The organism is Streptomyces sp. RLA131, assembly GCF_056270125.1.
Window position 1 is genome coordinate 2,953,100 of the sequence record NZ_JBWDOQ010000002.1, and the last position, 57,671, is coordinate 3,010,770.

44 protein-coding genes, 1 tRNA gene and 4 pseudogenes (2 of these 49 running past the window's edge) are annotated in these 57,671 nt (G+C 71.5%); 24 read left to right on the forward strand and 25 right to left on the reverse strand.

Annotated elements, in window-relative coordinates:
- Positions 1 to 69, reverse strand: the 5' end (the start) of a protein-coding gene (locus RWE79_RS14355; RefSeq protein ID WP_475940461.1) for an MMPL family transporter. The gene continues 2,199 nt to the left of window position 1, outside the view; 69 of the gene's 2,268 nt are visible here — the first part of the coding sequence; the start codon lies at positions 67 to 69; the stop codon falls past the left edge of the window.
- Positions 70 to 192: 123 nt separating this feature from the next.
- Here RWE79_RS14355 and RWE79_RS14360 point away from each other — a divergent pair, with 123 nt between their 5' ends.
- Positions 193 to 831 (forward strand): TetR/AcrR family transcriptional regulator, encoded by a 639-nt coding sequence (locus RWE79_RS14360; protein WP_475940462.1) that lies wholly within the window; start codon positions 193 to 195, stop codon positions 829 to 831.
- On the opposite strand, the gene RWE79_RS14365 is transcribed toward RWE79_RS14360, so the two are convergent.
- From RWE79_RS14365 to recD2, 4 genes are all read right to left on the reverse strand, one after another.
- The gene (locus RWE79_RS14365) at positions 786 to 1,559 is read right to left on the reverse strand and encodes a DedA family protein (protein ID WP_475940463.1); all 774 of its coding nucleotides are present in this window, start codon (positions 1,557 to 1,559) and stop codon (positions 786 to 788) included. The two genes, RWE79_RS14360 and RWE79_RS14365, sit on opposite strands and share 46 nt — an antisense overlap.
- Positions 1,560 to 1,772: 213 nt before the next feature.
- Positions 1,773 to 2,519: an SDR family NAD(P)-dependent oxidoreductase gene (locus RWE79_RS14370; protein ID WP_475940464.1), complete on the reverse strand. Its 747-nt coding sequence runs from the start codon at positions 2,517 to 2,519 to the stop codon at positions 1,773 to 1,775.
- 452 nt (positions 2,520 to 2,971) lie between these two features.
- Positions 2,972 to 4,261 carry a citrate synthase gene (locus RWE79_RS14375; RefSeq protein WP_475940465.1) on the reverse strand — a complete coding sequence of 430 codons (1,290 nt, stop codon included), beginning with the start codon at positions 4,259 to 4,261 and terminating at the stop codon, positions 2,972 to 2,974.
- Positions 4,262 to 4,393: 132 nt separating this feature from the next.
- Entirely contained in the window at positions 4,394 to 6,610 is a 2,217-nt protein-coding gene (gene recD2 / locus RWE79_RS14380; protein ID WP_475940466.1) for an SF1B family DNA helicase RecD2, read from the reverse strand.
- A gap of 109 nt (positions 6,611 to 6,719) precedes the next feature.
- Here recD2 and RWE79_RS14385 point away from each other — a divergent pair.
- A pseudogene (locus tag RWE79_RS14385) lies at positions 6,720 to 7,292 on the forward strand (PfkB family carbohydrate kinase); the annotation flags it as partial.
- A gap of 118 nt (positions 7,293 to 7,410) precedes the next feature.
- Positions 7,411 to 7,779, forward strand: a pseudogene (locus RWE79_RS14390) (DUF937 domain-containing protein); the annotation flags it as partial.
- Positions 7,780 to 8,025: 246 nt separating this feature from the next.
- Here the strand turns inward: RWE79_RS14390 and RWE79_RS14395 are convergent.
- The 7 genes and pseudogenes from RWE79_RS14395 to RWE79_RS14425 all read right to left on the reverse strand — a co-directional run bounded on the left by RWE79_RS14395 (position 8,026) and on the right by RWE79_RS14425 (position 16,102).
- The gene (locus RWE79_RS14395; RefSeq protein WP_475940467.1) at positions 8,026 to 8,868 is read right to left on the reverse strand and encodes a sugar phosphate isomerase/epimerase family protein; all 843 of its coding nucleotides are present in this window, start codon (positions 8,866 to 8,868) and stop codon (positions 8,026 to 8,028) included.
- Positions 8,869 to 8,870: 2 nt separating this feature from the next.
- A complete protein-coding gene (locus RWE79_RS14400) occupies positions 8,871 to 10,019 on the reverse strand; it encodes a dihydrodipicolinate synthase family protein (protein WP_475940468.1) in 1,149 nt (382 codons plus the stop codon).
- The gene (locus tag RWE79_RS14405; RefSeq protein ID WP_475940469.1) at positions 10,016 to 11,173 is read right to left on the reverse strand and encodes a Gfo/Idh/MocA family protein; all 1,158 of its coding nucleotides are present in this window, start codon (positions 11,171 to 11,173) and stop codon (positions 10,016 to 10,018) included. Before RWE79_RS14405 ends, RWE79_RS14400 begins: the two co-directional genes overlap by 4 nt.
- A gap of 220 nt (positions 11,174 to 11,393) precedes the next feature.
- Positions 11,394 to 12,107 carry a cupin domain-containing protein gene (locus tag RWE79_RS14410; protein WP_475940470.1) on the reverse strand — a complete coding sequence of 238 codons (714 nt, stop codon included), beginning with the start codon at positions 12,105 to 12,107 and terminating at the stop codon, positions 11,394 to 11,396.
- Positions 12,101 to 13,024 carry a DUF6807 domain-containing protein gene (locus RWE79_RS14415; RefSeq protein ID WP_475940471.1) on the reverse strand — a complete coding sequence of 308 codons (924 nt, stop codon included), beginning with the start codon at positions 13,022 to 13,024 and terminating at the stop codon, positions 12,101 to 12,103. The genes RWE79_RS14410 and RWE79_RS14415 overlap by 7 nt, the downstream gene beginning before the upstream one ends.
- Positions 13,024 to 14,163: a Gfo/Idh/MocA family protein gene (locus tag RWE79_RS14420; RefSeq protein ID WP_475940472.1), complete on the reverse strand. Its 1,140-nt coding sequence runs from the start codon at positions 14,161 to 14,163 to the stop codon at positions 13,024 to 13,026. The genes RWE79_RS14415 and RWE79_RS14420 overlap by 1 nt, the downstream gene beginning before the upstream one ends.
- 323 nt (positions 14,164 to 14,486) lie before the next feature.
- A pseudogene (locus tag RWE79_RS14425) lies at positions 14,487 to 16,102 on the reverse strand (ISAzo13 family transposase).
- Between the two features lie 123 nt (positions 16,103 to 16,225).
- Here RWE79_RS14425 and RWE79_RS14430 point away from each other — a divergent pair.
- Together RWE79_RS14430 and RWE79_RS14435 are read left to right on the forward strand one after the other, a co-directional pair.
- The gene (locus tag RWE79_RS14430; protein ID WP_475940473.1) at positions 16,226 to 17,317 is read left to right on the forward strand and encodes a LacI family DNA-binding transcriptional regulator; all 1,092 of its coding nucleotides are present in this window, start codon (positions 16,226 to 16,228) and stop codon (positions 17,315 to 17,317) included.
- Positions 17,318 to 17,425: 108 nt separating this feature from the next.
- Positions 17,426 to 18,091: pseudogene (locus RWE79_RS14435) on the forward strand (sugar phosphate isomerase/epimerase family protein); the annotation flags it as partial.
- Here the strand turns inward: RWE79_RS14435 and RWE79_RS14440 are convergent.
- A complete protein-coding gene (locus RWE79_RS14440) occupies positions 18,084 to 19,058 on the reverse strand; it encodes an EamA family transporter (protein ID WP_475945809.1) in 975 nt (324 codons plus the stop codon). The pseudogene RWE79_RS14435 and the gene RWE79_RS14440 overlap by 8 nt on opposite strands.
- Before the next feature lie 160 nt (positions 19,059 to 19,218).
- On the opposite strand from RWE79_RS14440, the gene RWE79_RS14445 reads away from it, so the two are divergent.
- The 3 genes from RWE79_RS14445 to RWE79_RS14455 all read left to right on the forward strand — a co-directional run bounded on the left by RWE79_RS14445 (position 19,219) and on the right by RWE79_RS14455 (position 21,867).
- Positions 19,219 to 20,124, forward strand: coding sequence for a LysR family transcriptional regulator (locus RWE79_RS14445; protein WP_475940474.1), 906 nt, complete (start codon positions 19,219 to 19,221; stop codon positions 20,122 to 20,124).
- A 71-nt stretch (positions 20,125 to 20,195) separates the two neighbouring features.
- Positions 20,196 to 21,095 carry a hypothetical protein gene (locus RWE79_RS14450; RefSeq protein WP_475940475.1) on the forward strand — a complete coding sequence of 300 codons (900 nt, stop codon included), beginning with the start codon at positions 20,196 to 20,198 and terminating at the stop codon, positions 21,093 to 21,095.
- Positions 21,096 to 21,207: 112 nt separating this feature from the next.
- Positions 21,208 to 21,867 (forward strand): hypothetical protein, encoded by a 660-nt coding sequence (locus RWE79_RS14455; protein WP_475940476.1) that lies wholly within the window; start codon positions 21,208 to 21,210, stop codon positions 21,865 to 21,867.
- Positions 21,868 to 21,912: 45 nt separating this feature from the next.
- Here the strand turns inward: RWE79_RS14455 and RWE79_RS14460 are convergent, their stop codons facing one another.
- The 5 genes from RWE79_RS14460 to RWE79_RS14480 all read right to left on the reverse strand — a co-directional run bounded on the left by RWE79_RS14460 (position 21,913) and on the right by RWE79_RS14480 (position 31,176).
- The gene (locus RWE79_RS14460) at positions 21,913 to 25,701 is read right to left on the reverse strand and encodes an ABC transporter ATP-binding protein (protein WP_475945811.1); all 3,789 of its coding nucleotides are present in this window, start codon (positions 25,699 to 25,701) and stop codon (positions 21,913 to 21,915) included.
- 288 nt (positions 25,702 to 25,989) lie between these two features.
- Complete coding sequence (locus RWE79_RS14465; RefSeq protein ID WP_475940477.1) at positions 25,990 to 27,033, reverse strand: esterase-like activity of phytase family protein; 1,044 nt, start codon at positions 27,031 to 27,033, stop codon at positions 25,990 to 25,992.
- A 50-nt stretch (positions 27,034 to 27,083) separates the two neighbouring features.
- Complete coding sequence (locus tag RWE79_RS14470; RefSeq protein ID WP_475940478.1) at positions 27,084 to 28,703, reverse strand: thiamine pyrophosphate-binding protein; 1,620 nt, start codon at positions 28,701 to 28,703, stop codon at positions 27,084 to 27,086.
- Positions 28,700 to 29,665 carry an agmatinase gene (gene speB, locus RWE79_RS14475; protein WP_475940479.1) on the reverse strand — a complete coding sequence of 322 codons (966 nt, stop codon included), beginning with the start codon at positions 29,663 to 29,665 and terminating at the stop codon, positions 28,700 to 28,702. Before speB ends, RWE79_RS14470 begins: the two co-directional genes overlap by 4 nt.
- Positions 29,666 to 29,715: 50 nt before the next feature.
- The gene (locus RWE79_RS14480) at positions 29,716 to 31,176 is read right to left on the reverse strand and encodes a sodium:solute symporter family protein (protein ID WP_475940480.1); all 1,461 of its coding nucleotides are present in this window, start codon (positions 31,174 to 31,176) and stop codon (positions 29,716 to 29,718) included.
- A 123-nt stretch (positions 31,177 to 31,299) separates the two neighbouring features.
- On the opposite strand from RWE79_RS14480, the gene RWE79_RS14485 reads away from it, so the two are divergent.
- The 4 genes from RWE79_RS14485 (at position 31,300) to RWE79_RS14500 (ending at position 35,823) form a co-directional block, all read left to right on the forward strand.
- Complete coding sequence (locus tag RWE79_RS14485) at positions 31,300 to 32,835, forward strand: PucR family transcriptional regulator (RefSeq protein WP_475940481.1); 1,536 nt, start codon at positions 31,300 to 31,302, stop codon at positions 32,833 to 32,835.
- Between the two features lie 79 nt (positions 32,836 to 32,914).
- Positions 32,915 to 33,712, forward strand: coding sequence for a phosphatase (locus RWE79_RS14490; RefSeq protein WP_475940482.1), 798 nt, complete (start codon positions 32,915 to 32,917; stop codon positions 33,710 to 33,712).
- Between the two features lie 336 nt (positions 33,713 to 34,048).
- Positions 34,049 to 34,711 carry a response regulator gene (locus RWE79_RS14495; RefSeq protein ID WP_475940483.1) on the forward strand — a complete coding sequence of 221 codons (663 nt, stop codon included), beginning with the start codon at positions 34,049 to 34,051 and terminating at the stop codon, positions 34,709 to 34,711.
- Positions 34,708 to 35,823, forward strand: coding sequence for a sensor histidine kinase (locus RWE79_RS14500; RefSeq protein WP_475940484.1), 1,116 nt, complete (start codon positions 34,708 to 34,710; stop codon positions 35,821 to 35,823). Before RWE79_RS14495 ends, RWE79_RS14500 begins: the two co-directional genes overlap by 4 nt.
- Before the next feature lie 81 nt (positions 35,824 to 35,904).
- On the opposite strand, the gene RWE79_RS14505 is transcribed toward RWE79_RS14500, so the two are convergent.
- The 3 genes from RWE79_RS14505 to RWE79_RS14515 are packed head-to-tail and all read right to left on the reverse strand — an operon-like array spanning position 35,905 to position 38,662.
- On the reverse strand, positions 35,905 to 36,816 hold the full coding sequence (locus RWE79_RS14505) for an acyl-CoA thioesterase (RefSeq protein WP_475945814.1): 912 nt from the start codon (positions 36,814 to 36,816) through the stop codon (positions 35,905 to 35,907).
- A 25-nt stretch (positions 36,817 to 36,841) separates the two neighbouring features.
- Entirely contained in the window at positions 36,842 to 37,999 is a 1,158-nt protein-coding gene (locus RWE79_RS14510) for an acyl-CoA dehydrogenase family protein (protein WP_475940485.1), read from the reverse strand.
- 54 nt (positions 38,000 to 38,053) lie between these two features.
- Positions 38,054 to 38,662: an SACE_7040 family transcriptional regulator gene (locus RWE79_RS14515; protein WP_475940486.1), complete on the reverse strand. Its 609-nt coding sequence runs from the start codon at positions 38,660 to 38,662 to the stop codon at positions 38,054 to 38,056.
- Positions 38,663 to 38,782: 120 nt separating this feature from the next.
- Between RWE79_RS14515 and RWE79_RS14520 the strand changes: the two genes are divergently transcribed.
- The 8 genes from RWE79_RS14520 to glmS all read left to right on the forward strand — a co-directional run bounded on the left by RWE79_RS14520 (position 38,783) and on the right by glmS (position 49,269).
- The gene (locus RWE79_RS14520) at positions 38,783 to 40,411 is read left to right on the forward strand and encodes a carboxyl transferase domain-containing protein (protein WP_475940487.1); all 1,629 of its coding nucleotides are present in this window, start codon (positions 38,783 to 38,785) and stop codon (positions 40,409 to 40,411) included.
- A 13-nt stretch (positions 40,412 to 40,424) separates the two neighbouring features.
- Positions 40,425 to 42,518: an acetyl/propionyl/methylcrotonyl-CoA carboxylase subunit alpha gene (locus tag RWE79_RS14525; RefSeq protein WP_475940488.1), complete on the forward strand. Its 2,094-nt coding sequence runs from the start codon at positions 40,425 to 40,427 to the stop codon at positions 42,516 to 42,518.
- The gene (locus RWE79_RS14530; RefSeq protein WP_475940489.1) at positions 42,515 to 43,465 is read left to right on the forward strand and encodes a hydroxymethylglutaryl-CoA lyase; all 951 of its coding nucleotides are present in this window, start codon (positions 42,515 to 42,517) and stop codon (positions 43,463 to 43,465) included. The genes RWE79_RS14525 and RWE79_RS14530 overlap by 4 nt, the downstream gene beginning before the upstream one ends.
- Positions 43,466 to 43,473: 8 nt before the next feature.
- A complete protein-coding gene (locus RWE79_RS14535; protein ID WP_475940490.1) occupies positions 43,474 to 44,655 on the forward strand; it encodes an acyl-CoA dehydrogenase family protein in 1,182 nt (393 codons plus the stop codon).
- A gap of 165 nt (positions 44,656 to 44,820) precedes the next feature.
- On the forward strand, positions 44,821 to 46,014 hold the full coding sequence (locus RWE79_RS14540; protein WP_475940491.1) for an NAD(P)/FAD-dependent oxidoreductase: 1,194 nt from the start codon (positions 44,821 to 44,823) through the stop codon (positions 46,012 to 46,014).
- Positions 46,011 to 46,928, forward strand: coding sequence for an RNA polymerase sigma-70 factor (locus RWE79_RS14545; protein WP_475940492.1), 918 nt, complete (start codon positions 46,011 to 46,013; stop codon positions 46,926 to 46,928). Before RWE79_RS14540 ends, RWE79_RS14545 begins: the two co-directional genes overlap by 4 nt.
- Before the next feature lie 212 nt (positions 46,929 to 47,140).
- Complete coding sequence (locus tag RWE79_RS14550) at positions 47,141 to 47,416, forward strand: hypothetical protein (RefSeq protein WP_475940493.1); 276 nt, start codon at positions 47,141 to 47,143, stop codon at positions 47,414 to 47,416.
- Positions 47,417 to 47,454: 38 nt separating this feature from the next.
- The gene (gene glmS, locus RWE79_RS14555; RefSeq protein ID WP_475940494.1) at positions 47,455 to 49,269 is read left to right on the forward strand and encodes a glutamine--fructose-6-phosphate transaminase (isomerizing); all 1,815 of its coding nucleotides are present in this window, start codon (positions 47,455 to 47,457) and stop codon (positions 49,267 to 49,269) included.
- 100 nt (positions 49,270 to 49,369) lie between these two features.
- Here glmS and RWE79_RS14560 read toward each other — a convergent pair whose 3' ends face one another.
- Positions 49,370 to 49,891: a universal stress protein gene (locus RWE79_RS14560; protein WP_475940495.1), complete on the reverse strand. Its 522-nt coding sequence runs from the start codon at positions 49,889 to 49,891 to the stop codon at positions 49,370 to 49,372.
- Between the two features lie 725 nt (positions 49,892 to 50,616).
- On the opposite strand from RWE79_RS14560, the gene RWE79_RS14565 reads away from it, so the two are divergent.
- From RWE79_RS14565 to RWE79_RS14580, 4 genes are all read left to right on the forward strand, one after another.
- Positions 50,617 to 52,080 carry a helix-turn-helix domain-containing protein gene (locus RWE79_RS14565; protein ID WP_475940496.1) on the forward strand — a complete coding sequence of 488 codons (1,464 nt, stop codon included), beginning with the start codon at positions 50,617 to 50,619 and terminating at the stop codon, positions 52,078 to 52,080.
- Positions 52,081 to 52,085: 5 nt separating this feature from the next.
- Positions 52,086 to 52,685, forward strand: a complete 600-nt coding sequence (orn, locus tag RWE79_RS14570; protein ID WP_475940497.1) for an oligoribonuclease — start codon at positions 52,086 to 52,088, stop codon at positions 52,683 to 52,685.
- Positions 52,686 to 52,816: 131 nt separating this feature from the next.
- Positions 52,817 to 52,892 (forward strand) — tRNA-His (locus RWE79_RS14575).
- Between the two features lie 64 nt (positions 52,893 to 52,956).
- Positions 52,957 to 54,564, forward strand: a complete 1,608-nt coding sequence (locus RWE79_RS14580; RefSeq protein WP_475940498.1) for a NosD domain-containing protein — start codon at positions 52,957 to 52,959, stop codon at positions 54,562 to 54,564.
- Here the strand turns inward: RWE79_RS14580 and RWE79_RS14585 are convergent, their stop codons facing one another.
- From RWE79_RS14585 to RWE79_RS14595, 3 genes are all read right to left on the reverse strand, one after another.
- Positions 54,565 to 55,044, reverse strand: coding sequence for a pyridoxamine 5'-phosphate oxidase family protein (locus tag RWE79_RS14585; RefSeq protein WP_475940499.1), 480 nt, complete (start codon positions 55,042 to 55,044; stop codon positions 54,565 to 54,567).
- 42 nt (positions 55,045 to 55,086) lie between these two features.
- On the reverse strand, positions 55,087 to 55,251 hold the full coding sequence (locus RWE79_RS14590) for a hypothetical protein (protein WP_475940500.1): 165 nt from the start codon (positions 55,249 to 55,251) through the stop codon (positions 55,087 to 55,089).
- Between the two features lie 90 nt (positions 55,252 to 55,341).
- Positions 55,342 to 57,671 carry the 3' portion of a glycoside hydrolase family 48 protein gene (locus RWE79_RS14595; RefSeq protein WP_475940501.1) on the reverse strand. The gene runs 583 nt beyond the window's last position, so 2,330 of the gene's 2,913 nt are visible here — the last part of the coding sequence; the start codon falls outside the window, past its right edge; it ends in the stop codon at positions 55,342 to 55,344.

Here is a 57,671-nt window from a genome sequence, read left to right on the forward strand (position 1 = left end):
GAGCCGCGGCCGGGCCGTTACGACTCTCGTCCAGCCCCCTACCGCACGCTCGCGGTTGACATCTGGCATGACAGAGGTGTCCCCTCCCCCTTGAGGCCGCCGTAGACTGGCGATGACGAACGCGAGCGGTCACTCGCGTTTCCAGAATGCGAGCGATGTCTCGCGTTTGTCAATGGTGATTGGGGATTACACGTGACCGTGTCCGAGGACGAGAGGCCGCGCCGCCGCCAGGCGCGCGGTGAGCGGCGCGCAGCGCAGCTGCTGGAGGCCGCGGCCGAGGTGTTCGGCAGGCTCGGCTACACCGCCGCCAGCACCAACGCGATCGCCCGCGAGGCTGGCGTCTCCCCCGGCACGCTCTACCAGTTCTTCCCGAACAAGGAGGCCATCGCGATCGAGCTCGGCGGCAACCTCGTCCACCGCATGCAGGAGACCTACGGCGAGCTGTTCACCGCCGAGAACGCCGCGCTGCCGCTGGACCGGATGATCGATGTCATCGTCGACCCCTTCATCGCCTTCAACTGCGAGAACCCCGTCTTCCTCGCCCTGGTGCACGACGGCGACGTGCCCGGCGTGATCGCCAAGGAGCACGACGCGCTGCACAGCACCCTGCTCCAGCGCGTGGACACCCTGATCGGCCTGCGCGCGCCCGGTCTGTCCGCGGTCGAGCGGGCCCGCGTCGCCGCGATGGCCTTCGGGATGTTCAAGGCAGGGCTCGTCCTGGTGCTCGCGAACGAGGACGAGGAGCAGGACGCCTACGTCGCCGAGCTGAAGAAGGCGCTGTACGGCTATCTCGCCCCGCGGGTGGGCACCGGCCCGATGGCCCTGGGCTGAGAAGGCTCGGCAAGGGCCGGGCCCGGCAGCGAGGGCGATTGCCCGGCCACCGAGGGGCCTGGCACGCGCGGGACCACGGCGCCGCCGCCGGCCGCCACCACCAGCTCCGGGCCGCCGTCGCGCCGCCGGGCGACCCACTGGACGGCGGTGCCCAGGCACGCCACCAGCACCGACACGCCGAGGCCGACCCCGACCGCGTAGAGCGCGTTGGAGGTGGCGAGTCCGCCGAAGTAGCCGAGCCCCACCGAGTAGGTCGCCCAGACCGCCTCGGCCACGCCGGCGCCGATCGCGTAACGACGGGCCGGATACCGTACGATTCCGGCCGCGAGGCCGCCGATCACCCGGCCACTGGGGAGAAAGCGCACGCCGATCACGAACGGAACGCCGTGCCGCTGGATCCGGGTGCTGGCCCATTCCAGAAGGGCGCGCCGACGGGGCCGCCGGTAGAGCCGGATGAGCACCCGGCCGCTGACGGCCCGGCCCGTACGGTGGATCAGCAGGTCCCCGGCCAGGGCGCTGCAGGCCACCACCAGCAGGACCAGCGCGATGCTCAGCCGCCCCTCGGCCGCCAGGACCCCGCCGGTGACCAGCAGGGCGGCGTTGGGCACCAGCGGCGGTGCGGTGGTGGCCACCAGCACCGCGTAGGCGAAGATCACGTGGCCGTCGCGCAGATACGCGTCCAGCCCGGCCGTGAAGTCGAAGGACGACACAAATGACCCAACGTCCACGCCGCCACCCTTCTTCCCGGCTCCCCGGAGGCCTCGCGTCCGGCCGGCGCTGTCAACGCTGGCAGGGGCCGGACGGGTCGGGCAATGGGGTTTCGCCGGAATAGGGGGCATTCCCAGGGGCTGCCCGAGAAGCGGTCGTCCTCAGGTGGCAGGGCGGCCGGCGCCTGTCCTGTGCCTGTCGTCCCCGGGGAGTGCTCCCCGGGGACGACGCGGTCAGCGGCCGAGCAGTTCGCCGCCGTTGCACTGGAGGATCTCGCCCGTGATGAAGCCGGCCTCCGGCGAAGCCAGGAACACCACCGCTGACGCGACGTCGGCCGGCCGCCCGACCCGGCCGATCAGCGTGCGCCCGGCCCGCCGGGTCAGCTCTGCGTCATTGAGCCTGGCGCCGAAGAACTCGGTGCCCGCGACAGTGCCGGGGGCGACGATGTTGCAGGTCACGCCCTGCGGGCCGAGCTGGGCGGCCAACGAGTGGTTCCAGGCGTGCAGAGCTGCCTTGGAGGCCCCGTACGATCCGCCGCCGCGCAGCGCGGCCACCGAGGTCACGGTGATCACCCGGCCGCCCTCGGGGAAGCGGTCGCGGGCGGACTCGGTGAGCAGTACGGCGGTCAGGACGTTGCGCTCGAAGTCACCCCGCCAGCGGGCGAGCACTCCGTGCGGACCGGCACCGACCGCGAGTTCGCGGCTGCCCGCGTTGTTGACCAGGACATCGATCCGGTCGGGCAGCCGGTCCAGCGCGGCCTCGACGTCGTCGGGGTCGGCGAGGTCACTGGCCACCGGTGTCACGTCAAGGTCGTATTTGGTACGTAGTTCTTCGGCCGTGGCCTGGAGCACCTCGCGGCGACGGCCGACGATGGTCACATGGTCGCCCGCCTCCGCGAACCGGGTGGCCACCGCCCGCCCGATGCCCGTACCTCCACCGGTGACAACGACGTTCCGGCCCGTACTCGCGTTCTCCGACATCACTCTCCGCCCCTCAAGGAGGGACAGCACGCTACGGGACGCTGTCCGGACACCTTCACCGGGGGTGGGTAACGGACCGAAATGACCGCAGAGACAGACATCACACTGGCTGGAACGTAACCTTTTGGTCTAGAGGCGGGTCTATCCGAGCGAAGACACCGGGCTCCCGGCGGACTCGGTGAGATGATGAGCGGGTTGTCTTTGGGGGACAGCCCGGTCGTGTTGCCGGGGCGAAGCGGACGGAGAGCTTTGAGCGGCCCTCCCGGACGACTTGGTCCAGGTCAAGGCGAGCGCACCCAAAGAACGCCCGGTACGGCCCCGTGGGGGGAGCCGCTCCGGGGAACGGGAACGCCCCGTGTCCAACCCGTGGGGGGATTGGGCGCGGGGCGCTTCTCTTGTCCGTGACCGGCGTTTCGCCGGCCTGCGCCTGCCTGCGGCGGCTCGTGCCTCGGTCAGCGGCCTTCGACCGGGACGTAGTCGCGGATCTCGACCCCGGTGTAGATCTGGCGCGGGCGGCCGATGCGGGAGCCGGGCTCCTTGATCATCTCGTGCCACTGGGCGATCCAGCCGGGAAGCCGGCCGAGCGCGAAGAGCACGGTGAACATGGTGCTCGGGAAGCCCATGGCCCGGTAGATCAGACCGGTGTAGAAGTCCACGTTCGGGTAGAGGTTGCGCTGGATGAAGTACTCGTCGCTCAGCGCGTGCTCTTCGAGCTTGAGCGCGATGTCCAGCAGCTCGTCGGACTTGCCGAGCGCGGAGAGGACATCGTGGGCCGCGGACTTGATGATCTTCGCCCGGGGGTCGAAGCTCTTGTAGACGCGGTGGCCGAAGCCCATCAGGCGGACGCCGTCCTCCTTGTTCTTCACCTTGCGGATGAAGGAGTCGACGTCGCCGCCGGCGGCCTGGATGCCTTCCAGCATCTCCAGCACGCTCTGGTTGGCGCCACCGTGCAGGGGGCCCCACAGCGCGTTGATGCCTGCCGAGATGGAGGCGAACAGGTTGGCCTGCGAGGATCCGACCAGACGCACCGTGGAGGTCGAACAGTTCTGCTCGTGGTCCGCGTGCAGGATCAGCAGCTTGTCCAGGGCGTCGACGACGACCGGGTTGAGCTCGTACTCCTCGGCCGGCACCGCGAACGTCATGCGCAGGAAGTTCTCGACGTAGCCGAGGTCGTTGCGCGGGTAGACGAAGGGGTGACCGATCGACTTCTTGTACGCGTAGGCCGCGATCGTAGGAAGCTTCGCGAGGAGGCGGATCGTCGAGAGGTAACGCTGCTTCTCGTCGAACGGGTTGTGGCTGTCCTGGTAGAAGGTGGACAGCGCGCTGACGACCGAGGACAGCATGGCCATCGGGTGGGCGTCGCGCGGGAATCCCTGGAAGAACCGTTTGACGTCCTCGTGCAGCAGCGTGTGCTGGGTGATGTCGCCACGGAAGGCGGAGAGCTCGTCCACGGTCGGGAGCTCGCCGTTGATCAGCAGGTAGGCGGTCTCCAGGAAGGAGCCCCGCTCGGCGATCTGCTCGATCGGGTAGCCCCGGTACCGCAGGATGCCCTGCTCGCCGTCGAGGTAGGTGATCGCGGACTTGTAGGCCGCGGTGTTGCCGTAGCCGCTGTCCAGGGTTACCAGACCGGTGTCGGCTCGCAGCTTGCCGATGTCGAAGCCGTTGTCGCCGACGGTTCCTTCGATCACCGGATAGCGGTGCTCGTTGTCCCCGTACCGCAGTACTACAGAGTTGTCGCTCACGTCATTCCCTCACCGACGTCGTGGCCTCTTCATCGAGGTTTCGAGGTGCCCTGACTACCCCTACTGTCCCCCATTTGGCGTGGCTCTGTGCACTCGGGGTCATCCATAGGGTCGGTAGCTGGCACCCGGTGCCTATTTTGCCGCGCCGGACAGCCGGTGGTCGAGAGCCGTGAAGCGCCGGCCCGCCGAGACCGTACGCACTGCCTGGCCTATCGCCCTGCGCGATCCGACCAGTACGACCAGGCGTTTCGCACGAGTGACCGCCGTGTAAAGCAGATTGCGCTGCAGCATCATCCACGCCCCCGTGGTGACCGGGATCACCACCGCCGGGTACTCGCTGCCCTGGGATCGGTGGATGGTCACGGCATAGGCGTGGGCCAGTTCGTCCAGTTCGTCGAAGTCGTATGCGATCTCCTCGTCCTCGTCGGTCAGTACGGTGAGCCGCTGCTCGACGGTGTCCAGCGACGTGACGACCCCAACGGTGCCGTTGAAGACGCCGTTGGCCCCCTTGTCATAGTTGTTTCTGATCTGGGTGACCTTGTCGCCCACCCGGAAGGTCCGGCCGCCGAAGCGCCGCTCGGGCAGATCGGGCCGGGCGGGCGTCACCGCCTGCTGGAGCAGACCGTTGAGCACGCCGGCGCCGGCCGGACCCCGGTGCATGGGGGCCAGCACCTGGACGTCCCGGCGCGGGTCGAGACCGAACTTCTGCGGGATGCGGCGGGCCACGACGTCGACCGTGAGCCGGCCGGCCTCCTCGGCGTCCTCCTCGGCGAAGAGGAAGAAGTCCGGCAGACCCTGGGTGACCGGGTGGAGCCCGGAATTGATCCGGTGGGCGTTGGTGACCACGCCGGACTGCTGGGCCTGGCGGAAGATCCGGGTGAGCCGGACCGCCGGGACCGGACCGCCCTCGGCCAGCAGATCCCGCAGCACCTCGCCCGCGCCGACACTGGGCAGCTGGTCCACATCGCCCACGAAGAGCAGATGGGCGCCCGGAGGGATCGCCTTCACCAGCTTGTTGGCGAGCAGCAGATCGAGCATCGAGGCCTCGTCGACCACCACCAGATCGGCGTCCAGCGGCCGGTCCCGGTCGTACGCGGCGTCCCCGCCCGGCTTCAGTTCCAGCAGCCGGTGCACCGTTGAGGCCTCGGCGCCGGTCAGCTCCGCCAGCCGCTTGGCGGCCCGGCCGGTGGGTGCGGCGAGCACCACCTTGGCCTTCTTGGCCTGCGCCAGCGTCACCACCGACTTCACGGTGAAGGACTTGCCGCAGCCCGGGCCACCGGTCAGCACGGCGACCTTCTCCGTCAGGGCCAGCCGCACCGCCTGCTGCTGCTCGGGCGCCAGGTCGGCCCCTGTGCGCTCCGCGAGCCAGACAAGTGCCTTGTCCCACTCGACGTCCCGGAAGGCGGGCATACGGTCCTCCGGGCCGTGCAGCAGCCGCCGCAGTGACGCCGCCAGCGACAGCTCGGCCCGGTGGAACGGCACCAGGTAGACCGCCTGGACCGGATCGCCGCCGTCCGGAGCGGGGACGGCTTCGCGGACCACGCCCTCCTCCGCCGCCAGCTCGCGCAGACAGTCGATGACCAGCCCGGTGTCCACCTGCAGCAGCTTCACGGCGTCCGCCAGCAGACGCTCCTCGGGCAGGAAGCAGTTGCCGTTGTCCGTCGCCTGCGAGAGGGCGTACTGCAGACCGGCCTTCACTCTTTCGGGGCTGTCGTGCGGTATGCCGACCGCCTGGGCGATCCGGTCGGCGGTGAGGAAGCCGATGCCCCAGACGTCGGCGGCCAGCCGGTAGGGCTGGTTGCGGACCACGGAGATCGACGCGTCGCCGTAGTTCTTGTAGATCCGGACCGCGATGGAGGTGGAGACCCCCACACCCTGGAGGAAGACCATGACCTCCTTGATGGCCTTCTGCTCCTCCCACGCCGCCCCGATGAGCTTGGTCCGCTTGGGGCCGAGCCCGGGCACCTCGACCAGGCGCCGGGGCTCGCCCTCGATCACATCGAGGGTGTCGGTGCCGAAGTGCTCCACGATCCGGTCGGCGATGCGGGGGCCGATGCCCTTGATGAGCCCCGAGCCGAGATAGCGCCGGATGCCCTGGATCGTGGCGGGCAGGACGGTGGTGTAGTTCTCGACGGTGAACTGCTTGCCGTACTGCGGATGGGACCCCCAGCGTCCCTCCATGCGCAGGGACTCGCCCGGCTGCGCGCCCAGCAGCGAGCCGACGACGGTCAGCAGATCGCCGCTGCCCCGCCCGGTGTCGACCCTGGCGACGGTGTAGCCGTTGTCCTCGTTCGCGTACGTGATCCGTTCCAGGACGCCCTCGACGACGGCAAGTCTCAACTCCCCCACGGCCCGGGCCTCCTCCCTCGTGCTCCCTCGTGCGAAGAACTGATCCGAAGGTACCGCCGACCACCGACATCCCGCCGAGGCCTGTGGACAACCTCGGGACCATGCACGAATTCCAGGTGCTGTCGTCGGGTCGGCCAACGCCGACCTCGTGGTCCGGGTCGTCCGGCGGCCGGCGGCCGGTGAGACGGTCCTCGGCTCCGACCTGGTGACCCAACCCCGGCGGCAAGGCCGCCGACCAGGCCATGGCCGCCACCCGCCCCGGCGCCCGTACGGCGCTCCTGGCCGGGGTCGGCGACGACGACGCTCGGCCGGCTGGTCGTCGACTCGTGCGGGCTGCTGGGGTCGACACCGATGCCCTCCTGAGCGGCGACGCGCCGACCGGCGTCGCTCTGATCACCGTCGACCCCGGCGGTGACAACAGCATCGTGGTCTCGCCGGGCGCCAACGCCCGGCTGTCGCCGGAGGGCATCGGTGCCGCCGGGACGCTGTTCGCCCGCGCCCGGGCGCCCTCCCTGCAGCTGGAGATCCCGCTCGGGGCCGTCCGGGCCGGAGTGGCCGCCGTGGAGGCCTCACGGGGCCGTCTGGTGCTCAACCCCTGGCCGCCCGGCCCGCTGCCGCGCGAGGTGCCGGCCGCCTGGGATCCGCTCGCGTCAACGGGCACGAAGCCCGTGCCGGGATCGGCCGTGGACCCGCCGCGCACCCTCCCGTACATCCTTACGGAGCCGGTCAGCAGGACGCGTGGGGGTTTCGCGCGTACCGTCCGGAACATGACCGACCGACCGCTGAACGACGAGGTGCTGGCCGAGCTGGGTGACGACCGGATCCAGGAGATCGCCGGCCTCCTCCATACCGACACCGACGCCGCGCGGAACGTCGTGAGCGGCTCGGTCGCCTCGCTGACCGGGGTGCTGACGGACGACTCCCTCACCCCGGGCGGCACGGCCGAGCTGTGCCAGGCCATCGCGCAGGCAGCCGTGGAGCCCGAGCCGCGGGCGGGAGCGGTCGCGCGTGGGAGCGGTCTGGTCGCCGGGGTGCTGGAAAAGGCGGCCGAACCGGCGGCGCGGGCGGTGGCACGGAAGCAGGGACTGCCGCTGGAGGCGGTGGCCGGGGCCCTGGAGATCGTCGTCCCGGTGACAGCAGCGGTGCTGGCCAGACGGGCACGCGCCTGAAAGGCGGACGGCAGAGGCCGGAGGCCGGAGGCCGGGAGTCGGCGTGGCCAAGGCGAAAGGGGTCCGGCCTGAGCCGGACCCCTTCGGCGTTCCCTCCCCTGCACGATGTCCCGAGCCCCCCTCCGGACGCCGTGCTTTCCCCCATGCATCAGGCCCCTGCGAGCCCCCTCCGGGGCCTGATGACAAGTACGACCCCCGTCTGCGCCAAAAGGTTGCACAGCTGTCCGAAGAAATTTGAAAAATTTCTCAGAGCACGTGTGCGCGATACCGGTCGGCGATCTCGGCGAGCACCTCGGCGCCGTCCCTGGCCCACAGGGAGGGGTTGAAGATCTCCACCTCGATCGGCCCGTCGAAGCCCGTGGCATCCACCCTCTCGCGGAACCAGCGCAGGTCGATGCTGCCGTCGCCGAGCTGGCCCCGGCCGAGCAGCACCCCTTCGGGAAGGGGAGTGATCCAGTCCGCGAGCTGGAAGGACGCGATCCGGCCACCGGCACCCGCACGGTCGATCAGCTCGCCCACCTGGTCGTCCCACCAGATGTGGTAGGTGTCCACGACCACACCGACCTGCTCCGCCGGGAAGCGCTCGGCGATGTCGAGCGCCTGCCCGAGCGTGGAGATCACGCACCGGTCGGAGGCGTACATCGGGTGCAGCGCTTCGATCGCCAGCCGCACTCCCTGCCCGGCGGCGTACGGAGCGAGTTCGGCAATGGCGTCGGCGACGCGCTCACGGGCCCCGGCGATGTCCCGGTCGCCGGCCGGCAGGCCGCCCGAGACCAGGACCAGGGTGTCGGTGCCCAGGGTCGCGGCCTCGTCGACGGCGGCCCGGTTGTCGGCGAGGGCAGCCCTGCGTTCGCCGGAGTCGGACGCGGTGAAGAAGCCGCCCCGGCAGAGCGAGGTGACGGTCAGGCCGGCGTCCCGGACGAGCTTGGCGGCGGCCTCGACCCCGTACTCCTGGACGGGGGCCCGCCACAGGCCGATGCCGGTGATGCCGAGGGCCGTGACGCCGTCCAGGAGCTCCGGAAGGGAGAGCTGGCGGACGGTCTCCTGGTTGATGCTGAGCCGGGACGGGCCGGCGTTGTCAGTGGTCACTGTCACACTCCGTACACGGAGAGAAGATCGCGGACACGGGACTCGGCGAGCGCCGGATCGGGGAACAGCCCGATGCGGTCCGCCAGCTCGTAGGCCCGGGCCAGGTGCGGGAGGGAGCGTGCCGAGTGCAGACCACCGACCATTGTGAAGTGCGACTGGTGGCCGGACAGCCAGGCGAGGAACACCACGCCCGTCTTGTAGTAGCGGGTCGGGGTGCCGAACAGGTGCCGGGACAGCTCGACGGTGGGGTCGAGCAGGGCGCGGAAGCCGTCCCTGTCCCCGGTGTCGAGGGTGCGGACCGCCGTGGCGGCGACCGGGGCGAGGGGGTCGAAGATGCCGAGCAGGGCATGGCTGAACCCCTGCTCGTCGCCGGCGATCAGCTCGGGGTAGTTGAAGTCGTCCCCGGTGTAGCACCGCACGCCCTTGGGGAGGCGGCGGCGGACGTCGATCTCGCGGCCCGCGTCGAGAAGGGACATCTTGATGCCGTCGACCTTGTCCGGGTGCGCGGCGATGACGTCGAGGAAGGTACCGGTGGCGGCGTCCAGGTCCTCGCTGCCCCAGTAACCGGTCAGCGCCGGGTCGAACATCGGGCCCAGCCAGTGCAGCACGACCGGCTCGGCGGACTGCCGCAGGAGGTGACCGTAGACCTCCAGATAGTCGTCGGGACCCTTGGCGTACGCGGCGAGGGCACGGCTCGCCATCAGAATCGCCTGCGAGCCGGACTCCTCGACGACGGCGAGCTGCTCCTCGTACGCCTTGATGACCTCGGTCAGGGTGGTGGCGGGCGCCGTCAGCTGGTCCGTGCCCACACCGCAGGCGATGCGGCCGGCGACCGCCTTCGCCTCGGCGGAGGAGCGGCGGATCAGCTCCGCGGCGCCGGCCCAGTCCAGGCCCATGCCGCGCTGGGCGGTGTCCATCGCCTCGGCCACGCCGAGGCCGTGCGACCACAGGTGGCGGCGGAAGGCGAGTGTGGCGTCCCAGTCCACGGCCGCCGGCTCGTCCGGGGCACTGCGGAAGGGGTCGGCGACGACATGGGCGGCCGAATAGACGATGCGGCTGCGCAGCGCGCCCTCGGCGGCGTACGACACGGGCTCGGTGCGCGGCTCGTACGCGCGTAGCGTTCCGCTCTCATCGGGCAGCAGGATGCTCACAGGCTCAGCTCCGGTACGTCGAAGCGGCGGCCCTCGGCAGAGGACTTCAGGCCCAGTTCGGCGAGCTGCACACCGCGGGCTCCGGCCATGAGGTCCCAGGTGTAGGGCTCGTCGAGGTAGACGTGGCGCAGGAAGAGCTCCCACTGCGCCTTGAAGCCGTTCTCGAAGTCGGCGTTGTCCGGGACCTCCTGCCACTGGTCGCGGAAGACCTCGGTGGCCGGGATGTCCGGGTTCCAGACCGGCTTGGGGGTGGCGGAGCGGTGCTGCACACGGCAGTTGCGCAGCCCGGCGACGGCCGAGCCGTGGGTGCCGTCGACCTGGAACTCCACGAGCTCGTCGCGGTTGACGCGAACGGCCCAGGAGGAGTTGATCTGGGCGATCGCGCCGCCGTCGAGTTCGAAGATGCCGTAGGCGGCGTCGTCGGCGGTCGCGTCGTAGGGCTTGCCCTGCTCGTCCCAGCGCTGCGGGACGTGGGTGGCGGTGAGCGCCTGGACGGTGCGGATCCGGCCGAACAGCTCGTGGAGCACGTACTCCCAGTGCGGGAACATGTCCACGACGATGCCGCCGCCGTCCTCGGAGCGGTAGTTCCAGGAGGGGCGCTGGGCGGACTGCCAGTCGCCCTCGAAGACCCAGTACCCGAACTCGCCGCGGATGGAGAGGATCTGGCCGAAGAATCCGCCGTCGATCAGCCGCTTCAGCTTGAGCAGGCCGGGGAGGAAGAGCTTGTCCTGGACGACGCCGTGCTTGATGCCCGCGGCGATGGCGAGGCGGGCGAGGTCGAGGGCGCCGTCGAGCCCGGTGGCGGTGGGCTTCTCGGTGTAGATGTGCTTGCCGGCGGCGATCGCCTTCTTGATCGCCTCCTCACGGGCCGCGGTGACCTGTGCGTCGAAGTAGATGTCGACGGTGGGGTCGGCGAGAACGGCCTCCACGTCGGTGGAGATCAGGGACGGGTCGAGGGCGTGCTTGTCCGCGAGGGCGCGCAGCGCCCCCTCCCGGCGGCCCACGAGGATCGGCTCCGGCCACAGGGTGGTGCCGTCGCCCAGCTCAAGGCCCCCCTGCTCGCGGATCGCGAGGATCGACCGGACGAGGTGCTGGCGGTAGCCCATGCGGCCGGTGACGCCGTTCATGGCGATCCGCACTGTCTTGCGTGTCACGTGGGGTTCCTCTCGATCGACCGGCCCCGGGCCGAACAGTAAGCGCTTTCTCGCTGTTGAGCGTAGCCGGAATCGAATGATTTCGACAAGAGGCAGCAAGTGCCACAAGCGCTTTCCGCCACAGCGGCGGCACCCCGGACATGCCGGGCACGGCCGCCGGACCCCGCACCGGCGCGTGGCCGGGCGCGGGGTCGGCGGCCAGTAGGCCCTGCCGCAGGCCCTACTGGCCGCCGTACTCGTCGCGGCGGCCGCACATGCCGTAACCGCCCCGGCGGGAAGGGCCGGTGCTGACGACGGCCGCCCGGGCCAGATGGGCGGGGTCTCCCGCGACGAGTGCGGCCAGCTGCTCGCCGGTGCGGTGGGCGGCGGCGAGCGGACCGGCACGCCACGGCGCCTGCCAGGAACCGGCCTTGGGGGCGACGAGGCGAACCGCCGCGCGGTGGAACTCCAGCAGCGGTCCGGGGTCACCGGACGTGACCGCCTCACGAAGGCCGAGGTAGCCCTCGACGGCCAGATCGCGGCGGCGGCGGGCGGCCTCGGCGCCGTCCGGGGGCGCGGCCTCGCGGGCGTAGACGCCGGGGTCGGCGAGCACACCGGGCGGGAAGGTGAAGACGGCGTCGCCGGCCTCCGGGAGGCCGGAGTTCTCCATCAGGACGGTGACGCGCAGGTCGTCGCCCTGGACCATGCGGTGGACGGTGCCGGGGGTGAACCACACCAGCGAGCCCGGTTCCAGCGGGGTGCTGCGGTAGCCGTCGGCGGCGGTGAGGGTCTCGACGGCGCCCCGGCCGCCGGTCACGACATACGCCTCCGTGCACGCCAGATGCATATGGGGGCTGCCACCGCAGACGCCGTCGGCGGCCTCCCAGTCATAGGGCCGCAGATGGGAGAGGCCAATGGCGCCGGGGAGCGGCGGGGAGGCGGCCGGGGTCACCACGGAATGCCCTTGAGGTAATGCCCGGTGCGCTCGGCGTCCCAGCTGCCGTCGGCGACGATCACCCGGTAGCGGTAGGCGAAGGACTCGCCGGGCGCAAGCTCGAACTCCTCGTGGAACGCCCAGGAGACGGCGACGGTGGGCGTGGGCTGCTCGCGTACGAACCAGTGCGACGCGTGGATGGCGTCGGTGTTCTCGGGGGCATGGGCGAAGACGAGGGTCGAGGAGGCGTCGACCTCGTCGTGGAGTGCGCCGAAGGAGAGCCAGGGCGCCTGCTGCCCCATGGTGGCCGCCTCCCCGGCGAGCCCGCCACCGGCCAGGACGGTGCCCTCGTTGAAGTCACGGGGGCCGCGCCAGTGCAGGCCGGTGTACCCGGCCATCTCACGGCCCGCGGTGGTGGGGCTGCCGAAGCGGAGCGGCTCCTGACGGGCGTTGGTGAGGTGGATGGCCCAGTCCAGTACCCAGGCGCCCTCGGCGGCGTCTACCGAGTGGACGGTGATGTCCCGGCGTTCGTCGCACCAGCGCTCCGTGGTGTGCGAGAGCCAGCTGAGCCGCTCGGTGAAGGCCAGGCTGTCCGCGCCCGCGTCGAAGGCCTCGAAGGCGTCATGGCGCATGGAACCGACCCGCTCCGGCACCCGCTGGTAGCCCCGGTCGGGGCCGAGGTAGGAGTTGCCGCCCCAGAAGTTCTGGCCGGACAGATGGCTGGCGGTCATCTGCAGACCCTTGTGCCAGCGGTGGTCGTTGGGGCGGTAGCCGGTGACGACGTGTCCGGCGAGGGTGCGTACGGGGTGGGCGTACGGCTTGCGCGACTCGTAGGGCTCCGGGTCGGGCCGGTAGACGTACGACAGCAGCTCGGTGCCGCCCGAGGAGACGGAGACGCGCTCGCCGTGGGTGTGCGTGACGCTGATCGGGTCGCCCATCAGGACTCCTTCCGGAACGACTGCGGAGCCCACTGCGGATGGCCGCCGTGCAAGTGGCTGTAGTACGGGTCGCCGGGGCCGATCTCGCCCGCGAACACCGGCTGTCCGGTGAACGCCGACTTGTAGAGCGCGGCCACGAACTCCAGGCTTGTCCGGCCGTCGGGGCCGGACGCACGCGGGCGGCGGCCCTCCGCCATGGCGTCCAGAAGTTCACCTGTCTGGGCGATATGAGAGCTCGGGACGTCGACGGCGGGATGCCGCCAGCCCTCGACGCGATCGTGGTCGGCGGCCACATGCGGAGCCGGGGTGTAGCGCCAGTTGTCGTTGCGGTGGCCGTAGAGGTGGACGAGTTCGACCGTGGCGTCCGCGCAGTCGATACGGATACGGCTCACCTCATCCGGTGAGTGGACGCTGTTGACGACCGTGCCGAGGGCCCCGCCGGGGAAGCGGACGGTGGCGACGGAGACGTCCTCGGTCTCGACGTCGTGGACGAGGCGGGCGGCCATGGCGCGGATCTCGGACCAGCCGCCGAGCAGGTCCAGCATCAGGTCGATCTGGTGGATTCCGTGGCCCATGGCCGGGCCGCCGCCCTCGCTGGCCCAGGTGCCGCGCCAGGGCACGGAGTAGTAGGCGGTGTCGCGGTGCCAGGTCGTCTGGCAGTGGACGACCCGGGGGGCGCCGAGTTCGCCGGCGGCGAGCAGCTCGCGGGCATGGGTGGCGCCGGAACCGAAGCGGTGCTGGAAGACGATGGCTGCGTACGGGCCCGATTCGGCACCCTCGGCCGCGGTGATCTCGTCGTACTCCTGGAGGGAGAGACAGGGCGGCTTCTCGCAGAGCACCCAGGCCCCGGCGCGCAGCGCGGCCACCGTCTGGTCGCGGTGAAAGGCGGGCGGTGTGCCGATCAGGACGAGGCCGGGGCGCTCGGCCGCCAGCATGGCGTCGAGGTCGGTGTAGCCGGTGACAGCGGGACCGGCCGTCTCACAGAAGGCCTTGAGCCGGTCGGCGTCGATGTCGACGGCCGCGACGAGTTCGACGCGGTCGCCGAAGGCCCGGAGGGCGGGAAGATGGGATCCGGTGACGATGGCGCCGGTGCCGACAACGGCGGCACGGATGCGGGGAGCAGGGTCGTCGGTGGGCACGGGCGGCTCCTCGGCCTCGTCAGTAAGCGCTTGCACGTAGGCTGACACTAGGCGGGTTGCGGGCCCTCGGACAAGGGCCCGTGACGCCGCGGAGATCGACCGGGCCTGCACCAAGGGCTGTCCCGTAATCCCCGGGTGGATCAGCTGGTGGATCAGCGAGCGGCGTCGGAGGCGGCCAGCCGCAAGGCGGCGGAACATCCCCATAGTGGTTCTATTGGGATTTTTCCGCCAACGCCGCGAGTGGCTGTGGCCTGTCAGGAGGCCGTCGGGGATTGCGGGACAGCCCTTAGGGCTTGCAGATGATTAATGTGTTGCTTTGATCTTCAGGTGGGTGGGTTGCTCTGCGCGAGTACACGCGCGTGGAGGGTGGCCAGTTCGGCGGGTGGGGTCGTCGCGGGTGGGATGACGGTTCCGTGCTGGTGGAGCAAGCGCCTGATCTTGTGGAAGGTGCGGTGCACTGCGGCCCGGCTGCTGCCGAACAGCACAGCCAGGGGCTCTGCGGGCAGCCCGAGACGCAGGTGGAGCACGGCGGCCAGGACCTGTTCGGTGAAGGGCAGTTTGGGCGGACGCCCCATTCCGGCACCGGGCTGGGCGTCATGAAGGGCGGCCAGCGCGAGGGTCAGCACATCCAGTTGTTGCCGGAGCATCCCGGTCAGCGCGGGATCGGACAAGAAGTCTGGGTTCCACCCGCTGGTCGGCGCCTGCTCTTCGATGGCTTGGCAGGTGTCGGCGAGCCTGGGGTGCAGGACGTAGTTCCAGTCGCCGTGGAAGGCATGCCGGGTCAGTGGCAAGCCAGCCATGTCCGCGTCGCCGATCCGGACACCGGTCGGATACGTTCCGGTGTCGAGTTCCGCGTGGACGCGCAGGCCGCTGCGGCTGGTGGTCGCGGCGATGGTCTGCACGATGACTTCATGGCTGGTCAGGGGCCTGCCGCGCCAGTTCATGGTGATGTGGGAGAACAGCCGGTGCTCGATCTTGTTCCACTTGGACGTGCCCGGCGGCAGGTGACAGACGGTGATCGTCAGCCCGGTCTCGGCGGCCAGGGCTGCCAGCTCGATCTTCCAGGCTCGTGTCCGGTAGCCGTTGGAACCTCCGGCATCAGCGGTGATCAGCAACCGTGACGCCCGCGGGTAGGTGTCCTGACCCAGGCCGTGCCACCAGCGTCGGATCGAGGCGACCGCGAAGGCGGCGGTGTCGTGGTCACAGCCCACGTTCACCCAGCCGGCATTCGCCGCGAGGTCATAGATTCCATAGGGGACAGCCTTGCCCAGCTCAGGATCGGCGAAGTCGTGCACGCTCACCCGCACCGCCTCGCCGGCAGGCTGCCACTCACGGCCGCTGTTCTTGAACTCGCCGACCAGTTCCTTCTTCTTCGTGTCCACGCTGATCACAGGCTCGCCCACGTCCCGGTGCTCGCGGACCTGCTCGTTGAGGTAGTGGAACTGTGCGTCCCGGTCAGGGTGCTGCTTCCCCTCCAGGGTCTTGACGTTCCCCTGCAGACTGAAGCCCTCCTCCCGCAGCAGGTCACCGACGGTGTCAGCCGACACCCGGTGCCCTTGCCGGGTGAGCTCGTCCGCCAGCCGACGGGTGGACTTCGTCGTCCACCGCAACGGCGACATCGGGTCCCCCGCTCGTCCGGTTCGACCAGGGCCATCAGCGCAGGCCGCAGCCCAGGGTCCAGATCAGCGAGCTTCTTGCGGCCGCCACCCGACCGGCGCACCCGCCCCAGCGGGGCGCGGCCCGACTCCAAATCGGCCACACCCTTCGAGACGGTCACCTCACTGACCCCCGCCGCCAAGGCCACGGCCCGGACCCCGCCATGACCCAGAGCCTGGGCTTCAGCTCCTATCGCCAGACGGCGCTGCCGCTCGTCCAGATGCGGAAGCAACACCGCGAACTTCCCAGCGAGTTGAGACCGCGTCCCCTCCGATACGCCCATGCCACACCAACGAGCACCGCAACAAGAAGCAACACGTTAATCATCTGCAAGCCCTTAGGTGAGAGCATGTGCCGCGACGGGCGGAGGGCCCGGGGGGAGAACGACCCGAAGGATGCAGAAAAGATGGCAGTGACCCTGGCCGACGTCGCGGCGCGTGCCGGAGTGTCCGCCGCGACCGTGTCCCGTGTACTGAACGGCAACTACCCCGTCGCAGGCAGCACCAAGGAACGGGTGCTGCGGGCCGTCGAGGACCTCGACTACGTGGTGAACGGGCATGCCCGTGCCCTGGCCGCCGCCACCTCCGACCTGGTGGGCGTGCTGGTCAACGATGTCGCCGACCCCTTCTTCGGACTGATCGCGAGCGCCGTGCAGGGCGAGATCAGCGAGACGGACGTGCCGGGGGGCGGCAAGCTCGCCGTGGTCTGCAACACCGGCGGCTCCGCCGAGGCCGAGCTGAACTATCTGACGCTGCTGGAGCGGCAGCGCGCGGCCGGCGTCGTCCTGACCGGCGGCGCCGTCGAGGGCACCGAGCACACCGACGCGGTGGCCGGCCGGCTGGCCCGGCTCGCGGCCTCCGGCACCCGGATCGTGCTGTGCGGAAGGCCGCCCCTGCAGCCGCTGCCCGCCCCGCTCGCGGAGTCGACGGCCGAGCCCGTGATAACCGTGGCCTTCGACAACCGCGGGGGCGCGCAGCGACTCACCGAGCATCTCCTGGCACTCGGCCACCGCACGATCGGGTACGTGGCCGGTCCCGCCGAGCGGACCACCACCCGGCACCGCCTCGAAGGCCACCGTGCCGCGCTGGCCGCGGCGGGCGTCGGCGGTTCCCCCGCCGAGCTGGAGCGGCTCACCGTGCACGGCTACTACGACCGGTCCTCCGGCTACGACGCCGCGCTCGAACTGCTGCGCCGGGAGCCCGGACTCACCGCGGTGGTCGCCGCCAACGACACGGTCGCGCTCGGTGTCTGCGCCGCGCTGCGCGACCAGGGGCTGCGGATCCCCGAGGACGTGTCCGTCGCGGGCTTCGACGACCTGCCGTTCAGCGTCGACGCCGTGCCAGCGCTGACGACCGTACGGATCCCCCTCCAGGAGGCCGGGGCCCGGGCCGGGCGGCTGGTCATGGGACGCCAGTCACCCCCGCCGGGCGGAGTGGCCACCGTCCGCACCGAGTTGATGGTGCGGGCCTCCACCGGCGCGCCGCGCACGCAGCGCTGACGGCTGCGCGCGCGACGCTGACGGCCGGAACCGGTCCGGCTCCGACCCGGGCCCGGCGCGGAGCCTCGCGCAACGCCGGGCCGGGGCGGGTGTTGTACCGTCCGAAGGATGAAACTCGCATTCTCGACCCTCGGTGTGCCCGCTCTTCCCGTCCGCGATGTGCTCCAACTCGCCGCCGACCACGGCTTCCACGGCGTGGAACTGCGTGCGGCGGCGGACGAGGAACCGGTGCACACCGGGCTGACGGCCGCTCAACGGGCCGAGGTGGCTACCACTTTCCGTACAGCCGGCGTCGAGGTCACGGGCATCGCCTCGTACACGAAGGCCGCGGCATCGGGTGACGACGAGCCGGTACTCGTTTCGCTGCGTGCGCATGCGGACCTCGCCGCCGATCTCGGCTCCTCCTATGTGCGGGTCTTTCCCGGAGCCGACGGTCCCGACGGCGACGCGATCGCCGCCCGGCGGCTCGCCGCGGTGGCTCCGTACGCCGCCGACCGGGGCGTACGGCTGCTCCTGGAGACGCACGACTCGCACCGTACGGGTGGCGACGTGGCCCGGATCCTCGGCCTGGTGGGACACCACGGGGCGGGAGCGCTGTGGGACGTGATGCACACCTGGCTGGGCGGAGAGCAGCCTGCGGCTTCGTACAAGGCACTGGCCCCGTACCTCGGATACGTGCAGGTCAAGGACATCACATCGGCCGAGGACACCACTCCGCTGCCGCTGGGCGCGGGGGTGCTGCCGCTGGCGGAGACCGTGGAGCAGCTCAGCCGCGAGGGGTGGGACGGCTGGCTGTGCTGGGAGTACGAGAAGCGGTGGTATCCGCAGGCAGCGGAGCTTCCGGATCTGCTGGGGCCGGCCCGGGAGTATCTGATGCGGCTGCTCGACGACTCGGCCTGACCGTCGTCGCCGCGACACCACCGACCAGCAGTACGGCCGCGGCCCAGCGCAGCGGGCCGATGCCCTCACCGAGCAGGAACGCGGCCGACGACATGCCGAACACCGGCACGAGCAGCGAGAACGGGGCGACCGCGGAGGCGTCGTACGTACGCAGCAGAAAGCCCCACACGCCGAAGCCGAAGACCGTGGTGACCCAGGCGACGTAGACGATGGCTCCGGCGCCGCTCCAGTCCAGGCCGCTCAGGGCTTCGAGGTCGGCGCCGGGGCCCTCGAAGAGCAGGGAGAGGACCAACAGCGGCAGCGGGGGCACCATGCTGACCCACACCATCCAGCTGAGGGCGTCGGGCGGGGCGGCCTTGCGGGTGAGGACGTTGGACACACCCCAGAAGGCGGCGGCCGCGATGACCAGGGCGAAGGCGCCGAGCGGGCCGGAGGCTCCTTCGTCGACGGCCGCCAGCACGATGCCGCCGAAGGCCACGGCCATACCGGCCAGGCGGGCCCGGCCGGGGCGTTCGCCCAGCAGCGTGATGGCCAGCAACGCGGTGAAGACGGCCTGGATCTGGAGAACGAGGGAGGACAGGCCGGCCGGCATGCCCTGGTTCATCCCGATGAAGAGCAGGCCGAACTTGGCGACACCGAGGGTGAGTCCGACGGAGACGATCCAGCGCAGGGCGACCTTGGGGCGGGGAACGAAGAAGACGGCCGGTACGGCGGCGACCAGGAAGCGCAGTGCGCAGAAGAGCAGCGGCGGGAAGTGGTCGAGCCCGACGTCGATGACGACGAAGTTGATGCCCCACAGGGCCGCCACGAGGACGGCGAGCGCGAGGTGGGCGGGGCGCATCGCGGCAGGGCCGGCGGCGGGACGGTCGGGGCGGCGGGCGGCTGGGCGCGGGACGGCGGACGATCTCATGGGACCCAGCTTCGCCGTGGCGTAGTGTTCAGCACCAGCGATGATTTCTGCACCGTTGGATTTACGTCTGCTACATGGTGGTGATGAGCCGATGCTCGATCTGGCCCGCCTGCGCGCCCTGCACGCGGTGCACGCGCACGGCTCGGTGGGCGCCGCCGCGACGGCGCTGGGATACACGCCGTCCGCGGTGTCGCAGCAGATCTCCAAGCTGGAGCGGGAGACCAGGACGCGGCTGCTGGAGCGGCGTGGGCGCGGGGTCGCGCTGACCGACGCCGCACAGTTGCTGGTCGCGACCGCGCAGCAGCTGATGTCGATCGTGGAGGAGGCGGAGGTCGCGCTGGAGGAACAGCGCGGGCGGCCCGCCGGACGTCTGACGATGGCAGCCTTCCCGACCGCCGCCTGCGGGCTGCTGCCCGGGGTGCTGGCCGAGCTCACCGCGGCCCATCCGTCCCTGGAACTGCGCCTGATGGAGGTCGACCCTCATCTCTCGGTGGACCTGGTGGCGCGGGGCGTGGTGGATCTGGCGGTGGCCCACGACTGGGACATCGCGCCGCTTCCCTCTCCCGATGGGCTGGAGCGGGCGGTGATCGGCGACGACCGCTGCGACGTGCTGGTACCGGCCGGGCACCGGCTGGCGTCGCGCGGTCACGTCGTACGCGAGGACCTGGCCGACGAGCGGTGGATCTGCCAGCCGCCGGGGACGGTCTGCCACGACTGGCTGGTGCGGACGCTGCGCGAGTCGGGCACCGAGCCGGAGCTGGCCTTCCAGGTGGCCGAGTACCGCACGCAGTTGGCGCTGCTCGCGGCCGGCATCGGCATCGCACTGGTGCCCCGGCTCGGACGCGGGCCGCTGCCCGACGGCGTGGTGGTGGTCCCGCTGGAGCCGATGCCGGTGCGGCGACTGTACGCCGTGTGGCGTACGGGTGCGGCGAGGCGCCCGGCGATCACCGAGGCGGTGCGCGTGTTGCGGGCGCATTGGAGGCCGGAGGGCGGCTGATGGCCGACCATGGGGCCATGGGCCGCATGGAACCGACAGCGAGTCGTCCCCGTCCAACCCGCATGCTGCTGGTGAGCCTTCGCAGAGCGGTGTCGGTGGCGCTGCTGGCCGCGTCGCTGACAACCCTCTCCGCCGCCTGCGGCCGGCAGCAGCCCGCAGCGGGCGCGCCCCCCTCCGACAGCGCCGGTGGCGGTCCGTCCTCCTCCCCGGCCGCTGCGGGATTCCGCCGGATCGAGTTCGCGACGACCGTGCACGGCGTCCCCGACGTGCACACCGTGCTCGACAGCGAGAGCGACCTGGCACGGTTCCCGGGCTACTTCGCGCAAACGGCGCCGGAGATCGCCGAGGAGATCGCCACTCGGGCGGCGAAGACCGACTTCTCGCGCACGGTGCTGGTGGGCTGGTCGAGGACGACGGGCTGCAGCGCGGCCACCGACGCCGTACTCGCTCTTGACGCCTCGAAGCGGCTGGCCCTCGGGGTCGACCAGCCGAGGCCGCCCACGGAGTGTTTCGCGGCCAACCATGTGGTGACGGTCTTCGAAGTGCCGCGCGGGCAGCTGCCGGACCGTCCGCGCTTCGCGCAGGAGGCCGACGAGCGGGCCGATCCCCCGGGTCCCGGGAAAACCATGGCCTTCACCCGGCTGGACACGGCCCCGGGCCGGACCGCCGGTGACGACGCCGGCACCGACGTCACCGGGGCGGGTGACCTCGACAGGTTCCTGAGCCAATTGCCGCGGCGTGGCGCCGCCACCGTGCGCAAGCAGCTCGCCGCCCGCCCCCCGGTGCGCAGCGGCGAACGGCGCATGGCCTACCTGCTGTCCGGCTGCAGGCCCACCGGCGCGGCTCTGCTGATCGGCCCCGGACGGGGGGCGGTGAGCGCGGTGCCGACCGGGGACGAGGGCATCCGCTGCATCCGGGCACAGCACTACGCGGCCGTGATCGCCGTCGCCGGACGTCTGCTGTCCACCTGACCTCATGAGCGTGACCTCGGGAACGCCCTGACGCGGTCCGGCCCGAAGCCCTATCCTCACGAAAGGGGTGCTGCCGCGCATATGCCCCCGGGGGACGCATTGAGGGGCGGTCATGCGCATTTATGCATTTTCCGGTCGGACGCGGCGGGCGGCCCTGCCGCTGACCGTGCTGTTGCTGTGCGGGCCGCTGGTGTCCGGCTGCACGGCGAGTGCCGACGGCGCCGACCCCCCGCCCCGAAAGGCTTCCGGCAGTCCTTCGCGGACCGCGCGGGACGACGGGGTCTTCCTCTCCAAGGGCGAGTGCGCGACCGCCGACCCGGTCGGCGCGTTCCGCGAGGACGACTGCTCCGACCCGGCGGCGACCGCCCGCGTCCTGTACCGGCTGTACGGGCTGCTGCCGGCCTCGCCCACTCCGTCCGTCCCGGCGCTCCCGTCCGCCGTCTCCCGCGCCGGCGACCGCTGCCCCGGGAGTACGGACTTCGTCCTTACCGTCTCGGCCGGCCGTCCCCGGGGCTACGCCTGTATGCGCAACCTCGACCCGCCCCACCCCGGTGACCCGGGCGAGGGCGGCGGCCCCCGCACCGTCACCGGCGACTGCGTCTACACCTCCCGCGAGGGCGAGGTGCGCGAGACGCCCTGTGACGGCTCGCGCAAGCGCAAGCCGCAGTACCGGATCGACTCCGTGGCCGGTAAGCGCCCCGGCTGCCCGGCCGGGACGGCGCTCTACGTGGGCCTGGGGTCGGCGGGGGTCGGCTGCGGCCGCCGGCTGTGACCCGCCGGACGGTGACCTCGTGGCCGGCGGCGTCTCCGGCGGCCGCTAGGCCACCGCCTCCTTGTTCTCGTCCTCGCCGACGAAGGTCCGCCACAGGGAGGCGTAGCGACCGTCCCGCGCCAGCAGTTCGTCATGTGTGCCGTCCTCCACGACCCGGCCGTGGTCGAGGACGACCACGCGGTCGGCCCGGGCGGCCGTGGTGAGCCGGTGGGCGACCACCAGCGTGGTGCGACGCGCCGCGAGGCGGTCGGCGGCCTGGTTGACCAACGCCTCGGTCGCGAGGTCGAGGGCGGCGGTGGCCTCGTCGAGCAGCAGGATGTCGGGGTCGACCAGCTCGGCGCGGGCCAGGGCGATCAACTGCCGCTGACCGGCGGAGAGATTGCGCCCGCGCTCGGCCACGGTGTGCAGAAAGCCACCGTCGAGCGTCGCGATCATCTCGTGCGCGCCGACCGCCCTCGCGGCGGCCTCGACCTCGGCGTCGGTGGCGTCCATCCGCCCGTACGCGATGGCGTCGCGCACCGTCCCGGCGAACAGATACGGCTCCTGCGGTACGACGCCGAGCCTGCGCCGGAAGCCGGTGAGGTCGAGGTCGCGGATGTCGTGCCCGTCGACCAGGACCGTGCCGCCGGTCGGGTCGTAGAAGCGGGCGACCAGCTTGACGAGTGTCGACTTGCCCGCGCCCGTCTCCCCGACGAAGGCGACGCTCTGCCCGGCGGGTATGTGCACGGAGACCCCGGTCAGAGCCTCCGCGGAGTCCTGCGCGTAACGGAAGTGGACGTCGTCGAAGGTGATCTCGCCTCGGAACTCGCCGACCTCGCGCGGGGTGTCGGCGACCGGGGTCGCCGTCGGGGTGTGCAGCAGCTCGCGTATCCGGCCGAGGGAGACCGACGCCTGCTGGTAGCCGTCGAAGACCTGGGACAGCTGCTGGACCGGCGAGAAGAACAGGTCGATGTAGAGCAGATAGGCGACGAGGGCGCCCGCGCTCAGCGTGCCCGCGGTGACCCGGTTGGCGCCGACGATCAGCACCAGGGCGGCTGCCACGCTGGACAGGAACTGGACGAACGGGAAGTAGACGGAGATCAGGAACTGCCCGCGCAGCCGGGCCTGCCGGTAGGCGTCGCTGCGGTCGGAGAAGCGCTCGGCGCCGCCCTCCTCGCGGCGGAACGCCTGCACGATGCGCAGTCCGGCGACATGCTCCTGGAGGTCGGCGTTGACCACGCTGACCCGTTCACGGGCCAGTTCGTAGGCCTTGACGGACTTGCGGCGGAAGACCCAGGTGGTGACGGCGAGGACAGGCAGTGTCGCGAACACCATCAGCGCGAGCTGTACGTCGATGGCGAGCAGCGCGACGAGGATCCCGAAGAAGGTCAGCAGGCTGACGAGCGCGGTGACCAGACCGGTCTGCAGGAAGGTCGACAGGGCGTCGACATCGGTGGTCATCCGGGTCATGATGCGGCCGCTCAGCTCACGCTCGTAGTAGTCGAGTCCGAGCCGGTGCAGGTGCGCGAAGATCTTGACGCGGAGGGTGTAGAGGATGCGTTCGCCGGTGCGGCCGGTGAGCCGGGTGGAGCCCCACTGGGCGGCCCACTGGCCGATGACGATCAGCAGACCCAGCAACGAGGCGGCCCAGACCGCGCCCAGCGCTGCCTGCCGGACGCCGGAGTCGATGCCGTGCCGGATCAGGATCGGCAGCAGCAGCCCCGCGATCGCGTCGACGGCGACCAGGAACAGGCTGAACAGCAGCGGTCGGCGGAAGCCGCGGAGCAGGCTGCGCAGACCGAAGTCCTGTTCGGCGGTACGGGCCTCGGCCTCGTCGACCTCCGGGACGTCGTCGGCGGGCGGCAGCGCGGCGACCTTGGCCAGCAGATCGGGGGTGGCGGGCATCCCGGCCATGGCAGCGGCCATGCTGCCGGGGCCGCCGCGTGCGGCGGTCGCCGCCGCTGCCCCGGCGCCGCTGTCGGTGGCCCGTCCGGCCGCCGTCTCGCGGCGGTCCTCGGGCCACAGCTCCGCGGTGATGCCGCCCTCGGTGGGGGCAGGTGCCTGCCGGAGGGCGACGACCCCGGCCGGGTCGTGGGTGACCACATCCGCGCCGAGCTCGTCCGGGTCGGTGAGCAGCCGCCGGTAGAGCGGACAGCGCGCCTGGAGTTCGTCGTGGGTGCCGAAGTCCTCCAGCCGTCCGGCCTCCAGGACGGCGATGCGGTCGGCCAGGGCGAGGGTGGAGCGGCGGTGGGCGATCAGAAGGGTGGTGCGGCCGGCCATGACCTCGCGCAGTGCGTCATGGATGTCCGCCTCGACCTGGGCATCGACGGCGGAGGTGGCGTCGTCCAGGAGGAGCAGGCGCGGGTCGGTGAGGATGGCCCTGGCGAGGGCGATCCGCTGCCGCTGGCCGCCGGAGAGGGTGAGTCCCTGCTCGCCGACGACGGTGTCGTAGCCGTTGGGCAGGTTGGCGATGAACTCGTGGGCCTGCGCATGCCGGGTGGCGGTGAGGACCTGCTCGTCCGTGGCGTCCGGGTGGCCGTAGGCGATGTTGGCACGGACGGTGTCGGAGAAGAGGAAGCTGTCCTCGGGCACCAGCCCTATGGCGTCGCGCAGTGAGTCGAAGGTGAGGTCGCGGACATCCTCGCCGCCGACCTTCACCGCGCCGCCGGTGGCGTCGTAGAAGCGGGGCAGCAGCAGCGACACCGTCGACTTGCCGCTGCCGGAGGCCCCGACGACGGCGACGGTCTCGCCCGGCTCGATCCGCAGCGACAGGTCGTCGAGCACCGGGCGTTCGGGGTCGTAGCCGAAGCTGACATGGTCGAACTCCACCGTCGCCGGGGCCTCGCGCGGCAGCGCTCGCGAGCCCTCGGCGAGCGTGGGTTCGGTGTCGATGAGCTCCAGCACCCGTTCCACGCCGGCGCGGGCCTGCTGGCCGACGGTGAGCATCATGGTGAGCATCCGGACGGGCCCGGTGAGCTGGGCCAGGTAGGTCGAGAAAGCCACGAAGGTGCCCAGGCTGATCTGGCCGCGGGTGGCCATCCAGCCTCCCAGGGCCAGCATGCCGACCTGGCCGAACGCGGGCACGGCCTGGAGGGCGGGGCTGTAGCGGGCGTTCAGTCTGATGGTGCGCAGCCGGCCGGCGAACAGCTTTCCGCTGACGCTCTCCAGCTTGGCCATCTCCTGCTGTTCCTGCCCGAAGCCCTTGACGACCCGGACCCCGGTGACCGACCCCTCCACGATCCCGGCGACGGCCGCCGCCTGTCCCTGCGCGTACCAGGTGGCGGGGAAGAGCTTGCCGCGGCTGCGGTCGGCCAGGAACCACAGGGCGGGGGCGACTGCCAGCGCTATGACGGTGAGCAGAGGCGACAGGACCAGCATCACGACCAGCGACATCACGAACAGCAGCAGATTGCCCAGCATCATGGGCCACATCCACAGCAGTCCCTGGATCAGCTGGAGATCGCTCGTCGCCCGCCCGACCACCTGCCCGGTGTTCAGCTCGTCCTGCCGGGCACCGTCCAGCCGGGTCAGCGACCGGAACATGTCGGTTCGCAGGTCGTGCTGCACGTCGAGGGCGAGCCGCCCTCCGTAGAAGCGGCGGACATACGTCAGCCCGTAGACGACGAGGGCGGCCGTGATCAGCAGGACCGCCCATGGCGCGAGCGGGCGGTCGTGCGCCACGATCACGTCGTCGATGATCACCTTCGGCACCAGGGGCACCAGCGCCGTGACAGCCATGCCGCCGAGCGACGCGCCCAGCGCCAGCAGCACATTGCGGCGGTACCGCCAGCTGTACGCGATCAGCCTCCGCAGCCAGCCCTGGCTGCCGCCCTCGTCACTGCCCTTCGCCGCCACCCGGATCCTCCCGCTCTGTAAGCCCGTCACCGCAGCATGTGGCAACGCCCTGGCGTGCGGATTTCATCCTGCTGCAACAAAACTAGGGCAGAGGTCCGACATCGGCCGGTCCATGGACCTAGGCCTGTGGATAACTGTGGATTGCCGCGGACAGCTGTGGACAGCTGTGGACGCCAGGCCCTGTCTCACCAATAGCGCCGGCCGCCCGGAGGGCGGGTCCCGCGGCTCCCCCGGCCACCGCCGGGTGGGGGGAGCGTCGCGGGACAGGCGGGATTTGTCGGACAGGGCCTAGGGCAGGCGGCGGGGCAGCCGGACGGTCAGCGAGTACAGCCGGGTGGTCTGGGCGGTGCTCTGGTTGTCGTCGCTGACCAGGAGCAGCCGCAGTGCGCCGCCGGACGAGCGGCCGGTGACGGCGAGGCCCTCGATGTTGTCGAGCAGGGGGTTGGGCTGGGGCTGTTGGGCGGTGGCGCCCAGCGACGGGCAGTCCGCGATGTCGGCGAGGAGGGTCTTGCGGACCAGTCGGACGTCGTCCTGTCCGGTGAGGTCCTCGGTGCCGCCGGTGTCGGTGGCGTGACGGGGGTCGGCGAGGTAGAGGCGGACGGTGTTGCCGACGCCGGAGGTGTAGCCCCGTTCCAGGACGAGCAGGCGGCCGTCCCCGGCCGCGGCGATCTCGGAGATGCCCAGTCCGGTGCCGACGCGGTATCCGTACTGCTCGGCGGGCCGGAAAGCGCTCTTGGAACTGTGCCGCCGCCAGGTCTGGAGGCGCACGATGTCGCTGCTGTCGCCGGAGAGCGCACCCTCCATCGAGGCGATCAGGGTGCGGCCGCCGGGCTGGAGGGCAAGACCTTCGAAGGTGAGGTTCTTGGTGGCGCGGCCGGCGGGGGCGACCAGCAGGGCGGCGGGGACGGGCAGCCGGCCGACGAGCGTGCCGGAGCGGTCGTAGCGGCGGACGGCGGGGGCGGTCTCGTCGGTGACGAGCCGGGTGCCGTCCTGGTCGACGACCAGCGCCTCGGAGTCCAGCGCGGTCCCGGTCTCGTCGGCCAGCTGCACGACACGTACGGGCCGGTGGGTCCTGGCGTCCAGGCCGAAGAGCGAGGACCGGTCGGACAGTGCCGCTGTCGTGCCGTCGGTGTCGACTGCGAGCGCGGACAGATTGCCCACGTAGGTGTCTTCGAAGGTCGTCTTGTCGAGTGCGTCGGAGAAGCCGCTGATGCTCACCGCCGACGAGCAGGCGTTTGTCGCGGCCGGGTGGGCCTCGACCCGGGCTGTGGTGGTACAGCTGATCACCGCGAGTCCGGCGGTGACACACACAAGTGCGGTCCGCATGCGCATGACGGACACCGTAGGCCCCTGCGCATGCGGCCCGCTTGCGTGGCGGCGACCTACCGGTGAACGTGCGTGGGCGCGAACATCCGCAGCAGCGCCGGGAGTACGACGACCGACGGGCCCGGGGCCGCGAGTGCCTCGGCCAGGTCCTCGCGCAGCGACTCCGGTGTCGTACGGACCGCCGGGACCCCGAAGGACCCGGCGAGTGCGACGAAGTCGGGCCGGGCCAGTTCGGTGGCGGTGGCCTCGCCGAAGGCGTCGGTCATGTACTCGCGCAGGATGCCGTAGCCGCCGTCGTCGACGATCAGCCAGGTGACGGGCAGTCCGTACTGCCGGGCCGTGGCGAGCTCCGCTATCGAGTACATGGCGCCGCCGTCTCCCGAGACGGCGAGCACGGGCTTCGCGGGGTCGGCGGCGGCGGCGCCCAGGGCGGCGGGAAAGCCGTAGCCCAGGCCGCCGGCACCCTGGGCGGAGTGCATCGGTCCGGGCCACGCGGACCAGGCCCAGTAGGCGAGGATCGTCATGTCCCAGAAGCTGGGGCTGTCCTGCGGGAGTGCCTCGCGCACATCGGCGAGTATCCGCTGCTCCAGGCCGAGGTCCTGGCCGTCGATACGGTCCCGTACCCGGGCCAGCAGCTCGGCGGCGTCCTTGACCGCGCCGCCGGGGGTACGGGGGCCGGTGAGGTCGCGGAGCGCGGCCAGCGCCGTTCGGGCGTCGGCGTGGATGCCGAGTGCGGGGTGGTTGGACTCCAGCTTGCCGAGGTCGGCCTCGATCTGGACGACCCGGCCGCGCGGGCGGAAGGAGTGGTAGTTCGAGCTCAGCTCGCCGAGGCCGGAGCCGACAACGAGCAGGACGTCGGCCTCTTCGAGGAACTCGGTGGTGTGCCGGTCCTCCAGCCAGGACCGCAGCGACAGCGGGTGCTCCCAGGGGAACGCGCCCTTGCCGCCGAAGGTCGAGGCCACCGGCGCGTCCAGCCTCTCGGCCAGCGCCAGGAGCTCCGCTTCGGCCCCGGACCGTACGACGCCGCCACCGGCCAGGATCACCGGCCGACGGGCCCCCGACAGCAGCCTCGCGGCCTCGGCGAGCAGCTCGGGGCGCGGCTCCAGCGGACGGGGCTCGGCGCGCAGCGCGGTGACCGGCGGGACGGTGACCGGGGCCAGCAGGACGTCCTGGGGGATCTCGACCCAGACCGGCCCGTACGGCACGGTGGCCGCGGACTCCCAGGCGGCGGCGATGGCCGACGGGATCTGGGACGCGGTACGTACGGTGTGCACGGACTTGACGATGTCGCGGAACGACGCCTTCTGGTCGGCCAGTTCGTGCAGATAGCCGTGCCGGCCGCCGCCCAGGCCCGCCACCGGGACCTGGCTGCCGATGGCCAGCACCGGGGCCGACGCGGCGGCCGACTCCTGGAGCGCGGCCAGCGTCATCAGGGCTCCGGGCCCGGTCGACACCAGCAGCGGCGCGGGCCGGCCGGTGACGCGGGCGAAGGCATCGGCGGCGAAGCCCGCGTTGTTCTCCACCCGGAGCCCGACATAGGTCAGCTCCGAGCGGCGCAGCGCGTCGAAGGCGCCCAGCGCGTGCTGTCCGGGCAGGCCGAAGACGGTCGACGCGCCGAGCGCCGTCAGCGATTCGACGACCAGGTCGCCGCCGTTGCGCTCGTGGCCGGGGTTCACGCGCGGCCCGCCGCGATCTGGCGGGACATGATCGTGGTCAGCTCGTACGCGGTGTGGGACGCCGCCACCGAGGTGATCTCGGCGTGGTCGTACGCCGGGGCGACCTCGACGACATCGGCGGAGACCAGGTTGCAGGAGGCGAGCCCGCGCAGGATCTCCAGCAGTTCGCGGGAGGTCAGCCCGCCGGCCTCGGGGGTGCCGGTGCCGGGGGCGTGGGCGGGGTCGAGGACGTCGATGTCGATGGAGATGTAGAGCGGCCGGTCCCCGACACGCTCGCGCAGCTGCTGGGCCACCTCGTCGACGCCGCGCCGCATGACGTCGGCGGAGGTGACGATGCCGAAGCCCATCTTCTCGTCGTCGGTGAGGTCCTGCTTGCCGTACAGCGGGCCGCGGGTGCCGACGTGGGACAGGGCGGAGGTGTCGAGGATGCCCTCCTCGACGGCCCGGCGGAACGGCGTGCCGTGGGTGTACTCGGCGCCGAAGTAGGTGTCCCAGGTGTCCAGGTGGGCGTCGAAGTGCAGCAGGGCGACCGGGCCGTGCCGGCGGGCGACGGCGCGCAGCAGCGGCAGGGCGATGGTGTGGTCGCCGCCCAGCGTCATGAGGCGGGCGCCGGTGCCGAGCAGATCGTCGGCCGCGGCCTGGACCGTCTCGACGGCCTCGTTGATGTTGAACGGGTTGGCCGCGATGTCACCGGCGTCCGCGACCTGGGCGAGCGCGAAGGGCGAGGCGTCCTGCGCGGGGTTGTACGGGCGCAGCAGCCGGCTGGCCTCCCGGATGGCGTTGCCGCCGAAGCGGGCGCCGGGCCGGTAGGACACGCCGCTGTCGAACGGCACCCCGACCACCGCCACGTCGGCGCTGCCGACCTCGTCGAGGCGGGGCAGCCGGGCGAACGTGGCGGGCCCGGCGTACCGCGGGATACGGGACGAGTCGACGGGGCCGCGCGGCTGCTCGGTGCTGCTCATGGTGACTGCCTTCCTTCGTGCGCCTCGTTGCGCCTGGGTGGTTGACGGATTCAGATCTGGGCCGGGGCCGGGGCTTCCGCCGGGGCGGCGGCACGTCCGGCGAGCCGCTCACGCCAGACGGCGAGGACGGCGGCGTCGGTGGGCCGGGTCGCCAGGCTCACGGCGACGTACGCGGCGAGCGAGGCCAGCAGGCCGTAGTAGACGGGCTCATTGGCCAGGATGCCCTTCCAGACCATCAGTCCGACGACGGCGGCGCCGCCGACCACGACCGACGACAGGGCGCCGGACGCAGTGCCGCGCTTCCACAGCAGACCTCCGAGGATCGGCACCAGCAGTCCGCCGACGAGAAGGTTGTACGCGACCGTCAGGGCCTCGACCACGTTGTTCAGGGCGATGGCGGTACAGATGACGGCGATGCCCATGAGCAGGATGAAGACGCGGTTGCCCCGCACCTCGTCGTGGTCCTCGCGCTCGCCGGTGCCGGCGCCGCGCAACCGCGCCCAGATGTCGTTGTTCGCGACCGTCGCGCAGGCGATCAGCGCACCGGACGAGGTCGACATGACCGCTGACAGCGCCGCGGCCAGCACCAGCCCGCGGACGCCCACGGGCAGCGCGTCCTTGACGATCGTCGCGAAGGCGTCGTCGGCCGCGCCCAGCTTCGGGTAGAGGACCCTGGCCGCCGAGCCGATGACCGCGCCGGCCAGCGCGTAGACCAGGCAGTAGACGCCGGCGACCGTGCCGCCGAGCTTGGCGACCTTGTCGCTGCGGGCGGTGAAGACCCGCTGCCAGATGTCCTGTCCGATCAGCATGCCGAAGGTGTAGATCAGCACATAGGTGAAGATCGTCTGGCCGCCGATGCCGAGCGGCGCGAAGTACTCGGCCGGCAGCTGCGCCTTCATCTCGGCGAAGCCGCCCGCCCTGACCACCGCGATCGGCAGCAGGAGCAGCAGCACACCGATCGTCTTGACCACGAACTGCACCATGTCGGTGAGCGTGATCGACCACATCCCGCCGAGTGCGGAGTAGGCGACCACGATGGCCCCACCGAGGATGATCGCGAGTGTGCGGTCCATGCCGAAGAGGACGTCGAAGATGGTCGCGTACGCGATCGTCGAGGTCACCGCGAGCATCAGCGTGTATGCCCACATGACCACGCCGGATATGACCCCGGCGGAGCCGCCGTAGCGCAGATCGAGCATCTCCGAGACGGTGTAGACCCTCAGGCGGGCGATCCACGCCGAGAAGAAGACGCTCAGGGCCAGCAGTCCGAGGCCGATGGAGAACACCATCCAGGCGCCGGACAGGCCGTACCGGTACCCCAGGCCCACACCACCGATGGTGGAGGCGCCGCCGAGGACGATCGCCGCCATCGTGCCGGAGTACATGGCCGGGCCGAGGCGGCGGCCCGCGACCAGGAAGTCGCTCTTGGACCTGGCGCGGCGCATACCCCACCAGCCCATGGCCAGCATGCCGGCCAGGTAGACCACGATCACCGCGTAGTCGACAGCCATGGGCCGTCCTCCGTCCGCTCGCCCGAATCGCATCCGTTCCGTTTGTTGACCATAAGTTGCCGGAAGAGGTCACTGAAGCGTACGTTCCATCCACCCGTAGCAGGCAGAGTGGATGGAACGCACATGCCTCACGCCCAGTCTCCCGGGCCGCCGACCCCGGCCGTACCGCTGTCCGGACTGCTGGCCCGCGCCGACCTCGGCCTGCGCCAGGTGGCCGGGCCGGACGAGGACGTCCCCGTCCGCTGGGTGCACACCAGCGAGATGGAGGATCCGGTCCCCTATCTGCTGGGCGGCGAACTGCTGCTCACCGCGGGGGTCCACTTCCCTTCGGCGGCGGATTCCGGCGCCTACCTCGACCGCTATGTCGCGCGGACGGTCGAGGCGGGTGCGGCGGCGCTCGGCTTCGGCCTCGCCCCCGTGCACGACGAGACGCCCCGTGCGCTGATCGCCGCCTGTGACCGCCACGGGCTGCCCCTGGTGGAGGTCCCGCCCCGCACTCCCTTCACCGCTGTGGCCCGCGCGGTCTGGCAGGCCATGGCCGAGGCCCGGCATCACGAACTGCGCCGCGTCACCGAGGCCCAGCAGTCTCTGGCCGCCGCTGCCGCCCGCCCCGATCCGGTGCCTGCCGTGCTGCGCAGGCTCGCCCGGCGGGTGGCCGGCTGGGCGGCCCTGATCTCACCGGGGGGCGAGGAGCTGTACGCCGCCGGCACCACCCCCGCCGCCGAGGTCCGCGACGCCGCGAGCCGGCTGGCCGGTGCACTCAGCCCGGCCCCGGCGACCGCCACCGACACGGTCGCCGGTATGCAGCTGGCGGCCTACGCCCTCGTGGGCGGCGCCCCCAGCGAGCGGCCGACGCTCGTGGTCGTCACCGAGCGGCGCGATCCCTCCGACCACACCATCGCGAACGTCGCCGCTGTCCTGCTCTCGCTGCTCACCGGTCCGCATCTGGGGACGGCGGAGGCCGGGCGGTCGGCCGCCCTGGTCAGGCTGCTCCTCGGCGGGTCGGCCGAGGAGGCGGCCCCGCTCCTGGGGCCGCAAGCGGGATGGACGGTCGTCCACGCCCTGCGCCGCGGTTCGGCCGCCGAGCCACTGGCGGCGGCCGCGCTCGGCGCCGCGCTGGGCACCGCCCTGATCGACACGCAGCCATGCGCAGGCGCAGGCCCAGACACCGAAACCGAAACCGAAACCGGCACCGGCACCGGCACCGGCACCGGCACCGTGAGGCTGCTCCTGCCCGCCGGGCGCGAGGTGCCGGCCCAGCCCGGGTGGACACTCGGGGTGAGCGGCACGGTGAACCCGTCCGAGCTGCCGGCCGGCGACGCCCAGGCCGCGGGCGCGCTGCGCAGGGCGGTGGCCAAGCGCTCCGCCCTGGCCCGGCACGGCGGGGGTGGGACGGGGGTGGCCGGGCTGGTCTCCCCCGACGAGGCCCGCGAGCACGCCCGGACGGTGCTCGCACCGATCGCGGGCTCGGCGGCCCTCCTGGAGACCCTGCGCACCTGGCTCTCCCTGCACGGCAGCTGGGACCGCACGGCCGTGGCCCTCCAGGTGCACCGCAACACGGTGCGCCAGCGGATCGCCCGGGCGGCGGCGCTCCTGGAGACCGATCTGGACGATCCCGACACCCGTATGGAGTTGTGGTTCGCGCTGCGCTGGTTCTGACGGCGCGGCAGCAGGTCACACCTCGGCGTCGATCGGATGCTCCCCGCACGCCCGTCCGGGGGCACGGGACAATGGACGTATGTCCTTCGTCACCGCACCGTCCCGCCAGTCCCTCGTCGAGCATCTCGTGCGCACCCGCATAGCCGGCGATGTCGCCACTCCCCGCGAGAACAACCTGTCGCACTACCGCAAGCTCGCCCAGGGGGACAGATACTTCTGGTTCGGGCTGGAGCTGGGTGACCGGTGGACGGACGAGCAGGACGTACTCGCGGTGATGGCCGAGCGCTGCGGGGTCGATGACGATCCGGCGCGGCGCGCGGGGCAGGACACGATCGACCCGGAGCTGACCATCGACGGACTGGACCGCGCGGCCACCCGGCTGCGCAAGGCCGTGGACGGGGGACAGCGCGTGCTCTTCGCGACCGGCCACCCCGGCGGGCTGCTCGATGTCCACCGCAAGACAGCCGCCGCCATGCGCGCGGCCGGCTGCGAGATCGTCCGGATCCCGGGCGGCCTGAGCGCGGACGAGGGCGGGGTCTTCCAGTTCTGCGACGTCGCGATGCTGGAACGCGGCGCCACACTCTGGCACACCCACTCCCCGGCGCCCATGGCGGCCATTCTGAACGCCCTCCAGGAGCGCGGAGAGCCCCTGCCGGACCTCGTCGTCGCCGACCACGGCTGGGCCGGATGCGCGGGCCAGCGCGGTATCGACACGATCGGTTACGCCGACTGCAACGACCCCGCGCTCTTCGTCGGCGAGGCGGAAGGCACGCTCTCCGTCACCATCCCGCTCGACGATCACGTCGTCGATCCGCGGTTCTACGACCCGATGACCGCCTACCTCCTGGACGCGGCGGGCCTCGAACCGCAGTCCTGAGCCCGGCGGGGTGCCGGCGCCGCCCTCAGCCGCGTATGAGATGCCAGGCGGTGAACACCGGCCCGGCGCCCGCGCACCGGCCCGGCCGGCCGACGTGGGCCCGCCGTCGGACCGCCCGCGCGTGGGTGCTGTCGGCAGACGTCATGGCTCCCCCGTGGTCTCCCCGTAAGTCCCCTGTCCCCCGTGCGGACCGCGACATGCGACGCTTCACGCCGCTCGTTACGATCACGATCGATTCTGCCGGTCCGACGCCGCCCGCGGAATCGTCCCAGGGGCGGAGATGGGTCTCCTCCCACGAGTGGAGACCAGGCACATCCGGAGAGAGGCGCGACTACGGTGGTACGAGTGGCAATCGTCGATGACGAAGCGCTGGTCAGGACTGCTTTGCGACAGATCCTGGAGTCCGCGGGCGACATCAGCGTGGTCGTCGACTGCGACAGCCGGGCCGCCGTCACGGCAATCCGCGACGCCGCGCCGGACCTGGTGCTCCTGGACGCCGTCATGCCAGACCCGGACGGTCTCACCGTGCTGCGGGCCGTACGGGCGCTGCCGGACCCTCCGGCGGTGGCGATGCTCACCGCCTTCGACACCAGCGGCCACATCTCCGCCGCGATGCGCGGGGGCGCGACCGGTTTCCTGCTCAAGGACACGGCCGCCGGCACACTCATCGACGCCGTTCGGGTGCTGGCCCGCGGCGGCACCGTTCTCACGCCGACCGTCGGTCGCGCCGTCGTCGACGGCTACCTCGACACCTCACGGCCCGCGGTGCCGGCCGAGGACGCGGCGGCGCTGGCCCGGCTCACCGACCGCGAGCGGGAGGTGCTGCGGCTGGTCGCCGCCGGGCTGCCGAACGCGGAGATCGCCGGGCGGCTGCACATCACCCTGGCGACGGTGAAGGACCACGTACAGGCGCTGCTGCGCAAGCTCGATGTGCCCAACCGGGTGCGCGCGGCCCTGCTGGCACACCGCGCCGGCCTGGTCGCGGAGGACACCGGGTGAAGTGGCGGTGGCGGCCGGTCGCCCTGGACAGCGCGCTGGTCGCCCTCACGGCGGTCGAGGCATGGGCCACCCGCTCCATGGGCGGGCCCTACGCGCTCACCGCCGGCTGCGTCGCCGCGGGCGCGCTCGCGCTGCGCCGCCGGCTGCCGCTGCCGGTGTTCGCGGTCACCCTGCCGGCCCTGTCGCTGGGCTACATGTGGCTGGCGCCCATGGCGGCGCTCTACACCGTCGCGGCCGGTGAGCGGCGGCGCGCGATCGTCGCCGGATGCGCGGCCGCCGTCGCCGTCGTGTCCTTCTTCCCGTGGCCCTGGCTGGGCCACGTCGACTGGGAACCGGCCGCCACGGTCCTGGCCGGCCTGCTGTCGTTGCTGCTGGCGACCGCGCCGACGACACTGGGGCTGCTGGCCCAGTCCCGGCGGGAGCTGACCGGGCGGCTTGCCGAGCTGGCGGCCGGCCGGGAGCGGGAGCGGCAGCTCGCGGCCGCGCAGGCGGTCGTACAGGAACGGACCCGGCTGGCCCGGGAGATGCACGACACGGTCGCGCACCACATCAGTCTGATCGCGGTGCAGTCCGGAGCCCTTGAGGTGACCGCCCGGGGGGACGACGCGCGCGCGGCGGCCGGCGCGGTCCGGCAGCTGAGCCGCGACGCGCTGGACGAGCTGCGGCGGATGGTCGGGCTCCTGCGGCTCCCCGTGGACATCCGGCAGCCGCAGGACGGGCTCGGTCTGGCCGACCTGCCGGCGTTGCTCGAGGCGGCCGGGCCCGAGGCGCGCGGCGACCTCGCAGCGGCCGGGGAGGAGATCTGCCCGCCCGCGGTGCAGCACGCGGCGTACCGCACGGTGCAGGAGGCGCTCACGAACGTGCGCAAGCACGCGCCCGGCGCGCATGCGCAGGTCACCGTACGGCTCGTCGCGGACGAGTTGCTGGTAGACGTGCGCAACGGGCCGGGTGCCGGGGCACCGGGTCCGGCTCTGCCTTCCGGCGGCCACGGCCTCACCGGTCTGCGGGAGCGTGCCGCCCAGCTCGGCGGCACGCTCCACGCCGGACCGGAGCCGGGCGGCGGCTTCCTGGTACGGGCGGTCCTGCCGCTGCACGGGGCGGCCATGCCCTAGCCACCACACGGCACGGCACGGCGCCCGCCACGCTTGTCCTCGATCGCCGGACGGGCTGACCGAACCAACCCGGCCACCGCGCTAGCGGCTGCGCGGCACGCGCACCACGCCTTCCTGGATGACGGAGACGGCCAGACCGCCTTCCCGGGTGTAGATACGGGCCGTGCCGAGCCCACGCCCTCCCGAGGCGGAGGGGCTCTGCTGGTCGTAGAGCAGCCATTCGTCCGCCCGGAAGGGGCGGTGGAACCACATGGCGTGGTCGAGGCTGGCGCCGACCACGTCGCCGACCGCCCAGCCGCCACGGCCGTGGGCGAGCAGCACCGAGTCGAGCAGCGTCATGTCGGAGACGTATGTGGCGAGGCAGACGTGCAGCAGCGGGTCGTCGGCCAGCTTGCCGCGGGTGCGGAACCACACCTGGGAGCGGGCTTCGCGCGGGCCCTGGCCCGCGGTGAGGAACGGCGGGTCCTCGACGTAGCGCAGGTCGACGGCGGCCCGTGCCTCAAGCAGCCGGTCCACGATGCCGGGGTCGGGGAATCTGTCCGCATGCGCGGGCAGCAGTTCCTCGGCGGTGGGCAGCGTCTCGGGGTCGGGGGCCGGCGGCATCGGCTCCTGGTGGTCGAGGCCCTCCTCGTACGTCTGGAAGGACGCGGAGAGATGGAAGATCGGCTGACCGTGCTGTACCGCCACCACTCTGCGCGTGGTGAAGGAACGGCCGTCGCGGATCCGGTCGACCTCGTAGACGATGGGCGCCCCCGGGTCGCCGGGCCGCAGGAAGTACGCGTGCAGGGAATGCGCCGCGCGGTCCTCGGGCACCGTACGGCCCGCCGCGACCAGGGCCTGGGCGGCGACCTGGCCGCCGAAGACCCGGGGTACGACGGCGGAGCGGCTGGTGCCGCGGAAGATGTCCCGCTCGATCCGCTCCAGGTCGAGCAGATCGAGCAGGGACGTCAGCGCTTCATCGGCCTTGCCGGCTCTGCCGGTCCTGTCGGCTATGTCGTTCACCGCGGTCGGGTCCCTGTCACAGACCCAGCGACTTGGCGATGATCGAGCGCATGACCTCGCTCGTGCCACCGTAGATGCGGTGGACGCGGTTGTCCGCGTAGAGCCGGGCGATGGGGTATTCGAGCATGTAGCCGTAGCCGCCGTGCAGCTGGAGGCACTTGTCGATCACCTTGGCGGCGGTCTCGGTGCAGAAGAGCTTGGCGCGGGCGGCGTCGGCGGCGGTGAAGTCGCCGGTCTCGTGGGCCTCCAGTGCGCGGTCGACGACGGCCTGCATGGCGTCGACGTCCGATGCGCAGTCGGCGAGTACGAACTTGGTGTTCTGGAACTCGGCGACGGCCTTGCCGAAGACCTTGCGGTCGCGCACGTACTGGGTCGCGAAGCGGACGGCCGCGTCGGCCTGGGCGTACGAGCCGACGGCGATGGCCAGGCGCTCGACGGGCAGGTTGTGGGCGAGGTAGGAGAACGCCTTGCCCTCGTCACCGAGCAGGTCCTCGACCGGGACCTTGACGTCGCTGAAGGACAGCTCGGCGGTGTCGGAGGTGCGCAGGCCTATCTTGTCCAGCTTGCGCCCGACGGCGTAGCCCTCGCTCGCGGTGTCGACGGCGAGGATGGACAGACCGGCGCGGCGGTCCTCCGGGGTGGCGGGCGAGGTGCGGCAGACGACCAGGACGCGGTCGGCGACCACGCCGCCGGTGATGAAGGTCTTGGCGCCGTTGAGGACGTAGTGGCTGCCGTCCTCGGAGAGCTTGGCGTTGGTGGTCATACCCGCCAGGTCGGAGCCGGTGCCGGGCTCGGTCATGGCGATGGCGGTCATCATCTCGCCGCTGATGAAGGGCGGCAGCCAGCGCTTCTTCTGCTCCTCGTTGGCGAATTCGAGGATGTACGGCAGGACGAGACCGGTGTGCACGCCGCTGCTGCCGAAGCTGACGCCGGCCCGGGCGCTCTCCTCGGTGACGACCGCGCTGAACTTCCAGCCGGTCACGCCGGCGCCGCCGTACTCCTCCGGGACCTCGATGCCGAAGATGCCCAGCTCGCCGAGCTTGAGGTAGAAGTCACGCGGCGGGTAACCGGCCTGCTCCCACTCGGGGTACACGGGCACGACCTCGGAGGCGATGAAGTCCCGGATGGTCTCCCGGAACGCCTCGTGGTCCTCGTTGAATACCGTGCGACGCACTGGGCGCCCTCCAATGCCGGTCGAAGGTGAGCGGGCAAGCTAGTAAGCAAGCGCTCAGTAAGTTACTTCCCGGTCGGCCGGAATGTCCAGAGCGGCAAAAGCGCCGATGGCGAGGCGGTGCAGGACGGCGGCCGTCACCGCCCGGCCCGGAAGGCCGGTGTGCGCGCCCAGATGCGGGGTGGAGTTGAGCAGGCCGAAGACCGCGTGCACGGCGGCCCGGGCCTCGGGTTCCGGTGCGGCGGGATGGACCTGGCGGACCACCCCGACCCACTGCTCGACGTACTGCCGCTGCAGCTGGCGCACCAGCTTGCGGTCGGAGTCGCGGAGCCGGTCGAGCTCGCGGTCGTGGAGGGTGATCAGCGGCCGGTCGTCGAGCGCGAAGTCGATGTGGCCCCGGATCAGGGCGTCCAGCGCCTCGGCGGGCCCGGCGGCCTCGGCGACCCGCAGCTTCCCGGCCGCCATCAGCCGGCCGCTGATGCCGACGAGCAGCTCGGCGAGCATCGCGTCCTTGCCCGCGAAGTGCCGGTAGAGGCCGGGGCCGCTGATGCCGACCGCCGCACCTATCTCGTCCACCCCGACGCCGTGGAAGCCCCGCTCGGCGAAGAGCCGGGCGGCCTCCCTGAGGATCTGCTCGCGCCGACTGGGGGCCTTCGTGGAGGTCATGCAATTAATTCTAGACAATGCGGTTAGCGGGCGTTAACGTGGTGGAGAACACGTTAACGATCGCTAACCGGCCTGGCCGCACACGACGCGGAGAACAGGCTGACACCGGGGGGCCGAGACATGGAAGCACCCGTGCTGCGTACCGCAGCCGACCCCACGAGCGACGCGTACCGTGCCAACACCGAGGCACACGCGGAGCTCAACGCCCGGCTGCGGGAGAAGCTCGCCGCGGCCCGGCTGGGCGGTGGCGAGAAGGCCCGCGCCCGTCACACCGCGCGCGGCAAGCTGCTCCCCCGTGACCGCGTCGACGGCCTGCTGGACCCCGGTTCCCCCTTCCTCGAACTGGCGCCGCTGGCAGCCGACGGCATGTACGAGGGGCAGGCCCCGGCCGCCGGAGTCGTCGCCGGGATCGGGCGGGTGTCCGGGCGTGAGGTGGTGGTCGTCGCCAACGACGCCACGGTCAAGGGCGGTACGTACTACCCGGTCACGGTCAAGAAGCATCTGCGCGCCCAGGAGGTCGCCCTCGACAACCGGCTGCCGTGCGTCTATCTGGTCGACTCGGGCGGCGCCTTCCTGCCCAGGCAGGACGAGGTCTTCCCGGACCGTGAGCACTTCGGGCGGATCTTCTTCAACCAGGCCACGATGTCGGCCCGCGGCATCCCGCAGATCGCCGCCGTCATGGGGTCCTGCACAGCGGGCGGGGCCTATGTGCCGGCGATGAGCGACGAGGCGGTCATCGTCCGGAACCAGGGCACGATCTTCCTCGGTGGGCCGCCGCTGGTGAAGGCCGCCACGGGCGAGGTCGTCACCGCCGAGGAACTGGGGGGCGGCGAGGTCCACTCCCGGACCTCCGGCGTCACCGACCATCTCGCCGAGGACGACGCCCACGCACTGCGCATCGTGCGCGACATCGTCTCCACCCTGCCCGCGCGCGGCCCGCTGCCCTGGTCCGTCGAGCCCGCCGACGAACCCGCCCTCGACCCCGCGGGGCTCTACGGGGCGGTTCCTGCGGACTCCCGCACTCCGTACGACGTGCGCGAGGTGATCGCACGGCTTGTCGACGGCAGCCGGTTCGCCGAGTTCAAGCCCGAGTACGGCACGACACTCGTCACCGGTTTCGCCCGCGTTCACGGCCATCCGGTCGGCGTCATCGCCAACAACGGCATTCTGTTCTCAGAATCGGCCCAGAAAGGCGCGCATTTCATCGAGCTCTGCGACCAGCGCGGCATCCCGCTGCTCTTCCTGCAGAACATCTCCGGCTTCATGGTGGGCCGCCAGTACGAGGCGGGCGGCATCGCCAAGCACGGCGCGAAGATGGTCACGGCCGTCGCCACGACGCGGGTTCCGAAGCTGACCGTGGTCATCGGAGGCTCATACGGCGCCGGGAACTACTCGATGTGCGGACGCGCCTATTCACCGCGCTTCCTGTGGATGTGGCCCAACGCCAAGATCTCCGTCATGGGCGGGGAGCAGGCGGCCTCGGTCCTGGCCACCGTCAAGCGCGACCAGCTGGCGGCTGCGGGCGAGAAGTGGTCCGAGGAGGCGGAGGAGGAGTTCAAGGCCCCCATCCGCACCCAGTACGAGACCCAGGGCAACGCCTACTACGCCACCGCCCGGCTCTGGGACGACGGCGTCATCGACCCGCTGGAGACCCGCACCGTGCTGGGGCTCGCACTCACCGCCTGCGCCAACGCGCCCATTCCACAACGCGATCCGGCGGCGCCCGGCTTCGGCGTCTTCCGGATGTAGGGGGACCTCCACCATGTTCGACACCGTCCTGGTCGCCAACCGAGGCGAGATCGCGGTCCGGGTCATCCGCACCCTGCGCAGACTCGGCGTGCGCTCGGTCGCCGTCCACAGCGACGCCGACGCCGGCGCCCGGCATGTGCGGGAGGCCGACACGGCCGTACGGATCGGGCCGACGGCCGCCGCCGAGAGCTATCTGTCCATCGGCCGGCTTCTCGACGCCGCCGCCCGCACCGGAGCACAGGCCGTGCACCCCGGTTACGGCTTCCTCGCCGAGAACGCGGCCTTCGCGCGGGCCTGCGCGGACGCGGGCCTGGTCTTCCTCGGTCCCCCGGCCGGCGCGATCGACCTCATGGGCGACAAGATCCGGGCCAAGGAGACGGTCCAGGCGGCCGGGGTCCCGGTCGTCCCGGGCAGCAGCGGCAGCGGACTGGACGACGCGCAGCTGATCGCCGCGGCCCTCGGCATCGGCACGCCCGTGCTGCTCAAACCGTCGGCGGGGGGTGGCGGCAAGGGCATGCGGCTGGTCCGGGACGAGGCGCTGCTGGCCGAGGAGATCGCCGCGGCCCGGCGTGAGGCACGCGGCTCCTTCGGCGACGACACACTGCTGGTGGAGCGCTGGATCGACCGCCCGCGGCACATCGAGATCCAGATCCTGGCCGACGCCCACGGGCACGTCGTGCACCTCGGCGAGCGTGAGTGCTCGCTGCAACGGCGGCACCAGAAGGTGATCGAGGAGGCGCCCTCCGTCCTGCTGGACCCCGCCACCCGCGCTGCGATGGGCTCGGCCGCCGTCCAGGCCGCCCGCTCCTGCGGGTACACCGGGGCCGGCACGGTGGAGTTCATCGTCCCGGGGAGCGATCCCTCGGCGTACTACTTCATGGAGATGAACACCCGGCTGCAGGTGGAGCACCCGGTGACGGAGCTGGTCACCGGCCTGGACCTGGTGGAGTGGCAGCTGCGCGTCGGGGCGGGCGAGCCGCTGTCCTTCGAGCAGCGGGACATCGAGCTGACCGGGCACGCGGTGGAGGCCCGGATCTGCGCGGAGGTCCCCTCCCGGGGCTTCCTGCCATCGGCCGGGACGGTGCGCTCGCTGCGTGAGCCCCGGGGCGAGGGCGTCCGTGTCGACTCCGGGCTCGCCCAGGGCACCGAGGTCGGCACGGCGTACGACCCGATGCTCGCGAAGGTCATCGCCCACGGCCCCGACCGGGCGACGGCCCTGCGCCGGCTGAGGGCGGCCCTCGCGGACACATCGGTCCTGGGCCTGGAGACCAACACCGGTTTCCTGCGGCGGCTGCTGGCCCACCCGGATGTCGTCTCCGGCGACCTGGACACGGGGCTGATCGACCGTGAGCTCGGCGAACTGCTGCCCTCCGGGATCCCGGACGAGGTCTACGGCGCCGCCGCGCTGCTGCGGCAGGCCGCGCTGGAGCCGTCGGCCGACTGGACGGATCCCTTCTCGGTGCCCAGCGGCTGGCGGCTGGGCGGTGAGGCGGCGTGGGCCGTGCATCCGCTGCGGGTGCCTGGGCTCGAACCCGTGACGGTCCGGATCCGGGGCCGGGCAGACGGGGCCGAGGTGCGCCTGGGCGACTCCCCGCCGGTGCGGGCACGGCTGACCACCGCGGCGGTGGACCGGGTCGGCGTCGAGTGGGCCGGTGTCACCCACACCTTCCACCACGCCGGGGACTGGCTCGGGCGGGACGGCGACAGCTGGCATGTGCAGCCGTACGACCCCGTCGAGGCGGCGCTGCGCGGCGGAGGCGGCCAGGGCGGCCTCGACACCCTCGCGGCGCCCATGCCGGGGACGGTGACCGTGGTCAAGGTCGGCAAGGGCGACACGGTCACCGCCGGGCAGAGCCTGCTGGTGGTGGAGGCCATGAAGATGGAGCACGTGATCACCGCCCCGCACGACGGCATCGTCGCCGAAGTCGCCGTCGCACCGGGCGCCACCGTGGCCATGGACCAGGTGCTGGCCGTGGTCGATCCCCATGAGGACACCGAGGGCACAGGTTCTCCGACTGCCGCGAGCAGTGCCTCGCCGGAAGCCGGGACCGCAACAGCCAGGACCGGGACGCGCCCGGCCGCCGGCCTGCACGGAGGCACGCGATGATCACCGGTCTTCCCATGTCGGTGCCCCTCCCCGGGCTCCCGCGAAGCGTCCGCATCCATGAGGTCGGCGCCCGCGACGGGCTGCAGAACGAGAAGGCGACCGTGCCGACGGCCGTCAAGGCGGAGTTCATCCACCGCCTGGCCGGGGCGGGGCTGAACACTGTCGAGGCGACCAGCTTCGTCCACCCGAAGTGGGTGCCCCAACTCGCCGACGCAGAACAGCTGATGCCGCTCCTGGACGATCTCCCGGGCGTACGGCTCCCGGTTCTGGTGCCGAACGAACGCGGACTGGACCGTGCGCTGGCATTGGGAGTGCGCGAGATCGCCGTGTTCGGCAGCGCGACGGAGTCGTTCGCCAAGGCCAATCTCAACCGGACCGTCGACGAGTCCCTGGCGATGTTCGAGCCGGTGGTGGCCAAGGCCCGCGCGGCCGGGGCGACGGTGCGCGGCTATCTCTCGATGTGTTTCGGGGATCCCTGGGAAGGGCCGGTGGAGATCGGGCAGGTCGCGGCGGTCGCCCGCCGGCTGGTCGACCTGGGGTGCGACGAGCTGAGCCTGGGCGACACGATCGGGGTCGCCACGCCGGGCCATGTCGTGGCGCTGCTGCGGGCGGTCGGGGATCTCGGCGTTCCCGTCGAGCGGATCGCGATGCACTTCCACGACACCTATGGCCAGGCCCTGTCCAACAGCCTGGCAGCCGTTCAGCACGGGGTCCGCGTCCTGGACGCCTCCGCCGGAGGTCTCGGCGGCTGCCCGTACGCCAGAAGCGCGACCGGCAACCTCGCGACCGAGGACCTTGTCTGGATGCTCCACGGCCTCGGTATCGACACCGGGGTCGATCTCACCCGCCTCACCGCCACCAGCGTGTGGATGGCGGAACACCTGGGCCGACCCAGCCCTTCCCGAACCGTCCGCGCCCTCTCCCACGAGGACTCCCACGAGGAGTGAGTACAGCCATGACGACCACCACCACGACGCCCGCCCACCGGCTGCCGGCCGAGTACGAGGAACTGCGCCGGACCGTGGAGCAGTTCGCCCACGACGTCGTCGCCCCCAAGATCGGCGAGTTCTACGAACACGACGAGTTCCCCTACGAGATCGTCCGCGAGATGGGCCGGATGGGCCTGTTCGGGCTGCCCTTCCCGGAGGAGTACGGAGGGATGGGCGGCGACTACTTCGCCCTCTGTCTCGCCCTTGAGGAACTGGCCCGGGTCGACTCCTCGATGGCGATCACCCTGGAGGCCGGGGTGTCGCTGGGGGCCATGCCGGTCTACCGGTTCGGCACGGAGGAGCAGAAGCGCGAGTGGCTGCCGCGTCTGACCTCAGGCGAGTCACTGGGCGCGTTCGGCCTGACGGAGCCGGACTGCGGCTCGGACGCGGGCGGGACGCGCACCACCGCCCGGCTGGACGAGGCCACCGGTGAGTGGGTCGTCAACGGCACCAAGTGCTTCATCACCAACTCCGGCACGGACATCACCGCCCTGGTCACGGTCACCGCCGTCACCGGCCGCAAGGCCGACGGGCGCCCGGAGATCTCGTCGATCATCGTGCCGTCCGGCACCCCCGGTTTCACGGTGTCCAAGAAGTACAGCAAGGTGGGCTGGAACGCCTCGGACACCCGTGAGCTGTCGTTCGCCGACTGCCGGGTACCGGCGGCGAATCTGCTGGGCGGCGAGGGCCGGGGCTATGCCCAGTTCCTGCGGATCCTGGACGAGGGGCGGATCGCGATCTCGGCGCTCGCCACCGGACTGGCGCAGGGATGTGTGGACGAGTCGCTCGCGTATGCCAAGGCCCGCAGCGCCTTCGGCCGGCCGATCGGCGCCAACCAGGCGATCCAGTTCAAGATCGCCGACATGGAGATGCGGGCCCATACCGCGCGGCTGACCTGGCGGGACGCGGCGTCGCGGCTGCTCGCGGGCGAGCCGTTCAAGAAGGAGGCGGCCCTCGCGAAGCTGTACTCCTCGGAGATCGCGGTCACCAATGCCCGGGAGGCCACCCAGATCCACGGGGGCTACGGCTTCATGAACGAGTACCCGGTGGCCCGTATGTGGCGGGACTCCAAGATTCTGGAGATCGGGGAGGGCACCAGCGAGGTCCAGCGCATGCTGATCGCCCGCGAGCTGGGCCTTCCGGCTTAGGGGTCGGCACTGGAAGTCCTTCGGGGGGCTGATGCCGTGAGCCCCGCTCTCTCTTCACGACGTGACGCGGGTCACATCTGCCCCACGTCACGAACGGAAGGGCAGCTTGCGTCTGGTGGTCGTCCGCACAGCGGGAACGACCGACACGAAAGAGATGCCAGAGCGATGAACGCGACAGCAGCGCAGCATCACGAGGTCCTGGTCCTGGGCGCCGGCTACGCCGGGCTCTCCGCAGCGATCCAGCTCGCGGCCCGCACCAGGAAGCGTGGGAACCTGCGAGTGACGCTGGTCAACCCCTACGTCAACTTCACCGAGCGGCTCCGATTGCACATGACCGCCACCGGCCAGGAGACGGCCGAGATGAACATCCCGGAGCTGCTGGACGGCACCGGCGCCGCCTTCGTCCGCGGCTGGGTCACAGCCGTGGACGCCGAGGCGAAGACCGTCCGCATCAACGACGACCGGGTCCTGCGCTACGACACCCTGGTCTACGGCCTGGGCAGCATCGCGGACACCGTCGCCGTCCCCGGCGCGGACGACCATGCTTACACCCTCAACAGCCTGGAGGACGCCGCTCTCCTCGCCGACCGGCTGACCCGGCTCGACGGCGGGACTGTCGTGGTCGGCGGCGGCGGCCTCACCGGCGTCGAGGCCGCCGCGGAGATCGCCGAGCGGCACCCGGAACTCCAGGTGGTGCTGCTGGGCCGGCAGGAGCCGGGCGCGAGCATGCACCCGAAGGCCAGGGCATACCTGAACGCGGCGCTCGCCCGGCTCGGCGTGCGGGTGCGCAGCGGCGTCGAGGTGGTCAAGGTGCTGCCGGACAGCGTCGAGCTCGCGGACGGCTCCGGCATCCCGGCGGCCGCGGTGCTGTGGACCAGCGGCACCCGCGTCTCGCCGCTGGCTGCCGCCGCGGGCCTGACCGCCGACGAGCGCGGCCGCGTGGTCACGGACAGTGCGCTGCGCTCGGTTTCCCACCCGGATGTCTACGCCGTGGGCGACGCGGCGGCGATCCGTCAGGGCTGCGGCGTGATGCACGGGACCTGCCAGGGCGGTATGCCCACCGGCGTGCACGCGGCCCTCTCGATCCTGCGGGTGCTGGCCGGCAAGGAGCCCAGGCCCTTCCGCTTCGGCTACTACCACACACCCGTCAGCCTGGGCCGGAACGACGCCGTCGTGCAGTTCACCCACCCCGACGACAGCCCGCGCCGGCTCGTGCTCACCGGCAAGCGGGCCGCGAAGTACAAGGAGACGGTCACCGCCGCGCCGTGGCCGACCTTCGCCCGCATGAAGAAGATGCCCGTCTCGGGCGCGTTCTGGCCGCACGGCGGCCGCTCCACACGGACCGGGAGCGCCAAGTGACCCAGCCGCAGCAGGCCGGCCCCGAACAGCTCGCCTTCCAGCAGTACCGCAACCTGCTCTTCTCCGTCGCCTACCGCCTCCTGGGCACCGCCGCCGACGCCGAGGACGTGGTCCAGGACGCCTGGCTCAAGTGGTCGGCCGCCGACCGTTCCCAGGTCGCCGACCCCAAGGCCTATCTGACCCGGATCGTCTCCAACCTGGCGGTGGAGCGGCTTCGTTCGACCCGTCGCCAGCGCGAGACCTACGTGGGGCCATGGCTCCCCGAGCCGATCCTCACCGGCCCGGACACCGCCGACGGCGTCGCCATGGCGGACTCGGTCTCCATGGCCCTGCTGGTCGTCCTGGAGACGCTGAGCCCCCTGGAGCGCGCGGTCTTCGTACTGAAGGAGGTCTTCGCCTTCAGCTACGCGGAGATCGCGGAAGCGATAGAACGCTCGGAGACGGCGGTCCGGCAGGCCGCGCACCGCGCCCGCGAGCACATCGAGGCCCGGCGGCCCCGTTTCACCGCGGACCGCGCCCGCCAACGCGACGTCACCGAGCGCTTCTTCGTGGCGACGACGGGCGGCGACATCAACACCCTCATGGAGCTGCTCTCCCCGGACGTGACGCTGTGGACCGATGGCGGCGGCAAGGTCCGCCAGGCCCTCAAGCCGGTCGTCGGTCCGGAGACCGTGGCCCGGTGGTTCGCCGCGCTCGGCACCGTGACCTACCAGGGCATCGAGCCCGGGCAGATGCGGGCAGAGCTCACCTGGATCAACGGCGGGCCGGGCGTGGTCTTCCGCGGCCCGGACCGCGTGGTCGCCACGCTGACCTTCGACTTCGACCCGGAAGGCCGCATCTCGACCATCCACAACGTGGCCAACCCGGACAAGCTCCACGCCGTTGCCGGCGGTACTCGGCACGAGCTCCACTGAGCTGCCCGATCGCCCCGGATGGCGACGGATCCCAGGTGGGCCAGGCAGGCGCATGAGCTTGCGGGCTTCGCCGGGAAGAATCCTCCGTCGCGTCGGCAGCATGATCAACGCCCGAGGGACTTCCGGAGCGGACCGCTTGGGTTTTCTCAGCCACTGCCCGATATCGGGCAGGATTCTTGCAAAAGAGGCCCTCCCTGCCGCAGGATCATCCGGTGCTCGAACGCCGTGCGTCCCATGACGACCTCATCGACCACCTGGTCCGGACCACGCCGCTGCAACGCGGCGAGGCCGCCAGGGTGGTCCTTGACGTCCTGGCGTACTTCGACGAGACAGCCGAGGCATTTATCAGGCGACGTCATCGCGAGCTGCAGGCGAAGGGGCTGCTGAACGCGGAGATCTTCGACCTGATCACCGCCGAGCTGCCCGGCCGCGCGGTGACGCCGCCGGAGTACTCGCTACGGCAGCTGCGGCGCATCGTCTACGGCTGAGCACGCCATGCACCTGATCGGGAGGGACACCTAAAGCCATGTGCGGAATCGTCGGATACATCGGTAAGCGTGATGTGGCCCCGCTGCTGCTGGAGGGCCTGCAGCGGCTGGAGTACCGGGGCTACGACTCGGCCGGCATCGCCATCGCGGGCAAGTCCGGTGGACTCAGGACCGTCAAGGCCAAGGGCCGGGTACGCGAGCTGGAGTCGCGGGTGCCCAAACGCTTCGCCGGCACCACCGGGATCGCCCACACCCGCTGGGCCACCCACGGCGCGCCGAGCGACGAGAACGCGCACCCGCACCTGGACGCCGAGGGCAAGGTCGCCGTCGTCCACAACGGCATCATCGACAACGCCACGGAGCTGCGCGCCAAGCTCACCGCCGACGGCGTGGTCTTCACCTCGGAGACCGACACCGAGGTGCTGACCCACCTCGTCGGCCGCTCCCAGGCGGACACCCTGGAGGACAAGGTCCGGCAGTCGCTGGCCATGATCGAGGGCACCTACGGGATCGCCGTGCTGCACGCCGACTTCCCGGACCGGATCGTCGTCGCCCGCAACGGCTCGCCGGTGGTGCTGGGCATCGGGGAGAAGGAGATGTTCGTCGCCTCCGACGTCGCCGCCCTGGTGACCCACACCCGCCAGGTCGTCACCCTCGATGACGGCGAGATGGCCACCCTCAAGGCCGACGACTTCCGCACCTACACCACGGACGGCGCCCGCACCACCGCCTCGCCGACCACCGTGGAGTGGGAGGCCGAGTCCTACGACATGGGCGGCCACGACACGTACATGCACAAGGAGATCACCGAGCAGGTCGAGGCCGTGGACCGGGTGCTGCGCGGGCGGATCGACGACCGCTTCTCCACCGTGCACCTGGGCGGCCTCAACCTGGACGCCCGCGAGGCGCGTGCCGTGCGACGGGTGAAGATCCTGGGCTGCGGCACCTCGTACCACGCGGGTCTGATCGGTGCCGGGCTGATCGAGGAGCTGGCCCGGATCCCCGCCGACGCCGAGCCGGCCTCGGAGTTCCGCTACCGCAACCCGGTCGTGGACCCGGACACGCTCTACGTGGCGGTCTCGCAGTCCGGTGAGACCTACGACGTGCTGGCGGCGGTCCAGGAGCTCAAGCGCAAGGGCGCCCGGGTCCTCGGTGTGGTCAATGTCGTCGGTTCGGCGATCGCCCGCGAGACGGACGGCGGCGTGTACGTCCACGCGGGCCCGGAGGTCTGCGTGGTCTCCACCAAGTGCTTCACCAACACGGTGGTCGCCTTCGCCCTGCTCGCCCTGCACCTGGGCCGTATCCGGGACCTGTCGGTCGCGGACGGCAAGCGGCTGATCGCGGGACTGCGCAGGCTGCCCGGGCAGATCTCCGAGATCCTGGAGCAGGAGACGGAGATCAAGAAGCTCGCCGAGGAGTACGCGAACGCGAAGTCGATGATGTTCATCGGCCGGGTGCGCGGTTACCCGGTGGCGCTGGAGGCCTCGCTGAAGCTCAAGGAGATCAGCTACATCCACGCCGAGGCGTATCCGGCCTCCGAGCTCAAGCACGGTCCGCTCGCCCTGATCGAGCCGGCCATGCCGACGGTCGCGATCGTGCCGGACGACGACCTGCTGGAGAAGAACCGGGCCGCCCTGGAGGAGATCAAGGCCCGCAGCGGGCCGATCCTGGCGGTCGCGCACCGCGAGCAGGAAAAGGCCGACCACACCATCGTGGTGCCCAAGAGCGAGCACGAGCTGGACCCGATCCTGATGGGCATCCCGCTGCAGCTGCTGGCCTACCACACGGCACTGGCGCTGGGCCGGGACATCGACAAGCCGCGCAACCTGGCGAAGTCCGTCACCGTCGAATAACCCGCACCCCCAGCCGGCCCCGGGCCGGCGCCCCGAGTCCGGCCCCGAGTCCTCCGCGGGTCCCCGGCGCACACCGCGCCGGGGGCCCGCGGAGGTTCCGTCACGGGATGACCACGACGGGCCGCTGGGCGCGGCGGGCGAGGCGCCCGGCCACCGAGCCGAAGATCTTGCCGATGATGCCGTGGGTGCCGCCGACCACGATGGCGTCGGCCTCGTACTCCCGGCCGACCTCCTCCAGCTCGTGGCAGATGTCGCCGCCGCGCTCGACCAGGATCCAGGGCACCTCGGCCAGGTGGTCGGCACAGGCCAGTTCCAGGCCGAGCACCTCGGTGCGGTGGTCCGGGACGTCCACGAAGACCGGTGGCTCGCAGCCCGCCCACACCGTGGCGGGGAGCCGGTTGGCGACATGGACGATGATCAGCGCGGAGCCCGAGCGCCGGGCCATGCCGATGGCGTACGCGAGGGCGCGTTCGCTCGACAGGGAGCCGTCGAAGCCGACCACCACTCCGTGCCGGAACGCGGGATCGCAGGATGCGCGCAGCTCTGCTGCCGCCTCGGGCACCGACGCCGGGTTGGCGAGCGGTTTGCCTTCGGCGGGCTCGGGGAGCTCGTAACCGGCCATGATGGGATTCTCGGGCGGGGTCGGGCGCCTGGGGGCACCAGTGGGCGGACAAGAATGCTTGCGGGGGCCGCGGGACCGGCCGATATGACCGGTAAGGGGCTGCCCTTCCCGCTGACTCCAGAGTACGGCGGAGAAGCACCCCTGCACAGATGCGCCGGGTCCTTCACAGCCACGGCCTACCCCGAAGTTTCCAGGAGAATGCCGCAGCCGGGCGCCGAGCGCAACGCCCCCTCACCAACCGGACAACTCGCCCCGCAGCCCCCCTTCCCGCCCTGTCCGCCTCCGGCCATATCCGGAATCGTCCTCTGGGCTCCCAAAAGGGGCGGGGGCGCATAGGCGCGTTGGCCACGCCCCGTACGTGCGCCGGTGCGCTGACCTGGGGTGCGTGCGGTACTGCCAACATTTTTCAGCCAACTTCTCACCACCGTACGCCCGTTGTCCACACAACGCCTTTACACCGCCGTCACCAGCACGGAAGCCCCGGAAGGGGGCGCACAACCACTGTGCGCCCGCACATGGGGTTCGAGGCACACTTCCCACCAGGCCTGGCGAGTGGAACGCTTCGTGATCGAATGCTTCACGCCAAGTTGCCATGTCGACATACAGCCAGGTGGTGAACTTGCCACTGGAGCCCCAGTGGACACAGTAGATTCGATCTTGAGCAAAACGGCGGGGGAACAGTGCAGGACCGAGAGGACGAGACGACCGAGGGGGGCTTGAGCTCCATGAGCCAGGAGTCCAGGACCGGAACGACGGCGGACGCCCCGCCGGCCGCCGGCACGGCCACCGCCACCGCCGCGCCTTCGGCGCCACCGGCGGCCGCCTCGTCGTCGCAGGCCTCGCCCCGCACCGGCGCGGTCGCAGGCACGGGCACAGGCACAAGCACGGGCACAGGCACGGGCACCATCGGGAGCACCGGCACCAGCGCCGGAGTCGGGGCCGCAGCACGCAAGCTCTCCGCGCGCCGCCGCCAGGAGGTCGTCGCGGTGCTGCTCTTCAGCGGCGGGCCGATCTTCGAGAGCTCCATCCCGCTGTCGGTCTTCGGCATCGACCGCCAGGACGCCGGCGTGCCCCGCTACCGCCTGCTGGTCGCCGCCGGCGAGGACGGCCCGCTGCGCACCACCGGCGGCCTGGAACTCACCGCCCCGTACGGCCTCGAAGCGCTGTCGCGGGCCGGCACCGTCGTCGTGCCCGCCTGGCGCTCCATCTCGCAGCCGCCGCCCCTGGAGGCCCTGGAGGCCCTGCGCCGGGCCCACGAGGAGGGCGCCAGGATCATCGGCCTGTGCACCGGCGCCTTCGTACTGGCAGCCGCCGGCCTGCTGGACGGCCGCCCCGCGACCACGCACTGGATGTACGCGCCGACCCTCGCCAAGCGCTACCCGTCGGTCCACGTGGATCCCCGGGAGCTCTTCGTGGACGACGGGGACGTCCTGACCTCGGCCGGCACCGCCGCCGGCATCGACCTGTGCCTGCACGTCGTGCGCACCGACCACGGCGCGGAGGCCGCCAACACCCTGGCCCGCCGCCTGGTGGTCTCCCCGCGCCGCGGCAGCGACTGGAACGGTGGCCAGCAGCGTCATCTGGACCGCTCTTTACCGGAGGAGATCGGCGGCGACCCGCTGGCCGAGGTCGTCGCCTGGGCACTGGAGCACCTCCACGAGCAGTTCGACGTGGAGACCCTCGCCGCCCGCGCCTACATGAGCCGCCGCACCTTCGACCGCCGCTTCCGCACCCTGACCGGCAGCGCCCCCCTCCAGTGGCTGATCACCCAGCGCGTGCTGCAGGCCCAGCGCCTCCTGGAGACCTCCGACTACTCCGTGGACGAGGTCGCGGGCCGCTGCGGGTTCAGGTCACCGGTCGCCCTGCGCGGCCACTTCCGCCGCCAGCTCGGCTCCTCCCCCGCCTCCTACCGGGCCGCCTACCGCGCCCGGCGCCCGCAGGACGAGGCCGAGCCGGCGGCCCAGCATGCCGCCACGCACCCGGCGGGCAAGGAACACCGCCCGCTCAGCGCGCCCCCGGTACTGTCCCTCCCCTCACCTCTCAAGGACGGGAACGACACCTTCACCTCCCGCATCCCCGAACAGGCCGGACGGCTGCGCGGGGACCGCGACATGCGCGGTGACGCACGGGGCGACATACGTGGACGCAACCCGGCTGTGCCGGGACCGAGGGATCGCCCCGTAGGCTGATACGCATGAACGACCGGATGGTGTGGATCGACTGCGAGATGACCGGCCTCTCCCTGGCGCACGACGCCCTGATCGAGGTGGCCGCCCTCGTGACCGACTCGGAGCTGAACATCCTCGGCGACGGAGTGGACATCGTGATCCGCCCGCCCGCCGAGGCGCTGGAGACGATGCCCGAGGTCGTACGCGCCATGCACACCTCCTCCGGTCTGCTCGACGAGCTCGACGACGGCGTGACCCTCGCCGAGGCCGAGAAGCTCGTCCTGGACCATGTGCGCGAGCATGTCGCCGAGCCGCGCAAGGCGCCGCTGTGCGGCAACTCCGTCTCCACCGACCGCGGCTTCCTCGCCCGCGACATGCAGTCCCTGGAGCAGCACCTCCACTACCGCATCGTGGATGTGTCCTCCATCAAGGAGCTGGCCCGGCGCTGGTACCCGCGGGCGTACTTCAACAGCCCCGAGAAGAACGGCAACCACCGCGCGCTCGCCGACATCCGCGAGTCCATCGCCGAGCTCCGCTACTACCGCGAGGCCGTCTTCGTGCCCCAGCCGGGCCCCGACACCGACACCGCCCGCACCATCGCCGCGAAGCACGTCCTGCCCGGCTGACAGCAGGGCTGACCACGCGGCGCACAACGCGGCGGACAACCCGGCGGACAACCCGGCGAATAAGGCGTGCGCGAGCACCCCGCCAAAGCCTGTACACTTCTTCTGGCCGGAGCGGAACAGCCCCGGTCATGGTGGGTGTAGCTCAGCTGGTAGAGCACCTGGTTGTGGTCCAGGATGCCGCGGGTTCGAGTCCCGTCACTCACCCCAGGTGATCGAAGGCCCGGCCTGTACACACAGGCCGGGCCTTCGGTCGTTCAGGGGGTGGGCTCGTATGGACACGGGGTCGGCGAGGACAGCACGGACGGCGGCGGCGTCAGCGGCCTCATCGGCGGTGCCGGGCGGCTGGCAGGCCGTCACCGCGCACGGTGCGAAGGGCGACGGTGCCGCCGACGACGCGCCCGCCGTGCAGGCCGCGTTGAACTGGGCGCGGGACAACGGCGGCGGGTGGATCGTCGTACCGCCCGGGGTCTATCTGCTCGCCACCCTCCCGCTGCGGATCTACCGCGACACGCGGCTCACCCTCATGCCGGGCGCCGAGTTCCGCCGCGGCACGGCCGCCACGATGCTCCTCAACGGAGACGCCGGCCAGGACCACCCGGCGTACACCGGGCACTCCCGGATCACCGTCGAGGGCGGTGTGTGGGACATGCGCGGCACGACGGCGGGGCTGACCGGCTCCGCGATGTGTGTCTCGCTGGGCCACGCGACCGACATCGCCGTCCGCGACCTCGAAATCCGCGACCTGCCCGGCTTCCACGCCATCGAGCTGAACGCCGTCAGGCGGGCCAGCGTCCGCGACTGCGCCTTCCTGGGCTACACCGACCCCGGCGGACGGGACTTCTCCGAGGCGCTGCAGCTCGACCTCGCCAAGTCCCCCGAGGTCTTCGGCGGTTTCGGCCCGTACGACCACACGCCGTGCGAGGACGTCCTCGTCGAGGGCTGCCACTTCGGCGCGAGCGGCACCCCGGGGACGACCGCCTGGCCGCGCGGCATCGGCAGCCACAGCGCGACGATCGGCCGGTACCACCGCCGGATCCGGCTGCTCGGCAACACCTTCGAGGGGGTCCTCCAGTACGGCGTGAGCGCCTACAACTGGGAGGACGTCACGATCACCGGCAACACCTTCACCGAGTGCGGTTCGGGGGTCCGGGTCCGCTCCGTCATCTCCGCCGACACCGATGACACCAGGCTCCCGGACGGCACCGCGACCGGCGCCTCCCAGCCGGTGCGGAACATCACCGTCACCGGCAACACCTTCCGCTCCGGGGGCGCCCACGACGAGCCGGTGGTCGCGCTCGGCGAGCCAACCGGGCAGATCCGGTCGCTGGTCGTCAGCGGCAACGTCGTCGACGGCTCGGCCGGGGCCCAGCACGGGATCCGGCTGGAGCAGGTCGCGTCCTACACCGTCACCGGCAACATCATCAGCGATGTCGCCGGCCATGCCGTCGGCCAGGACACCTGCACCGGCGGCACCGTCAGCGGCAACCAGATCTCCGGGCCGGGCGGGTGCGGCATCACCGCCACCGGCTGCACCCACACCGGCATCCTGGGCAACACCGTGCTCGACGCCGGAGCCAGCGGCATCCATCTGCAGGGCGGCACCGGCCTGCGGGTGCGCGACAACCACATCGCCGCGCCCGGCCGGGCCTCCGGCGCCGGCAGCCCCGCTTACGGCATCCGGATCTCCACCTCCGCCACGTCGTTGAGTCTGTCCGGGAACACGACCAGCGCCGGGAGCGGCGGTCCGCGGATGGCCAACAGCCTCTCCGTCAGCGGCACCTGCTCCGGCATCCGGCGTTACGGCAACGACTGGCGCGGGGCCGCCGTCGACGACCGCTCGGCGTCCCCCAGGACCTCGGCGGCCGACCTCACCGGCTGATCACGCACGGCGTACGGTCCGCACCGGCCGTCCCGGACGCCACTGCTCCACCACCAGTTCGTCGTCCTCGACCCGGACCCGTACGACCTCGGTGAGCTCGGTCCTGAACAGGTGGAAGGGCTCCGGCGGCGCCGCCTCGTCGACGTACGCCGCGATCCCGGCGGGGTCGGTGATCTCGACGGCCCGGCCGGCGACGCGGACGTCACCGCCGTCCATGGAGGTGTCGGGGCCCGGATTGGCGTGGAGGGCGAAGCGGGGATCGCGGCGCAGGTCCAGGGCCTTGCGGGAGCCGGCCATCATGCCGAGCCACAGCTCTGTGGAGCGGAAGTCCGCTTCGATGCCGGTGACGCGCGGCGAGCCGTCCTCCCGCAAGGTGGCGAGTACATGGTGCTTGTACTTCGCGAAGCGGGCCCGCACGGCGCTCGCGAATGCGGGTTCGGCGGCCTCGAAGGCCGCCCAGTTGGTGATCGCGTCGGTCATGGACAGCAGACTGCCCGGGATACCCGACACCCTCTGTCGTACTTAGGCGCGCCGCTCCTGAGCGGTACGCCAAATGCCACGCAGGCGGTCGAGCTCGGCCAGTTCGGCCTGCGACCACGTGCGCCGGTCCGCCACATACCGCCGTATCGCCTCGTTGGCGGCCTCGGCGGACGGGGTGGTGGGACGTTCTAACACGGTTGGAGACATGGTGAAGATTGTATTCGGGGGGTGTGACACCAGCCCCCGGCAAATGCCGCCGGGGGCCCATGTCACACGTGAGGCTCCTCACTCACCGGGTCACTCGCCGAACAGATCCCCGTAGGAGGCCATGGCCAGGGCGATGTCCGCCTGGGCCCAGAAGCGGTGGTACGTGAAGCTGGGTGCCGCTCCGCCGTTCAGATAGCCGCTCACCTTCGAGTAGGCCGGGTCGTCCTGGTAGAAGGACCGGATCGACCCGAACGTGGACGAGGAGTTGATCGCGTCACCGTCGGGCATCGTGCCGGTCCAGCCGCTGGGGACGTACACGGGGTCGTCGAAGCGGTTGTAGTCGGTGCGGGTCTCGGGGACGGCGATGCCCAGGCTGTCCTGGTAGTTGGTCCACATGCCGTCGAGCAGCGCCTTGGCCATGGTCTTGGCGGCCGTGGAGCCGGACTTCTTGGCGTAGTAGGACAGGGTCTTGGCGTACGCGGCCGTGACGCCGACGTCGTTGGTGTAGTCGGCGACCGTGACGTGGAGGGAGGCGTTGCTGCCCGGGCTGGAGGCGTTCCAGGTGTCGGGCTGGCCGGACCAGGTCAGGGTCGAGGGGATCAGATACGTACCGTCGGGGTTGACGGTGGTCTTGGACATGGCCCAGGTGACCCACTTGTCCAGGACCGTCTTGGCGGTGGCGTCGCCGGTCTGCTGGTAGTACTCGGCGACCCGCTCCATCGACCAGGCCTGCATGCCGAACCACTGGTTGGACGGCGGGTCGTGGTAGACGGGCGCCGGGTCGTAGTACATCCCGTAGAAGGTCGAGGTGCCGCTCGGCGGGGTGCCGTAGTCGCCCTCCCAGCTGTTGGTGGCACCGCCGGCGATGGCTCCCTCGCTGGACTGCAGCCACCGGTAGAACTCCAGCTGGCGGCTGAGGCTGGTGGTCCAGTCGGACTTGCCGGTGGTGGACTTCGGGGCCATCGCCGAGTCGTTGGTCAGGGCGTACGCGGCCATCGGGTTCTGGTAGCCGGCGTGCGCGGCACTGTCCCCGATCCGCCAGGCCCAGCCGCCCGAGGTCGAGTTGGAGCCGCCCCAGGCGTAGTACCAGGACAGCAGGTAGTGCTCGCTGTCCTTGCCGGTGCCGGCCGCGCAGCTGCTCGCGCCGACGCAGTTGCCGATCTTCTTGAAGTACTTGTCGAAGAAGGAGTAGCGCAGGTAGTCGCCCATCTTGCCCGCCTTGGCGACGGTCGTGGCGACGTCGCTCGCCTTGCCCTGCGCCTTGGCCCAGGTGTCGGCCCAGTACGCGGCCTGGATGGCGCGGGCGTCCGCGTCCGGGGCGTCGGTGTACTTCCACTGCTTGGCGTAGCTGGAGTCCTTGATGAACAGGTCCAGGTATCCGTTGCTGCCGCCGTAGGTGAAGTTGTCGCAGGTCGGCTGGGGCACGGTCTCCCAGACCGACTCCTGGGAGCCGCGCTGGAAGGTGTTGATGTACGAGGGGCCGGTGGCGTTGGGGCCGGCCTCGCAGCCGCCGCCCGGGGTGTCGCCGTAGCCGTAGGTGTTGTCCACGTCCTGCAGCCAGTGCATGCCGTAGATGTCGGTGGTGCCGTACGCGGACGACAGCTCGCTCGCGATGGGGTCGGCCCCGACCGGCACACTCGTCTCGATCTGCGACGGGTAGTCCGACGGCAGCGGATGCTCGGCGGCGTAGGTGGCCGGCTTGCTCGCGCTGTAGGAGCTGTTGGTCGGCTGGTCCGCGTGGGTGGGGATCATGTACTTCTCCATGGTCGCCCACGCGGCGTTGAACTTGGTCCAGTCCTGGGTGACCTTGCCGTACATGGCCTGCAGCCAGATCAGGTACGAGTAGGCCTCCGAGGTCGTCTCGTGCCCGTAGTCAGGGGCCTCGACGATCAGGGTCTCCACCGAGTGGTACGGGATGCCCTCGGGTGAGAAGTAGCCCGAGGCCGGCGCGGTGATCTTCGCGTAGAGATCCAGGAAGCGGGCGTCGTAGGTGCTGGAGCCGGCCAGCTCGGTGACGGTGACGTCGGCCTTGAGATAGCCGGCGGCGGTCGCGCTGAAGACGGCCGCGCCGGTGCCGGAGGCGTCGGCGGTGACGGTCACGTTCTGCGCGGTGGACCAGTTGGCGGTGGTGAAGGTGAGGGAGGCCCCGCCGGTCACCGACAGACCCGTGTTGCCGGAGCCGCGCGCGACGGCGACCGTCACGTTCCCGGCGGGCTTGGTGGACAGCGCGACCGCGAAGGTGCCGGTCTTGCCCTGCTGGACGCCGAGTTGGGTGGGGGTGGCGACCAGTGACGGTCCGGTGGCGACATGGATGCCGACCGGGGTGGACTCCGCCGAGGCGCCCTGGCTGTCGTACGCCTTGGCGTAGAGCGAGTAGTCACCGGCCGCGACGCCGGCCCAGCTGTAGGCGTACGGCGAGG

Excerpts from the sequence above, each read along its gene's own strand:
- RWE79_RS14560 (WP_475940495.1), bottom strand. The coding sequence starts at position 49,891 with ATGGCCGGTTACGAGCTCCCCGAGCCCGCCGAAGGCAAACCGCTCGCC.
- RWE79_RS14590 (WP_475940500.1), bottom strand. The coding sequence starts at position 55,251 with ATGTCTCCAACCGTGTTAGAACGTCCCACCACCCCGTCCGCCGAGGCC.
- RWE79_RS14480 (WP_475940480.1), bottom strand. The coding sequence starts at position 31,176 with ATGGCTGTCGACTACGCGGTGATCGTGGTCTACCTGGCCGGCATGCTG.
- RWE79_RS14415 (WP_475940471.1), bottom strand. The coding sequence starts at position 13,024 with ATGGGCGACCCGATCAGCGTCACGCACACCCACGGCGAGCGCGTCTCC.
- RWE79_RS14515 (WP_475940486.1), bottom strand. The coding sequence starts at position 38,662 with ATGACCTCCACGAAGGCCCCCAGTCGGCGCGAGCAGATCCTCAGGGAG.
- speB (WP_475940479.1), bottom strand. The coding sequence starts at position 29,665 with ATGAGCAGCACCGAGCAGCCGCGCGGCCCCGTCGACTCGTCCCGTATC.
- RWE79_RS14485 (WP_475940481.1), top strand. The coding sequence starts at position 31,300 with ATGCCTCACGCCCAGTCTCCCGGGCCGCCGACCCCGGCCGTACCGCTG.
- RWE79_RS14465 (WP_475940477.1), bottom strand. The coding sequence starts at position 27,033 with ATGCGCATGCGGACCGCACTTGTGTGTGTCACCGCCGGACTCGCGGTG.
- RWE79_RS14445 (WP_475940474.1), top strand. The coding sequence starts at position 19,219 with ATGCTCGATCTGGCCCGCCTGCGCGCCCTGCACGCGGTGCACGCGCAC.
- RWE79_RS14455 (WP_475940476.1), top strand. The coding sequence starts at position 21,208 with ATGCGCATTTATGCATTTTCCGGTCGGACGCGGCGGGCGGCCCTGCCG.
- RWE79_RS14580 (WP_475940498.1), top strand. The coding sequence starts at position 52,957 with ATGGACACGGGGTCGGCGAGGACAGCACGGACGGCGGCGGCGTCAGCG.
- RWE79_RS14525 (WP_475940488.1), top strand. The coding sequence starts at position 40,425 with ATGTTCGACACCGTCCTGGTCGCCAACCGAGGCGAGATCGCGGTCCGG.
- RWE79_RS14490 (WP_475940482.1), top strand. The coding sequence starts at position 32,915 with ATGTCCTTCGTCACCGCACCGTCCCGCCAGTCCCTCGTCGAGCATCTC.
- orn (WP_475940497.1), top strand. The coding sequence starts at position 52,086 with ATGAACGACCGGATGGTGTGGATCGACTGCGAGATGACCGGCCTCTCC.
- RWE79_RS14535 (WP_475940490.1), top strand. The coding sequence starts at position 43,474 with ATGACGACCACCACCACGACGCCCGCCCACCGGCTGCCGGCCGAGTAC.
- RWE79_RS14440 (WP_475945809.1), bottom strand. The coding sequence starts at position 19,058 with ATGCGCCCCGCCCACCTCGCGCTCGCCGTCCTCGTGGCGGCCCTGTGG.
- RWE79_RS14430 (WP_475940473.1), top strand. The coding sequence starts at position 16,226 with ATGGCAGTGACCCTGGCCGACGTCGCGGCGCGTGCCGGAGTGTCCGCC.
- RWE79_RS14530 (WP_475940489.1), top strand. The coding sequence starts at position 42,515 with ATGATCACCGGTCTTCCCATGTCGGTGCCCCTCCCCGGGCTCCCGCGA.
- RWE79_RS14520 (WP_475940487.1), top strand. The coding sequence starts at position 38,783 with ATGGAAGCACCCGTGCTGCGTACCGCAGCCGACCCCACGAGCGACGCG.
- RWE79_RS14585 (WP_475940499.1), bottom strand. The coding sequence starts at position 55,044 with ATGACCGACGCGATCACCAACTGGGCGGCCTTCGAGGCCGCCGAACCC.
- glmS (WP_475940494.1), top strand. The coding sequence starts at position 47,455 with ATGTGCGGAATCGTCGGATACATCGGTAAGCGTGATGTGGCCCCGCTG.
- RWE79_RS14565 (WP_475940496.1), top strand. The coding sequence starts at position 50,617 with ATGAGCCAGGAGTCCAGGACCGGAACGACGGCGGACGCCCCGCCGGCC.
- RWE79_RS14370 (WP_475940464.1), bottom strand. The coding sequence starts at position 2,519 with ATGTCGGAGAACGCGAGTACGGGCCGGAACGTCGTTGTCACCGGTGGA.
- RWE79_RS14540 (WP_475940491.1), top strand. The coding sequence starts at position 44,821 with ATGAACGCGACAGCAGCGCAGCATCACGAGGTCCTGGTCCTGGGCGCC.